Origin of the sequence: Reyranella sp. (assembly GCF_017305915.1) — a bacterium.
GTDB lineage: Bacteria > Pseudomonadota > Alphaproteobacteria > Reyranellales > Reyranellaceae > Reyranella.
Genome location: NZ_JAFKJN010000024.1, coordinates 1 through 54,607 on the forward strand (window position 1 = coordinate 1; position 54,607 = coordinate 54,607).

Below are 54,607 nucleotides of genomic sequence, written 5' to 3' on the forward strand. Positions count from 1 at the left end.
CTTCGATACCACCGGCACCGTGTCCCGATCCGTCTCCCGCAAGATCGATACGATCTGCTCTTCCGTGAACCTCGACTTCTTCATCCTGCCTCCTCGCGGAGGCCAGTCTCTCAACTAATCGATGGCCCGAAAACCCAGGGGCAGGTCAGATGAGATCGATCTGGCTCAGGACGCTTGGAGGGAGGAATGGGAAAACGACAAGTCTGAATGCGCGAGGACTTTTGTCAACGCAATCGTCGGCAATGGCATAAACGGTGCAGAGCGAAAAAGCCGGGATAGCCTCATCAAGCTTCTTCAGAGCGAAGGCAGTCTTCGAATGGTCACAGTATGCTGCTCTTCCTAAATCACCTCGGCCGTCGCGATCCCAACCCACGCTTTTCTAAAGGCGACGTCAGTCTGCACGAGGCGATGCAGGTCCCTAGCGGAACGGATTCGCTCGCGTAACCTATAGCCTAATCAAATCCTCTGTCTTACCGCTTGGCTGCGCCCCTACTCGGCGGGCGCGCAACATGGTGGCTTGTGCCGCCGAGCCAAAGGGCCGCGGAGTCTAGGCCGCCCCGGCCGGCCGGCGCAGGCCGGTCCACAGCGTGCCGACGAGGCCCGCGAAGGCCGCCGTCCAGGCCAGCAGCGCCAGGTAGGCGAAGACGTGCGGGACCGGATCGAGGAAGGGAAGATCGAGCGCGCGCGCCATCTGCCAGGTCGCCACCGTGTACATGCCGAGCGGAAACACGGCGCCCCAGTAGAGCGGGTCGTAGCGCAGCGGAAAGCGCCGCATGACGTAGCGCCACAGGGCGAGCACGACCAGCATCGGGATCCACCAGCTCCCCGTGGCCCAGTAGAAGATGGTGAAGCCACGCACGAACGGCAGCACCGACTGCAGGAACGGAGCGTCGGGGGCATTCAGGATCAGCAGCGCGCCCGCCAGCGTCGAGATCGCCATGGCGCCCATGTTGATCCAGTAGGGCGGCGACAGATCGCCCGGCGCGAAATCGAAGAAGACGTAGCGATAGAAGATCAGCGCCGCCATCCAGATGTAGAGCATACCGCCCCACAGCCACATCGACAGCGCGAGGAAATTGAGCTCGAGCCGGTGGGGCTGCGGCCAGTGCGGCGCGATCAGCGCCGCCAGCACCGCGATCGCCTGGGTCGACACGACCGCGAGCAGCCAGCCGCCGTTGATGCCCTGCGCCAGGCTGGGCTTGTCTCGCTTCACCGACAGGGCGGCGAAGATGCCGTAGGTCAGCACGACCCAGAGCACGACCGAGACGGCCCACAGCAGCGTCGCGATGGCCGGGTCCCCGGCGATCATCACGAACTGGCTGCCGAGCACGCAGGAGCCTGCGACCAGCGTGAGGTTGCCCGGTCCGCGCTGATGGTCGGCGATGTCGGCGAAGAAGGCGCGCGGATGCCACAGCAGGCGCAGACCGGTCAGCGCCAGCAGCACGAGGTAGGCCACGACATTGCCGGCAAACAGGATCTCGGCCACCGCCGGCATGTCGTAGAGATGTGCGGCGATCGACACGATGCCGGTCGCCATCACCATGGCGAAATAGGCGGGCGACAGGTCGCGTGTCGCACGCCGCAGAAGAGAGACGACCTCGGCCATCGCCTCGGCTGGCCGCCTAGGCGGCCTGCAGCGCCTTCTTCAGCAACTCGCTGTGCACGAAGTTGCCGTCGCAATAGAGCAGCGCGTGCGCCTCGGGATCGAGCGTCAGGTCGACGATCTCGCCGATATAAATGGTGTGCGTGCCGGCCGGGACCCTGGTCACCAGCCGGCAGTCGAACGACACCGGGCAGCCCTTGAGCACCGGCGCGCCGGTCGACAGGCTCGACCATTCGCCCATGTCGGTGAAGCGCTCGTCGCCCTCGACCCCGTCCATGCCGGCGAAGCGCTCGGCGATCTTGCGATGGCCGGGCGCCAGGACGTTGACGCAGAAGAAGCCGGCCTCGCCGATCGGGTCGTGGGCCGAGGCGGACTTGTTGACGCAGACCAGAAGCTGCGGCGGATCGGCCGAAACCGAGCAGACCGCCGTGGCGGTGAGCCCGCCGCGCAGCTCGCGGTGGCGGGTGGTGATCAGGGTGACGCTCGCCGCGAGGTGGCGCATGCCCGTCTTGAAGGCAGCCGCATCGATACTCATGGCGCGACTCTAGGCCACCGGAGACGCGCGCCGCCACCCCGAAAACGCTGCTAACCCCCCGGCCGGCCGGCGAAATTCGCCTCCGTCACAAAAGGTTAATAAGACTGCCGTTCTTTGCGGTTGCCCGGCGGCGGCGCCCGGGTAGGTTTCGCCCTGCATGCCGTTCACCCTGGCCCCCGATACCCCGCCCGACCGGGCGTTGCGGCAGATCGTGGCAGAGTGCCAGGCCGATCTCCTGAAATACCGCGCCGTGGTGCTGTCCACGCGCAAGGCCATCGGCATCCATCAGACGCGGGTGGCGCTGCGCCGGCTGCGCGCCGTCCTGACCCTGTTCCGCGGCGCCGTCAGCCCGAACGCGGGCCGCCTGGTGCGGTCGATGGCGGCCGAAGCCAAGTGGCTGGCCGGCGAATGCGCGCCGGCGCGCGACCTGCACGTCTTCCTGACCGAGACGGTCGAGGACGTGCCGCCGCTCGTCCGGCGCATCGCCACGCGGCTCGCCCGCACGCACCTCGAGCGGGCGCGCTCGGCGCTGTCGGGCGCGCGCTACAACGCCTTCGAAGGCCAGCTCACCGGCTTCGTCCGGGAAGCGCCGGCCGAAGCCGGCCGGCTCGACGCCTTCGGCCGCGTGGTGCTGGACAAGCGCCACGCCAAGGTCGAGCAGCGCGGACGGCATCTCAAGAGCCTCGACGACGAGGACCTGCACAAGTTGCGCATCGCGATCAAGAAGCAGCGCTACGCGGCGGCCTTCCTGCAGCCCGCCTTTTCGGCGGTCCCTTTTGATTCGAAGGCGACGAAGGCCTATATCGAGGCGACAGTGCGCCTGCAGGGCGCGCTCGGCACCCTGAACGATCGCGTGGTGGCGGCCCATATGCTGGACGACATCGCCGTCGCGGCCCGCCCGACGGAAGACGTCGCCAAGCCGCTGCGCAAGCTCGCCAAGCAGTCCGAGGGCGGCGAGAAGGACCGCCGCCGCAAGGTCGAGCGGGCCTGGAAGAAGTTCAGCAAGGCCGAGCGGTTCTGGCGGACACCAACGGAGTGACGATGAGCAACACGCAGACCGCCGCCGAAGAACGCATCCCCGTGACCGTGCTGACCGGCTTCCTGGGCAGCGGCAAGACCACCCTGCTCAACAAGCTGCTGCGCCGGCCCGAGCTTGCCGACACCGCGGTGATCATCAACGAGTTCGGCGAGATCGGCCTCGACCATCTGCTGGTAGAGAAGTCGAACGAGGACGGCATGGTGACGCTGAACTCGGGCTGCCTGTGCTGCACCGTGCGCGGCGACCTGGTGCGCACCATGAGCGAGCTGTTCCTCAAGCGCTCCAAGGGCGAGGTGACGCCGTTCAAGCGCATGGTGGTCGAGACCACAGGCCTCGCCGATCCGGCGCCGATCCTGCACACCCTGATGACCGATCCCCTGCTCGCCTCGCGCTATCGCCTCGACGGCGTGGTGACGACGGTCGACGGCGTCAACGGCGCCAGCACGCTCGACAACCACGAGGAAGCGGTGAAGCAGGCCGCGGTCGCCGACCGGCTGCTGCTGACCAAGGTCGACATCGCCGACGCGCCCAAGCTCGACGAGCTGAAGCACCGCCTGCAGCACCTCAATCCCGGCGCGCCCTCGGTGTCGATCTCAGCCGGCGAGATCGATCCCAACCAGATCCTCAATGCCGGCCTCTACAATCCCGACACCAAGACCGCCGACGTCAAGCGCTGGCTGCACGAGGAAGCCTACGAGGGCAGCCACGACCATGGCCACGGCCATCACCACCATGGGCACGGCCACGATCATGGCCATGGACACGAGCACGGCCACGGCGAGCAGGACCCGCACAACGTCAACCGCCACGACGATCGCATCAAGGCGTTCTGCATGACCTTCGACGAGCCGATGAGCTGGGCGACGGTGGCGGCGGCGTTCGACGCGCTGGTGACCTATCGCGGCCCCGACCTGCTGCGCATGAAGGGCATCCTGAACGTCAAGGACACCGACAAGCCGGTGGTGATCCACGGCGTGCAGCACGTCTTCCACCCGCCGGCGACGCTTGAAGCGTGGCCCGAGGGTGACGACCGCAAGAGCCGCGTGGTGTTCATCACCCGTGACATCGCCGAGAGCACCATCCGCAAGGTCTTCGCCTCCTTCTTCGACGCCGAGAAGAAGGGCTGGGGCCAGGAACAGCAGCAGCAATAACTTCCGGTCTGCGGGCGTTCGGTCCGCAGCCGCAATGACTCTGTTGTCGCCCGCGCCGAAAGGTGATGGGGTGGCGCCCGCGTGAGCCGCCGCCAAGAGCCGCCGCGCGAGAGGAAGCGACGGACGGAGCGTACGCATGGCTTTTGTGATCAGGCGCCGCGAGATCGTGTGCGTGGCGGCGTCGGCGGCCGGGCTGGCCGCGTTCGGCGCGCGGGCCCAGGGCAAGACCGGCTCGGGTGTCTATCCGGTGGCGGTGCCGACTTATGAGGTCATGTTCGTCGCCCAGGCGAAGGGCTTCCTCAAGGACGAAGGCTACGACTTCAAGCTGATCCAGGGCGGCTCGGGCGTGAAGACCCGCGAGATCCTGGCCTCACGCCAGGGCGACTTCGCGATCGCCGACATCCAGCACGTGCTGCAGCTCAACAAGAACGGCCGCGCGACCCGCGCGCTGATGGCGCTCGACCAGCGCGCGCCCGGCGTGCGCTTCGCCATCCGCAAGGACCTGTTCGACCAGGGCGTCGACACCGTGCAGAAGTACGCGGCCTGGAAGCGGCCCGACGGCAAGCGGGCGATCTTGGGCGTTTCCTCGCTCGGCGGTACCTCGCATCTGTGGTCGCACTATTTCATGGAGAGCATGGGGCTGGCCGACAAGGTGACCTGGGTCGGCGTCGGCAACGTCGACACCATGCTGGGCACGCTCAAGACCAAGCAGATCGACTTGCTGTCGAGCGCCATCTCGGTGGTGACCGAGGCCGAGAAGAACGGCTGGGGCAAGGTGATCTATGCGCCGAGCGACGAGAAGACCTGGAACTCGGTGATCGGCGGCCCGGTGCCGGTGAACGCCAACTTCTGTCTCGCCGCCACCATCGAGAAGGAGCCGGAGAAGGTGCAGGCCTTCACCAACGCCGCCTGGCGCGCCGTGCAATGGATCAAGGCCAACAGCCCGGAGAACGTCCTGGCCGCCATCGAGCCCTTCGTCGGCTCGACCTCTCACGATGCCAACCTGCTCGAGATCGGCGAGCTCAAGGACGTCGGCGACTGGAACGGCCTGATCCCCGCGGAGAACTGGGCGCGTGGCGAGAAGGTCTGGTACGGCGAGCTCACCGGCCTGAAGCCGATCAAGATGGAAGATGCCGTCGCCGACAAGTTCCTCAAGGCGGCGCATGCCAAGTACCCCGCCTGACGTTCGCTGCCGTATCGAGATAAACGGGCTTCGCAAGGACTTTCTCGCCAACGGGCGTGAGGTTGTGGCGGTCGACGATGCGTCGTTCCGCATCGACGACGGCGAGTTCGTCGCGCTGCTCGGCCCGTCGGGCTGTGGCAAGAGCACCATCTTGAACATGGTGGCGACGCTGATCGCGCCCACCGGCGGCACCATCAAGGTCGACGGCGCGCCGGTCAGCTTCGGCAAGCCGGTGCGCCATGTCGGCTACGTCTTCCAGAAGGACACGCTGTTCCCCTGGCGCACCGTCGAGGACAATATCGGCTACTCGCTCGAGCTCGCCGGCGTGCCGATCGGCGAGCGCCGCACGCGGGTCGCCGAGGCGATCCACCAGGCCGGCCTCGACGGCTTCGCGCGCTTCTACCCGGCGTCGCTGTCGGGCGGCATGCGTCAGCGGGTGTCGCTGATGCGCACCCTGATCTCGAACCCCGAGATCCTGCTGATGGACGAGCCGTTCGGCGCGCTCGACACCCACACCAAGCTCGACATGCATTCGGTGCTGCTCGGACTGTGGGAGCGCCAGCGCCAGACCGTGCTGTTCGTCACCCACGATCTCGGCGAGGCGCTGACCCTGGCCGACCGCATCATCCTGCTGTCGGCGCGGCCCGGCCGGGTGAAGCAGGATTTCCGGGTCGACTTCCCGCGCCCGCGCGATGCCGTGGCGCTGCGCGAGACCCGGCAGTATGCCGAGCTGTTCTCCAAGGTCTGGCATTCGCTGGGCGAGGAATTCGCCCGGAGTCGAAGCACATGAGCCGCAGCACATGAGGCGCGCCTCCACCCTCTTCTGGCAGATCCTCATCGGCCTCGGCGCGCTGGCGCTGTGGGAATGGGGCTGGAACCTGCACGAGCGGCTGCCGTGGCTGATCCCCGACCTGCTCGATCCCTACTTCGTCTCCAGGCCATCGGTGATCTTCCAACAGTTCCTGTCGATGAGCTGCCTGGTCGGCCGCGACGGCAACTGGACCTTCGGCGTCGACGGCGCCTTCGCCAAATGCATGAGCCGGTCGGAGAACAACCTCTGGATCGCGACCTTCGTCACGCTGAAGAACACGCTGTGGGGCTTCCTCACGGGCGTCAGCTCGGGCTTCGTGCTCGGCCTGCTGCTCGGCCGGTCCAATCGGCTGAGCCAGATCTTCTATCCCTACATCACCGCCTTCAACTCGATCCCGCGCATTGCGCTGGCGCCGATCATCATCCTGGCCTTCGGCATCGGCGACGCTTCCAAGGTCGTGACGGCCTGGCTGGTCGTGGTGTTCCTGGTGTTCTTCAACACCTTCGAGGGCGCCCGCTCGGTCGACCGCGACCATATCAACGCCTCGCGTCTGCTTGGCGCCAGCGAATGGCAGGTCACGCGCACGGTGATCGTGCCCTCGACCATGGCCTGGCTGTTCGCCTCGCTGTCGCCGGCCATCTCGTTCTCGCTGATCGGCGTGATCGTCGGCGAGTTCATCGGCGCCGAGCACGGCATCGGCCGCATGATCATCGAGGCCGAGGCCCGCGGCGAGGCCGCCGGCATGATGGTCGCGGTGTTCGTGCTGATGATCGCCGGCGTCATCCTGTCGGCGCTGGTGCGCCGGCTGCAGGCCTATCTCCTGCGCTGGCGACCGGCGCAGACGGTCGGAGGTTAGTCAGGCGGCTTTACGGCCCGCGCTTCGCGACCGAGCCCGTCGGCGGCTTTCGCCCGCCAACCGATAGGGAGATACCAGAGCCTCGGCTGGAATCTTCCATTGCCGACTGAGCTTCCAGATCATCGGCAAGGTCGGCCTGGGTGTAGCCCGCGGTTCGCATGCGATGCCGGATCATCTCGATGGGATGCGGCGGTCCGATCGGATGATGCCGTTCCTCGTAGGCCTCAATCAGGAGCGTCGGCAGATCGAACCGATCGGCTTCCGCCGTGTTCTCCTTCGGCTCACGATCGAAGTACTGCTCGATCTCGGCCAGCGCCTCTTTGTACTCGGCCTCGGTGCGGATAGGGCGGCTGATCATCGTACGGTCTCCGGGTCTATGCGATCGTATTCCGCATGGATGCCGACGAACTTGATGAGAACACGTTTGAACTTGTGTCAGCGCAACGGCACCGTCTCGTAGCACGTGAGGCCGCGCGAGCTGTCGTCCCAGGCCGGGCGGCTGCGGGTGAAGATCGCCATCGTCGGCTTGAACAGCGACGTGTCGTCGAGCGAGCCCGCATAGAAGTTGGTCAGGCCCGGCATGGCCTCAGCGGTGCCGTAGACGATGCTCTGGCAGGTCGGGCAGGCATGGCGTGTCGCCGTACGGCCGCTACCGCCGGTCGTGGCATAGGCACGCGTCGGGCCCTCGATCGTGCCGGCAGCCTCGTCGAAGCACAGCCAGCCGACATGGCCGCCGCCGCCGAGCCGCTGGCAATTGCGGCAATGGCACAGGCCCTGCAGCTTGGGCTCGCCCTCGGCGCGATAGCGCAGGGCGCCGCACAGACATCCGCCGGTGATCATGCCGCGGACTATGCCACGGGCCGCGCGGTTGGCCAGACCAGCGTGCGGCCGGTGCCGCCGGTGCGCCACACCAGGAAGCTGATGATGGTGAGGTTCAGGAGGTTGAAGATCACGGCGATGCCGAAGGCCGGCGCGTAGTAGCCGAAGTGGTCGTAGAGCGCGCCGGCGAACCAGCTGCCGAACGCCATGCCGCTCATCGCCGTGAACAGGGTGAGCGGCATGCGCCACGCGGCTTCCGAAGCCGGAAAGAGATCGCGGACCGCCACGCTGTAGGACGGGATGATGCCGGCGAAGCCCAGGCCGAACGCGGCCGACACCGCGAACAGCCCGACCTCGTCCTGGGTGAGCAGGAACAAGGCGATCGCCACCGCCTGGCAAGCCGAGCCCGCCATCACCGTGCGCAGGCCGCCGATGCGGTCGGCCAGCGAGCCCCAGGCCTGCCGCGCCAGGAAGGCGCAACCCAGCATCAGCGACAGCATCGCCGCGCCATGCGTCGGCTTGATGCCGATGTCGCCGCAGAAGGCGACGATGTGCGCCGACGGGATCGACATCGGGATGCAGCAGAAGAAGCCGGCGAGGCAAAGCAGCGCCTGCGCCACGTTGGGCGGGAAGCCGGCGACCTTGGGCCGCCCGCCCGAGGCCGACGCCGCATGGCGCGCCGCCACCGGCGGCGGCTTCGGCGGCTCCTTGAGGAAGTAGATCGCGGGCAGGATGAAGCCGAGAGCGAACACGCCGAACACCAGCATCACCGGCTGCCAGCCGAACGTCGTCATGCCGCGCTCGAAGACAGCCGGCCACACGACGCCCGCGACGTACTGGCCGGAGGAGATCAGCGCGATAGCGGCACCTCGGCGGCGCTCGAACCAGCGGCTGACATAGACCAGCAGCGGCGGATAGACGCCGCCGTTGCCGAGGAAGCCCAGCAGCGCATGGCCGACATAGAGCGCCCAGATCGAACCCAGTGACGACAGCGCCAGCCCGCCCGCGATCATGACGGCGCCGATGCTGACGGTGCGGCGCAGGCCGATGCGGTCGGCCAGCCAGCCCATCAGGATGCCGCCCGAGCCGGTGCCGACCCAGACCAGGGATCCCGCGAGCGCCAGCACCGAACGCTCGGTGCCGAGCGCCTCCTGCATCGGCTTCATGCCGACCACGATTAGCAGCGGAGAAGCGTAGGACACCGAGAGGATGGCGAGCACCAGCCACGCCATCCGCCACGAGGCGCGGCTATCGACGCCGCCGCTGCCCGACTCCGACGCGCGAAGCGCTGCATCGCGCGGCCCAACGCTGTCCATTACACTGCTTCCTCCGGCGTCGGACGCGCAGGCATTCTGCTACCATCGCGCCTCCGATCGAGGAGGCACTATGGCTGAGAACGAGACCCGGCGCGATACCGCGGCCCTGCAGACCCGGACGCTGGGCGGAACGGTGGTGGTGTCCTCCACCGGGAACGGCGCCTTCGAGCAGATGCTGCTGAACGGCCGCCACACGCTGCTGGCCGACGAGCCCAAGGCGGTCGGCGGCAACGATGTCGGCCCCGGCCCCTACGAGTTCCTGCTGATGTCGCTCGGCGCCTGCACCTCGATGACCCTGCACATGTATGCGAGCCGCAAGAAGTGGCCACTCGCCCAGGTCGTGGTGCGGCTGCGCCATTCCAAGGTCCATGCCGAGGATTGCGCCGACTGCGAGAAGCCGACGGCGAAGATCGACCACATCGAGCGCGAGATCGAGGTGGTCGGCGCGCTCGATGCCGAGCAGCGGTCACGTTTGCTGGAGATCGCGGATCAGTGTCCGGTGCACCGTACGCTTTCGTCCAGGATCGACATCAAAACGACCGCCGTCTGACAGGGAGAAGAAAATGCGTTGGGTGACCAGACTCGGCCTCGCGATCGCAGCTGCGACCTTCGTGCTGCCCGCCATGGCGCAGAGCTGGCCGACCAAACCGGTGCGCATCGTCGTGCCGTTCGGCCCCGGCGGGCCGGCCGACGTCTATGCGCGCGTCATCGGCCAGGAGCTGACCGAGGTCTTCAAGCGGCAGTTCGTGATCGACAACAAGCCCGGCGCGGGCGCGGTGATCGGGACCGACGTCGTCGCGAAAGCCGCGCCCGACGGCTACACGCTCTTGATGATGAGCAACACCCACACCACCAACGAGACGCTGCTCTCCAACAAGCCCTACACGCTGATGAAGGACCTGACGCCGGTCGCGCCGGTCAATTCGTCCGACCTGGTGATGGTGGTGCATCCCTCGGTGCCGGCCAAGACGCTGCAGGAGTTCATCGCGCTCGCCAAGAAAGATCCGGGCAAGCTCTCCTACGCCTCATCGGGGCCGGGCACGCCCTATCACATGGCCGGCGAGCTGTTCAAAGCGATGAGCGGCACCGACATCCTGCACGTGCCGCACAAGAGCAGCGGCGAGGCGCGCAACGACGTGCTGGGCGGCCACGTCCAGATGATGTTCGACGCCGTCACCACCATGAAGGGCAGCGTCGAGGCCGGCCACGTGCGCGCGCTCGGCACCACCGGCGACAAACGCTCGACCATCCTGCCCGACGTGCCGACCGTCGCCGAGGCGGGCGTCCCGGGCTACGAGGCGACGATCTGGCTGGGCATCATGGCGCCCGCCGGCACGCCCAAGGAAATCGTCGACCGCCTCAACGCCGAGATCGGCAAGGCGGTGGCCAAGCCCGGCATCCGCGACGCCTGGGCCAAGCAGGGCGCGGTGCCGATGACCATGACGCCCGACGCCTTCGGCGCCTTCCTGCAGAAGGACATCGAGAAGTGGCGCAAGGTCGTCGAGGTGTCCGGCGCCAAGGTGCAGTGAATGGCGCTCCGTATCCTGGCGGGCGGCGCCGCCCAGTCCCTGGTCGAGACGGCGAAGGATGGCTTCGAGATCGAGGGCACGTTCAGCGCCGTCGGCGCCATGCGCGACAAGCTGCTCGCGGGCGAGCCGGCCGACATCGTCATCCTGAGCCGCGCCCTGGTCGAGGGCCTGGCCCAGAGCGGCCATGTCGTGGCGGGCACGATGGCCGACGTCGCGCGGGTCGCCACGGCGGTCGCGGTGCGCGCGCGATCCCCTGCCCGCCATCGCCGACAAGGCCGGGCTGGCGGCGGCCCTGAGCGACGCCGACGAGATCCACTTCCCCGATCCGGCCCTGGCAACCGCCGGCATCCACTTCGCCAAGGTGATGCGTGAGCTCGGCATCTGGGACCGCGTCCAGGGCCGGCTGAAACTGGCGCCCAACGGCAACACCGCCATGCGCGCGCTCGCCGCCTCGACGGCGCGGCGGCCGATCGGCTGCACCCAGGAGACCGAGATCCGCGCGACGCCAGGCATCGTGCTGGCCGGCCCCCTGCCACCCGGCTGCGATCTGACGACGGTCTATGCCGCCGCCGTCACCAGCACGGCCCAGGCCCCTGCCGAGGCGGTGCGCTTCATCGCCCGGCTCGCCTAGTTAACCCCAGAGCAACACTGCCGCCCCCAGCACGACGAACGAGGCGGCGGCGCAGATGCGCACCAGCTTGAGCGGGATCTTGCGCGCCAGCAGGTCGCCGCCCAGCACCGCCGGCACGTTGGCCAGCATCATGCCGACGGTCGTGCCGGCCGTGACGATCGCGATGTCGTGGAAGCGCGCGGCCAGCGCCACGGTGGCGATCTGGGTCTTGTCGCCGATCTCGACCAGGAAGAAGGCGATGGTCGTGGCGAGGAAGGCGCCGACATGGCTGGAGGCCTTGGGCCCCTCGTCCTCCTTGTCCGGGATCAGCGCCCAGCCGGCCATGACGATGAACAGCACACCGACGATCCAGCGCATCGCATTGGGTCCGAGCCACGCCGCCACGGCGGCACCGACCGATGCCGCGATCGCGTGATTCGCCAAGGTCGCGACCAGGATGCCGAGGATGATCGGCACCGGCTTGCGGTAGCGGGTGGCGAGCAGCATCGCCAGAAGCTGGGTCTTGTCGCCGATTTCGGCGATCGCCACGAGGCCGGCGGAGACGAGGAAGGCTTCCATGGGGCGTCACATACGGGGATCGAGCGGGCGCGTACCGTTGGCCGCACGCGCCGCCCGATCCCGCGGGTTTTCAACGCATGCAAGCCAAAGGTCTCGCCAAGCACGGATGCCGAAAGGACCAAGGTCCGAAGACCTAGTTTGTTGACCCTTCCGCCTCTGGGGTGAGGCCGGCTACTCCCCAATGACGATGCGGGTATAAGGCGGTGGGAAACCCGGCGCAAGCCGCCTCGCTGCGGCCCTTTGGCCCGTGCTAGACCTTGGCGCATGGCGAAATCCAAGGCATCCGCGGCGCCCGCGCCGGCAGCCGCCCCCACTCCAGCTGAGGCGGCGGACGACAAGCCGATCAAGAACCTCTACCTGGTCGACGGCTCGGGCTACCTGTTCCGCGCCTTCCACGCGCTGCCGCCGATGAACCGGCCCGACGGCACGCCGGTCAACGCCGTCTACGGCTTCTGCCGCATGCTGGCCGCCGACATCCTCGACAAGCCCGAGGTCGACCACGTCGCGATGATCCTCGACGCCAGCGGCACGACCTTCCGCAACGAGATCTACGACCAGTACAAGGCCAATCGCTCCGAGCCGCCGGAGGACCTGATCCCGCAGTTCCCGCTGATCCGCGAGGCGGCCAAGGCGTTCAACGTCACGGTCTGCGAGCTCAAGGGCTACGAGGCCGACGACCTGATCGCGACCTATGCGCGGCTGGCGCTCGAGGCCGGCGGCACCTGCACCATCGTGTCGTCCGACAAGGACCTGATGCAGCTCATCCGGCCGGGTGTCGAGATGATGGACCCGATCAAGAAGATCAAGCTCGGGCCCGAGGCGGTGATGGAGAAGTTCGGCGTCACGCCGGACAAGGTGATCGACGTCCAGGCGCTGGCCGGCGATTCGACCGACAACGTGCCCGGCGTGCCGGGCATCGGCGTCAAGACCGCGGCCCAGCTCCTCGCCGAGTACGGCGACCTCGAGACGCTGCTCGCGCGGGCCGGCGAGATCAAGCAGCCCAAGCGGCGCGAGGCCCTGCAGAACAATGCCGAGCTGGCGCGCATCTCCAAGCAGCTGGTGACGCTCCGGGACGACGTGCCGGCCCCCGCCGATCCGGACTCCTTCGACAAGCGCAAGCCCGACCCCAACGTGCTGCTGCCGTGGCTGGAAAAGCAGGGCTTCAAGACGCTGGTCGCCAAGTACGCCAAGGAGCTGGGGGAAGCGACCGCGCCGGTCGCGGCGATGGCTTCCGTCACGCCGGCACCGCAGATGCCCGAAGCCCAGCGCCCGGCGCCGGCGACGCGGCCCAAATCCAACAAACCCTTCACGGCGGAAGACTACGAGACCATCCGCACCGAGGCGGCGCTCGACGAATGGATCGCCGAAGCGACCAAGGCGGGCGTCGTCAGCGTCGATCTCGAGAGCGCCGAGGCCGGGCTGGTCGGCCTGTCGTTCGCGCTGCTCGACGGACCGTGGGGCAACGTCAACTCGGGGCGCCGGCGCGCAGCCTATCTGCCGATCGGCCATCGCGCGCCCGGCGAAGCCCAGGGCGCGCTCGATCTGGGCGGGGCCGGCAAGGCGGACGGCGCCGGCGCGCTGTTGCCCGACCAACTGGCGGCGAAGACCGCGATCGGGAAGCTGAAGCCGCTGCTCGAAGACCCGGGCGTGCTCAAGGTCGGCCACGACCTCAAGGCCGACCTCGAGGTGCTCGAGCAGCACGGCATCCGGCTGGCGCCGGTCGACGACACGATGCTGCTGTCCTTCGTGCTCGATGGCGGCAAGCACGGCCATGCGCTGGAGGATCTCGCCGAGCGGGAGCTCGACCGGCCGATGGTGAAGGTCTCCGACGTCGCCGGCTCGGGCGCCAAGCGGGTGAGTTTCGACAAGGTGCCGATCGAGCGCGCCCGCGAATATGCCGCCGGCAGCGCCGACACGATCTCGCAGCTCTGGGCGAAGCTGAAGCCGCGGCTCGCCGCCGAGCGCATGGTCGGCATGTACGAGACCATCGAACGGCCGCTGATGGCGGTGCTGCTCGGCATGGAGCAGGCGGGCGTCAAGGTCGACGCCACGCTGCTCAGGAGGCTCAGCGCCGACTTCGAGAAGCGGCTCGGCGAGCTCGAGCTCGAGATCCACAAGCTCGCCGGCCGCGAGTTCAATGTCGGCTCGCCCAAGCAGCTCGGCGAGATCCTGTTCGACGAGCAGAAGCTGCCGGGCGGCCGGCGCAGCAAGACCGGCGCCTGGTCGACCGACGCCTCGATCCTCGACGAGCTCGCGGCGCAAGGGCACGCGCTGCCGGTGAAGATCCTCGAGCACCGCCAGATCGCCAAGCTCAAGGGCACCTACACCGATGCGCTGGTGCGCGAATTGGACGCCCGGACCGGCCGCATCCACACCTCCTACATGATGACCGGCGCGGCGACCGGCCGGCTCGCCTCGACCGAGCCCAACCTGCAGAACATCCCGGTGCGCACCGAGGAGGGCCGCAAGATCCGCGAGGCCTTCATCGCCGAGAAGGGCCACAAGCTGGTCAGCGCCGACTATTCGCAGATCGAGCTCAGGCTGCTGGCGCACGTCGCCGAGATCGTGCAGCTCAAGGACGCCTTCGCGCGCGGCGACGACATCCATGCCATCACCGCCTCGGAGATGTTCGGCCTGCCGGTCAAGGGCATGGACCCGCTGGTGCGCCGCCGTGCCAAGGCGATCAACTTCGGCATCATCTACGGCATCTCGGCCTTCGGCCTCGCCAACCAGCTCGGCATCGGCCAGCCCGAGGCGCGCGACTACATCGCCAAGTACTTCCAGCGCTATCCCGGCATCCGCGACTACATGGAGCGGACCAAGGAGTACGCGCGCAAGAATGGCTACGTGAAGACGCCGTTCGGCCGCAAGATCCACCTCAAGCACATCAACGACAAGAACCAGGGCATGCGCGCCTTCTCCGAGCGCGCGGCGATCAACGCGCCGCTGCAGGGCGGCGCCGCCGATATCATCAAGCGCGCCATGATCCGCCTGCCGCCGGCCCTGAAGGACGCCCATCTCGAGGGCCGCATGCTGCTGCAGGTGCACGACGAGCTGCTGTTCGAGGTCCCCGACAAGGAAGTCGACGCGATCAAGGGCGTCGCGCGCAAAGTGATGGAAAGCGCCGCCGCGCTCTCGGTGCCGCTGGTCGTCGAGACCGGCGTCGGCGCCAACTGGGCGGCGGCGCATTAGACCGATTGAGCGACGAGCACCGTGTCATCCCGAGCGCAGCGAGGGACCTATGAGGCCTCAGCATAGATCCCTCGCTTCGCTCGGGATGACAATTTTCGCTACAGTCGGGCCCTACGCCAAGGAGATACGGGCATGAAGATCTGGGGCCGGGCCAATTCGATCAATGTCATGAAGGTGCTGTGGTGCGCCGACGAATGCGGGCTGAAGTACGACCGCGAGAATGTCGGGCTGCAGTTCGGCGGCAACGACCAGAAATGGTACCTCGACATGAACCCCAACGGCGTCGTGCCGACCATCGACGACGGCGGCCGCATCATCTGGGAGAGCAACAGTTGTGTGCGCTATCTCGCCGCCCGCTATGCCGCGGGCACGCTGTGGCCGAACGATCCGGGGCAGAGGAGCGAGGCAGACCGCTGGATGGACTGGCAGCTCTCGACCCTCTCCGAGGCGATGCGGGTGATCTTCTGGGGCCTGGTGCGCACGCCGCCGGAGAAGCGCGACATGGCGGCGATCAAGAAGGCCGCGGCCGATGCCGGCAAGCTGTGGGGCCGGCTCGACCAGAAGCTCGCGGGCCGGCAGTACGTGGCGGGTGGGCATCTCACCATGGGCGACATCCCGGTCGGCTGCTTCGTGCACCGCTGGTACGCGCTCGATGTCGAGCGGCCCGACCTCAAGAACGTGAAGGCGTGGTACGAGCGGCTGAAGGCGCGGCCGGCCTACGCCAAGCATGTGATGCCGCCTTTGACGTAGCGCTGCGCAGCAGCGCTACGTCAGGCGGGCCCGTAGGCGTAGGCGCCCTGCGGGCGCCGGTCGCGCAAAGCGCGAACGCCAGGGCCCCGCGCGCTTCCAATTTCAGGCGTCATCCCGCCGCCCCCATCGCCTCGACCAGCTTCCTGAACTGAGTCGGGCCGGCGTCGAGGCTGGTCGGCAGCATGGCGCGGCCGGGCTCGAGGTCGATCAGCTTCTGCTGCGCTTCGATGATGCGCTTGTCCTCGTGGAACGCGGTCGTGGTCACGGCGTAGAGCCGCTCGAGCTTGTCGGGATCGATGTCCCGCGCCCGCGTGCCGACGGCGTAGAAATAGCGCGAGGTGCGGCCGGTGACCGGCGTCACCGCCTGCTCGTCGACGCGATAGAACAGCGGCTCGGCCTGTGGCGCCTTGAGCCCGCTCGCCTCGGCGGTGCCGGCCGGAAAGAACGCCGTGCGCTGCAGGAAGATGCCGGGGAACAGGAAGTCGTAGCTCGTCCAGACATCGACCGTCTCGCCCAGCCTCTTCATGAAGCCGCGCGGACGATGGCCGGTGTGCCAGCGCTCGAAGCGCAGGCCGCGATCGATCGGCGACATGCGCGGCCGGAGGTCGGCCCACTGCGGCATGTCCATGCCGAGCGTCTTCTCGTGCGTGAAGGAAAGATGCGAAAGGTCGAGCAGGTTGTCGTCGATCAGCAGGTAGTGCGCGTCGTAGTCGAGCTGGCCGGCCTGCAGCCGATAGCCCGGATCGTCGAGCGCCAGGGTTGGCGGGATCGCCGCCGCATCGGCCTTGTCGGCCTCGCCCATCCAGACCCACACCCAGCTTCCGACCACCTGCAGCGGGAAGCGGCGCACGCAGGCGCTTTGCGGGATCAGCTTCTGGCCGGGGATCTCGATGCACCTGCCGTCGGGCGCGAACTTCAGCCCGTGATACATGCAGCGCAGCGCATCGCCCTCGAGCCGGCCCAGCGACAGCGGTGCGAAGCGGTGCGGGCAGCGGTCCTCCAGGGCTACGATCGTGCCGTCGGACGTGCGGAACAGCACCAGCGGCTGGTCGACGATGGTGCGGGCATGGATGCGGCCGGGCTCGATCTCCTGCGTCCAGGCCGCGACGTACCAGGCATTGCGGATCCACATGGCCCGAGAGCTTAGCCCAGCCTCAGACCAGCCGGTAGACCTCGACCGGCTGGGCGTGGCCCCTGACCCGGCGCAGCTCGGGTGCCGGCAGCTCGATGCCGAGCGCGCTCTTGTCGTGGACGGCAGCGATGGTGGCGCCGCTCACCAGCACGATGACGTCCTCGTCCGGCCGCATGTACACCTTGCCGAGCTGCTCGAAGCGCTGCGCCACGTTCACCGCGTCGCCGATCACGGTGTAGTTGATGCGGCCGGGCGCACCGATATTGCCGATCACCGCCGACCCCGAATGCAGACCGATGCGCAGCCGGATCGGCGGCTTGCCGTCGGCGTGGCGCATCCGGTTGTCCTCGCGGATCACCTTGGCGATCGCGAGCGCGGCGCGAATCGCCGCCCCGGCGTGGTCGGGCGAGCCGGCCAGCGGTCCCCAGATCGCCATCACCGAATCGCCGATGTACTTGTCGATGATGCCGTGCTCGCGCTCGATGCAGGCGCCGAGCAGGGCGAAATGGTGGTTGAGCAGCGCCGCGGTCTCGTGCTCGGGCAGGTGCTCGGCCTGTGGCGTGAACGCCACGATGTCGGTGAACATCACCGTGAGGTCGGTGCGCCGCGAGGCGACGCCGTCCGCGCCCTGCTCCATCAGGCGGCGCACCAGGCGCTGCGGCACGTAGTGGCCGAACCAGCGCAGCGCGGTGCGCGCCTTGTCGAGGCTGCCGGCGGCGTCGTCGATCTCGCGCAGCCGCGAGCGCCTGTGCATCGGCTGGTCGAACTCCAGCCGCTCGATCGCCTCGGCGGCGGTGGTGATGGTGCGGATCGAGCGCGCCATGCGCAGCCCCATGAACAGCGCGAGGATCAGCGCCGCCGCCAGCGTCACGGCGCCGACGATCGCGCCGTTGGTCAGCTTGTCGAGGTCGGCGGTGGCGCGCTCGATCGGGAAATACTGGCCGACCAGCCAGGGCTGCGGCCCGTAGCCCCTGACCTCGCGATAGACGAACACCCAGCGATGGCCGTCGGCCTCGACGACGTGGCCGAGCTTGCCGAGCGCGCGATCGATCCGCGGGCTGCGCACCGGCGGATCCCAGATCTTGGCCAGCACCGGATCGCCGAGCTGCCGCAGCGTCGGCAGCGGCTTGTCCTCGGTCAGGCCGAAGCGGACCGGATCGACCAGCAGGCGATGCGCCAGCACCTTGTCGTTGTTGACGATGATGAACTGGTTCGGATCGCCGCCGTGCGCCGGGTCGGTGATCAGCTCGGAAAGCTGGCCCAGGGTCACCGTGGCGACCAGGCCGCCGATGAAGGCATCGTCGATGCGCCGCACCGGCGTGCGCACGTTCAGCACCGGCTGCTTCAGCGACTCGCTCCAGTAGAGGTCGCCCCAGAAGGTCCGCTGCGAGGTCTGCAGCTCGCGGAAGCGCTCCAGCCCGCGCCGCAGCTCGGTCAGCGGGACGGTGTCGCGGGTAATCGCGCCGTCGGGATGGCGCACGGCGCGATGGAGCTGCAGGTCGAGCGTGCCGAAGGCGGCGACCGACACGGTCGGCACGTGCTGCATCATCACCGCCAACGCCTCGCGCACCGCGACCGGCGAATCGACGTCGATGCGGCCCGCGGCCGCCAGGCTGGCCACCAGCTCGAGCTGCTCGCCCACCGGATCGAGCCGGCTCTTCACCATGGCGATCTGGCGGTCGATCACGCTGGCCGCCTGGTCGACCAGCAGCCGCTCGGCGGTGCCGGTGGCGCCGGTTAGCACCGCGATGTAGGCGATGCCCGAGATCAACGCGAGCGACGCGAAGGCCAGCGCCAGGGCCACGATCAGCGGCAGGCGACGGAAGGTGGCGCGCGCCGACGTGGCGGTAGCGCGGTCGGCCGCGGCGGTTGAAGGCATCGTCGTCAAGTCAGGGCATCATATGGGGCCCTTCCGCCCGAGGCGAAAGGGCTCCCCGATGCCCGACTGTGGATCAGGCCGCGGCGCGGATCGCCGCCTGCTTGATCTTGCCGTCGACGTGGCCCTCGAACTGCTGGAAGTTCTTCTCGAAGCGCTGCGTCAGGTCGCGGGCGGTGCTGTCGTAGGCCTTCTTGTCCTTCCAGGTGTTCCGCGGGTTCAGGACGTCGCCCGGCACGTCCGGGCAGGCGCTCGGCACCTGCATGCCGAAATGCGGATCGGTCGACGAGGCGACCGAGGCCAGGGTGCCGTCGAGCGCCGCCCGCACCATGGCGCGGGTGTGCTTGATCGACATGCGGTTGCCGACGCCGAAGCCGCCGCCCGACCAGCCGGTGTTGACCAGCCAGCACCTGACGTTCTGGCGGGCCATCTTCTCGCCCAGCATCTTGGCGTAGACCGTCGGATGGCGCGGCATGAACGGCGCGCCGAAGCAGGTCGAGAAGGTCGCCTGCGGCTCGGTCACGCCCTTCTCGGTGCCGGCGACGCGGGCGGTGTAGCCCGACAGGAAGTGATACATCGCCTGCTCCGGCGACAGCCGCGAGATCGGCGGCAGCACGCCGAAGGCGTCGGCGGTCAGCATCACGATGTTCTCGGGCGTGCCGGCGATGCCGCTCGCCAAAGTGTTCGGGATGAAGTCGATCGGATAGCAGGCGCGGGTATTCTCGGTGTACTGGCCGTCGTCGAGGTCGAGGCCGCCGACGGCATCGATCACCACGTTCTCCAGCACCGTCCCGAAGCGTTCGGTGGTGGCGTAGATCTCGGGCTCGGCCTCCCGGCTGAGCTTGATCACCTTGGCGTAGCAGCCACCTTCGAAGTTGAACAGCGAGCTCTCGGCCCAGCCATGCTCGTCGTCGCCGATCAGGGTACGCGAAGGGTCGGCCGACAGCGTGGTCTTACCGGTGCCGCTCAACCCGAAGAAGATCGCCACGTCGCCCTTGGGGCCGATATTGGCCGAAGCATGCATCGGCAGGATGTTCTTCTCGGGCAGCAGGTAGTTCAGGATGGTGAACACCGACTTCTTGATCTCGCCGGCGTACCAGGTGCCGCAGATCGCCACGACGCGGTCGGTGAAGTTCACCAGGATGGCGCAATCGCTCGCCGTGCCGTCGAGCTTCGGATCGGCCTGGAAGCCCGGCAGGTTGAGGATGGTGAAGTCGGGCTTGAAGGTCGCGAGCTCTTCCTTGGTCGGGCGCAGGAACATGTTGCGCGCGAACATGTTGTGCCAGGCGGTCTCGGTGACCACGCGCACGCCGATGCGATGCGCCGGATCGGCGCCGCCCCAGCAGTCGCGCACGAACAGGTCGCGGCGCTGGGCGTAGGAGATCATGCGGTTGTAGAGGGCGCGATACTTCTCCGACGACATCGGCTTGTTGGTCTTGCCCCAGTCGACGTTGCCGTGCGTGACGCTGTCGTCGACGAAGAACTTGTCGTTGGGCGAGCGGCCGGTGTGCACGCCGGTGCGCACCACCAGCGCGCCGCCTTCGCCGAGCTGGCCCTCGCCGCGGCGGATCGCTTCTTCGTAGAGCGTCGGAACCTGCAGGTTCCAATAGACATTGCCGAGGTTCTTCAGCCCGAGGGAATCGAGGCCGAATTTGGGAACGACGAAGCCCGCCTGTGTCACGGCGTTTTCTCCTGTTTACGAACGGCTTATTGAACGGCCGTTTACCCCACCCGTCGACAATCGGCAAACGATCGCTTCGCATATGCACAGTCGGTACGCTGGCCGACGAGTGGTCTTGCCGTGACCGCCGCCCGTGACCGCGTCGTGGAAATCAGGCTCTTGCCTTGGCCGCCAACGCCACCAGGATTCGGCGAGCGTCTTCCGCCGCCGGCATAGAGGATTCAAAGGACAGTCGCGCGACGTTACCGCCCTGCCTCAGGTCGATGCCCTCCCGATCGATGCCGGTCATCGTCCAGCCCTCCGCCGAAAGCCCCAGCAGCTTGGTCGCATAGAGCTGCACGGCATCCGCATGATCGTCGTTCATGTGGATAACGATACCCTCCTCGCTTGCCGCCAGATCCGGCAATGGCGGGACGGCAAGCAGCTCGCCGGGCTCGATCCAGCGGATCTTGCCGAAGCCGCCGACCAGGTGTGTGCGCTCCAGCGACACCTTGTAGAAGTTGAAATCGCGGAAGCCGGCATACATCTCGGCGTCCGGGTGATGGCGCAGGAAGCGCCGCTTCAGCCGCTCGTCGTCGGTCTTGGCGGCGTGTCCCAGCAGGGTCACGCGCGGGCCGGTCAGCGGCTGGGCGAGGCCGCCGGTGCCGTCGAACAGCAGCGATACCCGCGGGTCGGCCGCCAGCGCCTTGGTATGCTCGGCGAGGTCGCTCAGCAGCAGGATCGGCGACAGGTCGTGGTCGACCGCCACCAGGACCAGCGAGGCGTAGGGCCAGGCCGCCGCGCCGGCCGCGGCCGGCAGGGCGGTCGCCAGGGCCGCCCGGTCGCACCTGCGGATCAGGTCGCGGACGTCACGGAAGGGGTCGGGTGGCTCGGACGGCTCGGTCATGGGCTCGCTCAGGGCTGGAAATGGGCCGGAATCGTGCCCGAGCGGCGGCAAATAGGGCAAGAACCGGCAACCGCCGGTCTGTGGTAACGTTGCAAACCGAGCCCCCAAGGGCCAGGAGAAAGAAGAGCCGTGCGCAAGAACATCGCCCTGGTCGACGACGACCGCAATATCCTGACCTCCGTGTCGATGCTGCTGGAGGCCGAGGGCTTCCAGGTGAAGACCTATTCCGATGGCGCCGCCGCGTTGGAAGGCCTCAACCAGGCGCCACCCGACATGGCGATCTTCGACATCAAGATGCCGCGCATGGACGGCATGGAGCTGCTCAACCGCGTGCGCAAGACGCAGCAGTTCCCGGTGATCTTCCTCACCTCCAAGGACGAGGAGATCGACGAGGTGCTGGGCCTGCGCATGGGGGCCGACGATTTCATCCGCAAGCCGTTCTCCCAGCGCCTGCTGCTCGAGCGCATCCGCGCCGTGCTGCGCCGCAGTGACGCCGGCAGCGTCAAGGGCGAGGGCGCCGCGGCCGAGCGCATCGTGCGTGGCGAGCTCATCCTCGATCCCTCCCGCCACCAGTGCACCTGGAAGGGCAAGGAGGTGCACCTCACCGTCACCGAGTTCCTGCTGCTGAAGTCCCTCGCCGAGCGTCCGGGTCACGTCAAGAACCGCGACCAGTTGATGGATGCCGCCTACGGCGAGACGATCTACGTGGACGACCGCACGATCGACAGCCATATCAAGCGGGTGCGGCGCAAGTTCCGCGAGGTCGACCCGGAGTTCGAGCAGATCGAAACGCTCTATGGCATCGGATACCGCTACCGCGATTCGTGAGCGGGTGAGACCCGCGCCCCTCATGCTCCTCTCCCCCGCGAGGGGGAGAGGTGGGGTGAGGGGATTGCGCACAGCCTTCGTCACCCCCTCACCTAACCTCTCCCCCTCGCGGGGGAGAGGAACCCGACATGGCTAGCGTCACCGACGGCACCTCCGGATCTGCCAAGCGTCGCTCCCTCGCCTCGACGCTGCGCCGGTTGCTGCCGAAGTTCCGGCGAAGGGTCCGCGCCGTGACGCGCAGCGAGACGCCGTCGATGCTGCGCCGGCGGCGCCGCGCGACCCGCCGTCATTCGCCGCTCACCCGCCGCATCCTGCTGCTCAACATCGTGCCGGTGGTGCTGCTGGCGCTGGGCGCGGTCTATCTCAGTGACTACGAGGACGAGCTGATCGACGCCGAGCTGGCGTCGCTGCTGGTCCAGGGCGAGATGGTCGCGGCCGGCATCGGCGAGGTCGCGGTGATCGGCGGCGAGACCACGGCCAACCGGCTCGACGCCGAGGCCGCCCGCCAGCTGCTGACCCGTCTGGTGCGGCCGACCGGGGTGCGCGCCCGGCTGTTCAGCGAGACCGGCGAGCTCTTGGGCGATTCGGCCGTGCTGAGCGAGACCGGCCGCATCCATATCCAGCCGCTGCCGCCGCCCGAGGAACTGCCGGCCGAGCCGCCGTCGCAGCGCTGGGCCGACCGGATCGGCGACTGGCTGGGCCGCCAGCTGTCGCGCTCCGACCGCTTCCCCGCCTATGTCGAGCACGCCGCCCCGAGCCTGCGCGACTTCCCCGAGGCCAACAGCGCCTTGCGCGGCTTCAACGCCTCGGCGGTGCGCATCATGTCCGACGGCCGGCTGCTGCTCAGCGCCGCGGTGCCGGTGCAGCGCTACAAGCAGGTGCTGGGCGCGCTGATGCTGACCCGCGACAACCGCGCGATCGCCGCGTCGCTGCGCGAGGTGCGCGCCGACATGCTGACCATCGCGGTGGCGGCGCTCGGCATCACCGTGCTGCTGTCGCTCTATCTCGCCGGCACCATCACCCATCCGATCGTGCGGCTGGCGCGCGCCGCCGACGAGATCCGCCTCGCCCGCGAGAGCCGGCCGGAGATCCCCGATCTCGGCAAGCGCGGCGACGAGATCGGCGACCTCAACGACGCGCTGCGCTCGATGACCGACGCGCTGTGGCAGCGCATCAACACTATCGAGAGCTTCGCCGCCGACGTGGCGCACGAGCTCAAGAACCCGCTGACCTCGCTGCGCTCCGCCATCGAGGTCGCGGCGCGGCCCAGCCTCGAGCCCGAGCAGCGCGCCAAGCTGATGGCCATCGTCGTCCAGGACATCGAGCGGCTGAACCGGCTGATCTCCGACATCTCCGACGCCTCGCGGCTCGACGCCGAGCTGATGCGCGGCGAGTTCAAGACGGTCGATCTCAAGACGCTGCTGAGCGACATGGTGCAGCACTACGCCGCCATCGCGGCGCAAAAGGCCGGCGTGGAGGTCGAGTTGCGGTTGTCGGCCAACCCGCCCTACCAAGGGCTGGGCCATGACGGCCGCTACGGCCAGGTGTTCCGCAACGTCATCGACAACGCACTGTCTTTCAGCCCGCGCGGCTCGCGCGTTCTCGTGGAGCTGAGCCGCGAGCCGCGCAACGGCCCGTTCGTGGTGACCATCGACGACGAGGGGTCGGGCATCCCCGAGGACAATCTCGAATCGATCTTCCAGCGATTCTACTCCGAGCGGCCGAGCGAGCATTTCGGCCAGCATTCGGGCCTCGGCCTCTCGATCTGCCGCCAGATCATGGAGACCTTCGGCGGCTCGATCACCGCCAGCAACCGCAAGGCGCCCGACGGCCGCGTGCTCGGTGCTCGCTTCACCGTGACCGTCCCGGCGGCGTCGTGATCTTCATCATTCGGACCGCGGACCTCCAGGTCCGCCTCATAAGCGGACCTGGAGGTCCGCGGTCCGAATGACCTTCGTCCATGCAACGTCGGTGGCGCTCAAGGCCAAGGGCCAATGGCGCGCCGTGCTGCTGCGCGGGCCGTCGGGCGCGGGCAAGTCCGACCTCGCGCTGCGGCTGATCCAGGCCGGCGGCCGGCTCGTCGCCGACGACCAGACGCACCTCGCGCGCCGCGGCCGTTCGCTGTTCGCATCGCCACCGCCCGCCCTGGCCGGCCTGATCGAGGCGCGTGGCGTCGGCATCGTTCGGCTCCCGCGAAACCAGTTGCAGGCGCGCGCCGCCGTTGCCCTGCTGGTCGATCTCGTACCGTCCGAGCGCATCGAACGGCTGCCCGATCCGCAGACGGAAACGCTGCTCGACATCACATTGCCGCGACTGGATCTCGCCCCATTCGAGCTCTCAGCTGTTCAAAAGTTGTGGCTTGCCTTGACGCGGAGCGCGGTCGCATCATCGTAAGGACGCGGCCATGCCCGATAGCTCGTCCTCCCCGGCCTCGATTCCCCAGCGGACCCACGCGCGGCGTCCCTTCGTGCTGGTCACCGGCCTGAGCGGCGCCGGCCGCGGCACCGCCCTGCATGCGCTCGAGGACCTGGGATACGTCGCGGTCGACAACGTGCCGCTGCCGCTGCTCGGCGACCTGATGCGCTCGACCGCCAGCCCGGGCGAGCTGGCGGCCCCGCTCGCCTTCGGCGTCGACACCCGCACCTTCGGCTTCAGTGCCCCGGCGCTGGTGCGCCACCTGCAGCAGCTGCGCCAGCGCGACGACCTCGACGCCCGCCTGCTCTACCTCGATTGCGACACCGAGACCCTGCAGCGCCGCTACACCGAATCGCGCCGGCCGCATCCCCTGGCGCCCGACCGGCCGGTGGTCGACGGCATCGTCGAGGAGCGCAAGCAGATCGGCGGCCTGCGCGATTCGGCCGACGTGGTGGTCGACACCTCGGCGCTGTCGCCCCACCAGTTCAAGCAGATCCTCGCCGGCCACTTCGCGGTGGGCGGGCAGCGCGGCGCGCGCATCGCCGTGATGTCGTTCTCCTACCGCCGCGGCCTGCCGCGCGAGGCGGACCTGGTGTTTGACGTGCGGTTCCTGAAGAACCCGCACTACGTGGCCGAGCTCAAGCCGTTCACCGGCCAGGACAAGCCGGTGGTCGACTACATCGCCACCGATCCGGACTACGAACCGTTCATTGCCCGGCTGGAGGGGCTGATCGGGCCGCTGCTGCCCCGATTCGACGCCGAGGGCAAGAGTTATCTCACCATCGCCGTCGGTTGCACGGGGGGCCGGCACCGCTCGATCGCCGTTGCAGAAAGGTTGGCGGAATGGTTGCGCGGCGCGGGTCGCTCGGTCACTCTTGTGCATCGCGATACGGAGGTTCGGGGAGAGCCGGTGTCGCAGAGCGTTTGGGGCAGGGGTGTATGATCGGCATCGTACTCGTGACGCACGGCAACCTTGCGCGCGAATTCCTCGCCGCCCTGGAGCACGTGGTAGGTCCCCAGCAATGCATCTCGGCGGTGTGCATCGGCGCCGAGGACGACATGGAGAAGCGGCGAGCCGAGATCCTGGAGCGGGCGCGGGCCTGCGACACGGGTGACGGCGTGATCGTGTTGACCGACATGTTCGGCGGCACGCCGTCCAATCTCGCCATTTCCATCATGGAGCATGCGCGTATCGAGGTGCTGGCCGGCGTCAACTTGCCGATGCTGGTCAAGCTCGCCTCGGTCCGGAACCGGCCGATCGCCGAGGCCGTGCGCATGGCGCAGGAGGCCGGCCGCAAGTACATCACCGTGGCTTCGCGGATCCTGGCCAAGGAAGCTTCGTGAGCAACGCCGCCGGGGAGACATCGCCCGGCGCCCTGAAACGCACCCTGGCGATCGGCAACAAGCGCGGCCTGCATGCCCGCGCCGCGGCCAAGTTCGTCCGCACCGCCGGGCAGTACGACGCCTCCGTCCGGGTCGCCTTCAAGGGGCAGGAGGTCTCCGGCCTGTCGATCATGGGCCTGATGATGCTGGCCGCCGGCATCGGCAGCTCGATCGAGCTCGCCTGCTCGGGCCGCCAGGCCATGGAGGCCATGGTGGCGCTCTCCGCCCTGGTCGAAGGCAAGTTCGGCGAGGAATGAAGCAGCCGCGCGCATCAAGCTGGCGCACCCCACAGACCTCGCCCTGAGGAGCGGCCCGAAGGGCCGCGTCTCGAAGGGTGGCAATACGAAGTAATGTCTGACGAGCCCGGTGCCTACGCCTGCATGCTGCGCCGACGGCAGCTACTACGTCGGCTCAAGGCCGCCGCGGGCTCGACCAAAGCGTCGGCGAGCACAATGCCGGTGCCTATGGCGGCCATACCTCGACGCGCTGACCTGTGACCTTGGTCTGGGCGGGGAGGGTGGACATAAAGCGCGGCGCATATCGGCATAAATTCTTGCTTATGTCTTGATATGGTCCGTTGAGAGCCCGCAGGACCGCTGTTAAGAGACGGCGTCCCAACCCAGAACCGCCGGAGCGCCGAGATGGCCGACTGCATCGTCAAGGATATCGGGCTCGCCGATTGGGGCCGCAAGGAACTCGACATGGCCGAGACCGAGATGCCCGGCCTGATGGCGATCCGCAAGGAATACGGCGCCAAGAAGCCGCTCAAGGGTGCGCGTATCGCAGGCTCGCTGCACATGACCATCCAGACCGGCGTGCTGATCGAGACCCTGAAGGCGCTGGGCGCCGACGTGCGCTGGGCCTCGTGCAACATCTATTCGACCCAGGACCATGCCGCCGCGGCGATCGCCAAGTCGGGCACGCCGGTATTCGCCGTGAAGGGCGAGAGCCTGACCGAGTACTGGGATTACACCCACAAGATCTTCGAATGGGGCGACGGCGGCGCGCCGAACATGATCCTCGACGACGGCGGCGACGCCACCCTGCTGGTCCATCTCGGCATGCGTGCGGAAAAGGACCCGTCACTGGTGTCCAAGCCGACCAACGAGGAAGAAGAGGTCCTCTACAAGGCGATCCTCAGGACCAACAAGGAGAAGCCGGGCTGGTACGCCAAGCTCGGCGCCGCGATCCGCGGCGTCACCGAGGAGACGACGACGGGCGTGCACCGCCTCTACCAGATGGAGAAGGAGGGCAAGCTCCTGTGGCCCGCCATCAACGTCAACGACTCGGTGACCAAGTCGAAGTTCGACAACCTCTACGGCTGCCGTGAATCGCTGGTCGACGGCATCCGCCGCGGCACCGACGTCATGATGTCGGGCAAGGTCGCGATGGTCGCGGGCTTCGGCGACGTCGGCAAGGGCTCGGCCGCCTCGCTGCGCCAGGCCGGCTGCCGCGTCATGGTGTCGGAGATCGACCCGATCTGCGCGCTGCAGGCGGCGATGGAAGGCTACGAGGTCGTCACCATGGAAGAGGCCGCGCCCAAGGCCGACATCTTCGTCACCGCGACCGGCAACGTCGACGTGCTGACCCTCGACCACATGAAGGCGATGAAGCACCGCGCCATCGTGTGCAACATCGGCCACTTCGACAGCGAGATCCAGATCGCCAACCTGCGCAACTTCAAGTGGCACAACGTCAAGCCGCAGGTCGACGAGGTCGAGTTCCCCGACGGCAAGCGCATCATCGTCCTCTCCGAGGGCCGGCTGGTGAACCTCGGCAACGCCACCGGCCATCCGAGCTTCGTGATGTCGGCCTCGTTCTCCAACCAGACGCTGGCCCAGATCGAGATCTGGACCAACCCGGACAAGTACGAGAAGAAGGTCTACACCCTGCCGAAGTTCCTCGACGAGAAGGTCGCCGCCTTCCATCTCGAGAAGGTCGGCGCCAAGCTGACCAAGCTCCGGCCCGACCAGGCCAAGTACATCGGCGTGCCCGAGGCTGGCCCGTTCAAGGGCGATCTGTACCGGTACTAAGCGCCTCAGAGGCGTGTAACCGCCCACAGCCTCACACATGCTAGAAAGCCGGCATCGCAAGATGCCGGCTTTTTCGATGCCCCTGGCCAATGAAGTCGCGACCGAGAGCCTCGGCGCAACCCTGGCCGCGCGCCTGAAGCCCGGCGACGTGGTCGGCCTCAGGGGCGACCTCGGCGCCGGCAAGACGACGCTCGCCCGCGCCATCATCCGCGCCGCCGCCAACGATCCCGACCTGATCGTGCCCAGCCCGACCTTCACCCTGGTCGAGGTCTACGAGACGCCGCGCGGCGCCTTCTGGCATTTCGACCTCTATCGGCTGGAGGCGCCCGAGCAGGTCTACGAGCTCGGCTGGGAGGAGGCCTTGGCCGAAGGCATCGTGCTGCTGGAATGGCCGGAGCGGCTGGGGCCATTGCTGCCGCAGCATCTCAGCGTGACCCTGGAGTTGGATGGTGATGGACGGCGCGCACTCCTCGATGTCTGACCGCGCTGCGCGGCGTCGGGACTTCGTCGTCCGCGCCGGCTGGGGCGATGCCGGCGAGCGCCTGCTGGCGGGCGACGCCTCGTTCCGCAAATACTTTCGCCTGACCCGCGCCGGCGGCACCGCTGTCGTCATGGACGCGCCGGCGCCGCAGGAGGATGTGCGGCCGTTCGTGCGCATCGGCCGGCATCTCCTGGCGATGAAGCTCAGCGCCCCGGAGATCTGGGCGGTCGACGAGGCCGACGGATTCCTGCTGCTGGAAGACCTGGGCGACGACACCTTCGCCCGCGTGCTGGCGAACGGCGGCGATGAAGCCGAGCTCTATGCCCGCGCCACCGACGTGCTGGCCACCGTCCACGCTGCGCCCGACCACGGCCTGCTGCCGGGCCTCGGCGGCTACGAAGGCGAACCGCTGATCGAGGCGGCGATGCTGCTGCCCGAATGGTACCTGCCGGAAGCAAGCGGCAGCGCCACCGCGGCGGACGTGGCGGCAGGCTACATCGCCGCCTGGCGCGCCTGCCTCGCCAACCTGCCGCCAAACACCGGCGCCCTGCTGCTGCGCGACTTCCACAAGGACAATCTCCTGTGGTTGCAGCGCCCGGGCGTGCGCGCCTGCGGCCTGCTCGACTTCCAGGATGCCCAGCGCGGCCATGCCTCCTACGACCTGGTCTCCCTGATCGAGGACGCGCGGCGCGACGTGTCGCCCAAGGTGCAGGCCGCCTGCCTGGCCCGCTACCTCGCCGCGACCGGCCTCGACGCCCAGGACTTCCGCACCGGCTACGCCCTGATGGCGGCGCAGCGCCATGCCCGCATCATCGGCCTGTTCGTCCGCCTGCTGCGGCGCGACGGCAAGCCTGAGTACCTGCCGCACCTGCCGCGGGTCTGGCGCATGTTCGAGCAAGCCTTGCAGCATCCGGCGCTCGAGCCGCTGCGCCTTTGGGTGGACCATCACCTGCCGCCGCCGCTGCGGCGCATCGGCGCTTGATCGACACCGCCATGATCCTGGCGGCCGGCCGCGGCGAGCGTATGCGGCCGCTGACCGACAGCACGCCCAAGCCGCTGATCCCGGTCGCCGGCCGGTCGATGCTCGACCGCTCGATGGCGCGGCTCGCCGCGCACGGCGTTCGCACCATCGTGGTCAACGTGCATCACCTCGGCGAGCAGATCGCCCGACACCTCGACGGCCGCGCACGGATCGTGCGCGAAGAGCGGCTGCTCGAAACAGGCGGCAGCGTGAAGAGCGCCCTGCCTCTGCTGGGCGACGGCCCGTATTTCATCCTCAACGGCGACGGCTTGTGGAGCGACGGTCCCAAGCCGATGTTGTCCCGCATGGAAGCGGCCTGGGATCCCGCGCACATGGATGCGCTCTTGCTGCTGCACCCGATCGAGAGCGCGATCGGCCGCGAGGCCAGGGATCGCGGCGACTATTTTCTCGGCTCGGATGGCCGCGCCCGCCATCGCGGCAGTGCTGCATCCGCGCCCTATCTCTTCGCTAGCATCTCGATCTGCGATTCCCGCCTGTTCCAAGAGTCGCCCGACGGCCCCTTCTCCCTCCTGAGGCTTTGGACCCGCGCCGAAGGCCAGGGCCGCCTGTTCGGCCTGGTGCATGACGGCGACTGGTTCCATGTCGGCACGCTGCAGGCGCTGGCCGAGGCCGAACGGCGGCTGGCATGAAGGGCGTCTTCTCCATCGGCATCGACCGCCGCTTCGCCGACGAGCTGGCAGCCGGCATTCTCGCCGAGCATGCCGGCGATCCGCTGAAGCTCGCCGACGTGCTGATCCTGCTGCCGACCCGCCGCTCGGTGCGCTCGCTGCGCGAGGCCTTCCTGCGCGCCGCCAACGGCAGGCCGACCCTGCTGCCGCAGATGGCCCCGCTCGGCGACCTCGACGACGGCGCCTGGGACGACCGCCCCGACGGCGACGCGCTCGCCCTGCCGCCGGCGATCGACCAGACCGAGCGCGAGGCGCTGCTGAGCGAGCTGGTGCTGCGCTTCCCGGGCGAGGACGGCGAGCCGATCGCCCAGACCACCGCCCAGGCGCTCAAGCTCGCACGCGAGCTTGCAAGTCTGCTCGATGAGCTCGCCATCGACGGCGTGCCGTTCGAGAAGCTGGAGGCGCTGGTCGACGGCAACTTCGCCACCCACTGGCAGCGCACCCTGCGCTTCCTCGCCATCGTCGGCGAGAACTGGCCTCAGATCCTGGCGGCACGCGGCCAGATCGACGCGCTGGACCGGCGCACCCGTGCGATCCGCGCCCAGGCCGCACGCTGGCGCGAGCGGCCGCCGGCGAACCAGGTGATCGCCGCCGGCTCGACCGGCTCGCAGCCCGCCACCCGCGAATTGCTGGCGACCATCGCCGGCCTGCCGCAGGGCGCCGTCGTGCTGCCCGGCCTCGACCGCGAGATGGACGAGGCAAGCTGGGCCAAGCTCGATCCGACCCATCCGCAATTCGGCCTGCGCGAGCTGCTGGCCGCCCTCGGCTGCGACCGCGACGGCGTCGCCGACTGGCCGGGCAGCTCGGGCGACCGCGCCCGGCGACAGTTGATCTCCGAGCTGATGCGGCCCGGCGAGACCACCGACACCTGGCAGCGCCCCAACCCTGCCGCGCTGGAGCACGTAACCCGCGCCGACTGCGCCACGCCGCACCAGGAGGCGCTGGTGATCGCCTTGGCCTTGCGCGAGGCGCTGGAGACGCCCCATCGCACCGCCGCCCTGGTCACGCCCGACCGCGACCTCGCCCGCCGCGTGACCGCCGAGCTGCGCCGCTGGACCATCGACATCGACGATTCGGCCGGCCAGCAGCTCGCCGACGCGCCGCCCGCCACCCTGCTGCGGGTCCTGCTCGCTGCGGTCGACTCGAGCTTCGCGCCGGTCGATCTGCTGGCGCTGCTGAAGCATCCGCTGTGCACCCTCGGCCTCGCGCGCGCCGAGCTGCTCGACGCCGCGCGGCGGCTCGACCGCAAGGGCTTGCGCGGGCTGAAGCCCGATCCCGGCCTCGCCGTGCTGAAGGAGAAAATCGCCCAGGACCGCGCTGACGTCATCGACCTGGTCGATCGGCTCATACGCGCGACGGCCGATCTCTGCACCGCGGTCGAGGCCGGCGCCGCGCCGAGCCTCCTGATCGATCTCACCATCGCCGCCGCCGAACAATGCGCGTCCGGCGACGCGCTGTGGTCGGGCGATGCAGGCGAGGCGCTGGCCGATGCGCTGGCGAGCCTGCGTGCGGCGTGGAGCGAGCGGCAGGAGATCGCCTCGGGCGAATGGCCGGCGCTGCTGACGACCATGCTGGCGACCGAAACCATCCGGCCCCACTTCGGCCGCCATCCGCGGCTCGCCATCTGGGGGCCGCTGGAAGCGCGCCTGCAGCGCGCCGATCTGCTGATCCTGGGCGGCCTGAACGAGGGTAGCTGGCCGCCCGCGGTCGAGACCGGCCCATGGATCAACCGGCCGATGCGCCGGCAGCTCGGCCTGCCGCAGCCCGAGCGCCGCATCGGCCTGTCGGCGCACGACTTCGCTTCAGCGCTGGCGGCCGAGCGCGTGTTGCTGACCCGCGCCGAGCGCGAGGGCGGCGCCCCGACCGTGCCGTCGCGCTGGCTGGCGCGGCTCGACGCGCTGTTCGGCTGGGACGCGGCGAGCGGCCTGCCGCCACCCGAATACATCCAGCGCGGCCAGCGCACCTATGTCGCCTGGGCAGGCTCCTTCGACGATCCCGCCGACTACAAGCCATGGCTGCAGCCCCGGCCGCGGCCGCCCCTCGAAGCGCGCCCCAAACAGCTCTCCGTCTCCAGCATCGAGCAGTGGCGGCGTGATCCCTACGGGCTCTATGCACGCCAGGTCCTGAGGCTGCGACGGCTCGATCCGCTGGAAGAGGAGCTGGGTGCGGCCGAGCGCGGCTCGCGCCTGCACGACACGCTCGACGAGTTCCTGAAGGCCTATCCCGACGGCGCCCTGCCGGCCGATGCGCTCGCGATCTTCGAGACCATGGGCGAGCGGCATCTCGAGACGGTGCTGGCGGCACCCGCCGAGCGCGCCTTCTGGTGGCCGCGCTTCAAGCGGTTGGCGCACTGGTTCGTCGCCACCGAGAGTGCGCGCCGCGCCGCCGGCACCAGGTTGCTCGCCAGCGAGACCAGAGGCTCGCTCGTGCTCGGGCCGCTCACCGTCACCGCGATCGCCGACCGGGTTGACGAAACCGAGCCCGGCGGCTGGAACATAATCGACTACAAGACGGGCCGCGTACCGTCGAAGAAGGAGCTTGCCGGCTTTTTCTCGCCGCAGCTTCTGCTCGAAGCGGCGATGCAGTTCGAGGACATCGATCGCCCAGCGCGAACAGTGCAGTTGTCCTACTGGCAAGCCAACGGCCTGGGCGATGGCGGCAGGGTAATCGAAGTCGAGGACAGCGACGCGCTGGTGTCGCAGATGATCGCGCTGGTGCAGAAGATGATCGACCACTTCGGCGATCCGTCGACGCCCTACGCCGCCCTGCCCTGGCCCGAGTTCATCCCGCACTTCAACGACTACGAGCATCTCGAGCGGGTCGCCGAATGGTCGTCGACGGAGAAGGACGAATGGTCCTGACCGATCCGCTGGAGCTCGCCGGCGCCGCCCAGCGCCGCGCCACCACGCCCGACCGCTCGGCCTGGGTCGAGGCCAATGCCGGCACCGGCAAGACCAAGGTGCTGACCGACCGGGTGACGCGCCTGCTGTTGGCCGGCGTGCTGCCCGAGCGCATCCTCTGCCTCACCTTCACCAAGGCGGCGGCGGCCGAGATGCGCAACCGCCTCGCCGCCCAGCTCGGCCGCTGGGCGATGGCCGACGACGTCATCTTGGGCAAGGAGATCACCAACCTGATCGACGAGGTGCCGCAGGCCGAGCAGCGCAGCCTGGCGCGCCGGCTGTTCGCGCGCGTGCTCGACGCGCCGGGCGGCATCCAGATCCTGACCATCCACGCCTTCTGTCAGGCGCTGCTCAAGCGCTTCCCGATCGAGGCTCATGTGACGCCGGGCTTCGAGGTGATGGACGAGGCCGAGGCCGCGACCCTGCTGCGCCAGGCGCAGGACGGCCAGATCGAGGAGCTGGCGGAAGCCGACGCGCCGGAAGAGCTGCGCACCGCGCTGGCGACGGTCGCGCGTCGCATCTCGGTGGCCGAGTACGCCGACCTGATGACCCGGCTGCTGGCCGAGCGGGCCTGGCTGCTGTCGCGAATCAGCAACGAGGCCGGCCTCAGGAAGCTCGGCCGCCAGCTGCGCAAGCGGTTGAACTGCGAGCAGGTGCCCGCGCTCGACGAAGCCGCGATGCGCGAGGCGGCGCGCGCCCTGATCGAGACCGGCGGCAAGACCGACGGCCCGAACGGCCGGAAGATCGCCGATTGGCTGGCCGACGACCGCGACGATCTCAGCGCGGCCTATCGCGAGGTCTTCTTCACCGACAAGGGCCAGGTGCGCAAGACGCTGGCGACCAAGGCGGCGCAGAAGCGCCTGCCCGGCATCGTCGACAGTCTCCAGGCCGAAGCGGAGCGGCTCGAATGCGCCCGCGGGCAGGCGCTGGTCGAGCTGACCCTGTCGCTGCTGCGGCTCGGTCTCGACATCACCCGCCGCTTCACCGCGGCCAAGCGGCGGCGCGGCGTGCTCGACTACGACGACCTGATCGTCGCCACGCGGCGGCTGCTCGATTCGTCGGAGAGCGCGTCCTGGGTGCTCTACAAGCTCGACGGCGGCATCGACCACGTGCTGGTCGACGAGGCGCAGGACACCAATCCCGACCAGTGGGAGGTGATCCGCAAGCTCACCGAGGAATTCTTCGCGGGCCAGAGCGCCAACGACCGGGAGCGCACCATCTTCGCGGTCGGCGACACCAAGCAGTCGATCTTCGGCTTCCAGCGCGCCGACCCGGCCAAGCTGGCCGAGATGCGCGACTGGTTCGCCGAGCGCATCCAGCGCGCCGAACGCAACTTCGACCATGTGCCGCTCACCGTGTCGTTCCGCTCGACGCCGGCGGTGCTCGACGCCGTCGACTGGGTGTTCGACCAAGCCGACGCCGCGAGCGGCCTCGCCGAGCCGGGCGACGTCGTGCACCAGCACAGCCGCGCGCACGATCCCGGCCGGGTCGAGCTGTGGCCGCTGGTCGCCGCCGCGAAGGTCGAGACCGACTATCAAACCGTCGAGGCGCCGAGCGGCGTGCTGACGCCGCCGCACCAGCGGCTGGCGCGGCTGATCGCGATGCACATCCAGGGGCTGGTCGGCCGCGAGCGCCGGGCGCGCAAGGGCGAGCTGCTGCACCCCGGCCACTTCATGGTGCTGGTCCGTCGCCGCAACCAGTTCGTCAACGCCCTGGTGCGCGAGCTGAAGCGCGAGCAGATCGAGGTCGCGGGCGTCGACCGACTCAATCTCGGCGAGGAGCTGGCAATCCAGGACCTGCTCGCCATGGCGCGCTTCGTGCTGCTGCCGCAGGACGACCTCAACCTCGCCTGTCTCCTGAAGTCGCCGCTGGTCGGGCTCGACGAGGACAGGCTCTTCACCCTCGCCTGGAACCGCAAGGTCCATCTCTGGCAGGCGCTGCGCGAGCGGGCGCATGAACCCGACTTCGCCGCTGCGCACGAACGGCTGGCGCAGTGGCTGGCACGCGCCGACTACACCACGCCGTTCGACTTCTTCGCCCAGGCGCTGGGGCCCGAGCATGGCCGCAGGCTGCTGCTCGAGCGGTTGGGCCACGAGGCCTCCGACCCGATCGACGAGCTGCTCTCTCGCGCGCTGCAGTACCAGCGGAGCGAGGCGGCCTCGCTGCAGGGCTTCCTGCGCTGGTTCGAGGCGGGCGGCGGCGAGATCAAGCGCGACCTCGACGCCAACCGCCGGCAGGAGGTGCGCATCCTCACCGTGCATGCCTCCAAGGGGCTGCAGGCGCCGATCGTCTACCTGCCCGACACCACGCGCATCCCCAAGGAGCTCGACCGGCTGCTGGCGGGCGGCGACGACACCCGGCTGTGGCTGCCGCGCGCCGACGATGCCAACGAGGCGGCGCGCGCCTGGAAGGCCGAGGCGCGGCGGCGGTCGATGGAGGAGCAGAATCGCCTGCTCTACGTCGCAATGACTCGCGCCGAGGACCGGCTCTATGTCGGCGGCTGGATCGGCAGCAAGCCGCAGGATCGCGGCTGCTGGTACGACCGCATCGCCGCCGGCCTTGCAGCAAGCGTAGACGGCCACAGCGACGAGCCGCGGGTGCGGGCGACGCGGAAGACCTTCGACTTCACGCCGGAGCTCAATGAGCTCGGCTGGACCGGCGAAGGCTACGAGCTGGTGAACAAGGGCCGCATCGAGCTGCCCGAACAGCAATCGCTGCCGCTCGACCCGGTCGCCACGCTCGAAGCCTGGGCGCGCGAGCCGGCGCCGGAGGAGCCCGATCCGCCGACGCCGCTGGCGCCCTCCCAGCCGCTGCCCGACGAGGCCATCCAGGCGCCGCGCGCCTACAGTCCGCTGGCCCAGGAGGACCGCCGCCGCTGGCAGCGCGGGCGGCTGCTGCACGATCTGTTGCGCCATCTGCCGGCCCTGCCGCCCGCCCAGCGCGAGGCGGCGGCCCGCCGCTTCCTGGCGCAGCCGGGCCGCGGCCTGACCGAGGCCGAAGTCAACGAATGGGCGGCCGAGGCCCTGGCGGTAACCGAGTCACCGGCTCACCGCGCCCTGTTCGCCGAAAGCTCACGCGCCGAGGTGCCGTTGATCGGCATGGTGAAGACGCCGCGCGGCACCTTCACCGTCAGCGGCCAGGTCGACCGCCTGGCGGTCACCGATTCCGAGATCCTGATCGTCGACTACAAGACCAACCGGCCGCCGCCCGAGCAGGCGGCCGGCGTAGCGCTCGCCTATCGCCGGCAGCTCGCGCTCTACCGGGCATTGCTGGCCGAGATCTATCCCGGGCGCCGGATCCGGGCTTTCCTGCTGTGGACAGCTGCACCCCGACTGATGGAAATCGAGGCAAAAACGCTCGATGCGTCAATGCCCTATGCAGGGGCGCATCTTGACTCGCCCCAACCCGCTTCCTAGCTTTTGGGCAAGGGTGGCGCCGGTCCGTAAGACCGGCTCAACTTGTTTTTGGGAGAACCCACGATGACCGTAAAAGCAACCGACGCCTCCTTCGAGCAGGAAGTCCTGAAGTCCGACACGCCGGTGCTGGTCGATTTCTGGGCCGAGTGGTGCGGCCCCTGCCGCATGATCGGCCCCTCCCTCGAGGACATCGCCAAGGAGATGGACGGCAAGCTCAAGGTCGTGAAGGTCAACATCGACGAGAATCCGATGGCGCCGACGCGCTACGGCGTCCGTTCGATCCCGACCCTGCTGCTGTTCAAGAACGGCCAGGTCGCCGCCACCAAGATCGGCGCCGAGCCGAAGCAGAAGCTGGTGAGCTGGATCAACACCGCGATCGCGTGATCTAGCCGTTGCGGGCCAGCACGGCGCCCGCAAGGTAGAGCGATCCACAGATGAGAATGCGCATCGGCGCGGGCTGGGTGGCCAACAGGTCCTCCAGGGCCGCGCCGATATCGTTTACGGGCAGGCAATCGAGCCCGACCTCGTCGGCCTTCTGACAGGCCTCTTCCGGCGTGTAGGCGCTGTGGCCCTCGGGGAACGGCACCGCGCGCGCCGCCCGGGCATGGCGCGCCAGCGGCCGCAAGAAGCCCGAGGCGTCCTTGGTCGTCAGCATGCCGAACACCAGGTAGAGCGGCAGCGCGCCCGGCTCCTTGGCCCAATCCGAGGCCATGCGGGCCAGTGCCAGGCCGCAATCCTCGTTGTGCCCGCCGTCCAGCCACAGCTCGCAGCCCGGCGGCAGGGCGTCGACCAGCGGCCCGCGCGTCAGCCGCTGCAGCCGCGCCGGCCAGTCGACCGAGGCGAGGCCGGTGCGGATCGCCTTGTCGTCGATCGCGAACTTGGCCGCGCGCAGGCGCTCGATGCAGGCCACCGCCGTCGCGGCGTTGTCGAGCTGGTGAGCGCCGACAAGAGCCGGCGCGGGCAGATCGAGCGTCTGCAGGTCGCTCTCGTAGCGAAAACCGGAGGCGGTCGGCGTCACCTGCCATTCGCGGCCCATGCGGAACAGCGGCACGGCGAGCTTGGCGGCCTCGGCCGCGATCACCTGCAGGCTCACGTCGCGCTGGCGGCCGATCACGGCCGGCACGGCGCGCTTCAGGATGCCCGCCTTCTCGGCGGCGATGCCTTCAAGCTTGTCGCCCAGGAAGCCGGTGTGGTCGTAGCCGACCGGCGTGATCGCCGAGAGCATCGAATCGACGACATTGGTGGTGTCGCGCCGGCCGCCCATCCCGACCTCGAGGATGGTGAGGTCGGCAGGAACCCGCGAGAACGCCAGGAACGCGGCCACCGTCGTGATCTCGAAGAAGGTGATCGGCTGGCCGGCATTGACCTCCTCGCATTCGGTCAGGATCTCGTCGAGCGTGTCGTCGTCGACGATGTGGCCGGCGACGCGGATGCGCTCGTTGAACTTCACCAGATGCGGCGAGGTGTAGACATGCACACGATAGCCGGCCGCCTCGCTCATCGCCCGCAGGTAGGCGACCAGCGAGCCCTTGCCGTTGGTGCCGGCGACATGGACGATCGGCGGCAGCTTCTTGTGCGGCGCGTCCAACTGGTCGAGCAGCCGCTCGATCCGCTCCAGCCCCAGGTCGATCAGCCTGGGATGGAGCCGCATCAGGCGCTCGAGGATGGCGTCGGTCACGCGACGACCAGGGGATCCATCAGCAGCGTGACCATCCGCATCAGCGTCTCGCGCAGCTTGTGCCGATGCACGACCGCGTCGACCATGCCGTGCTCCAGCAGGTACTCCGAGCGCTGGAAGCCCTCGGGCAGCTCCTGGCGGATGGTGTCCTGGATCACGCGCGGGCCGGCGAAGCCGATGATCGCGTCGGGCTCGGCGAGATGGATGTCGCCCAGCATGGCGAACGAGGCCGAGACGCCGCCGGTGGTCGGATCGGTCAGCACGACGATGTAGGGCAGGCCGGCTCCCTTGACCTTGCGCACGGCGATGGTGGTGCGGGTGAGCTGCATCAGCGACAGGATGCCTTCCTGCATGCGCGCGCCACCCGAGGCGGAGAACACGATCAGCGGCGCCTTGCGCGCGACCGCGAGCTCGGCCGCCATCACCAGGCCTTCGCCGACCGCCGTGCCCATCGAGCCGCCCATGAAGCCGAAGTCGAGGGCGGCGATCACGGTCATGCGGTTGCCCATCAGGCCGCTCGCCACGACCAGCGCGTCGGTCGTGCCCTCGGCCTTGGCCTGCGCCTTCTTGAGCCGCGCGTCATAGCGCTCGGTGTCGCGGAATTTCAGCGGATCGGCCGGCACCTTGGGCAACGGATGCAGCTCGTACTTGCCCTCGTCGAACAGGTGCGGCAGCCGCTTCAGCGGCCGGATGCGCATGTGATGGCCGCAATGGGTGCAGACTTCCTGGTTCGCCTCCCAGTCGCGCATGAACAGCATCTGCTCGCACTTGGGACACTTCAGCCAGAGGTTCTCCGGCGTCTCCTTGCGGTTCACCAGCGCGCGGAGCTTGGGGCGGACGAAGTTGGTCAGCCAGTTCATGGGGCGCGGTATCGCACGAAAGACCGGTTATCGCCAGAAGGCGCCAAATGGCGCCGCGAAATCCGTGGGTTTCTTCACTTCGCAGAACTGTTTCCTGGCCTTGTAGGCGGCGCAGAGCTTTTGTGCGGCATCGGGCTCGAGGTCGGCGATGATCGCGGCCTGCTTGGTCACCTTGTTGGCCGTCACGGGCAGGATGTACTCCTTACCGAGCCGCGTGACGCCGAGCGACGCGAGGTCGGCCTGGCCGGTGTCGTAGACCCGCCGCGCCGTCGGCCAGTTGGCATGTGTGCCGAGCCACGCCGCGTCGCCCGGCATGTCGTAGCGGATCATGCCGCACTCACCCTGGCCCAGGACGTTCGCCGGCGTGCCGGCGACGTTGTGCATCTGCCAGACCTTGGGCCGGCTGCCGGCGGTCTTGAGCGTGAAGGCCTCGTCGAACAGGCGGACCAGGAACTCGTCGCGCAGGTCGGCGCGGCGGAAGCCGAGCGCGACCGCGATCAGCCGCCGGCCGTCGCGCAGCGCGCTGCCGACGATATTGAAGCCCGAGGCGCAGATGAAGCCGGTCTTCAGCCCCTCGCCATACGGCGAGTAGAGCTCGACGAACTTCACGCCGCCCTTGATGTGGCGTGCGCCGACATCGAGCTGGTCGGCGTGGAAGTAGCCGTAGTACTGGGGGAAGTCCTTGGCCAGCGCGACGCCCAGCACCGCGAGATCGCGCGCCGTCGTCACCTGCGCAGGATTGGGCAGACCATGGGCGTTGACGAAATGAGTGGCCGTCATGCCGAGGCGTTTGGCGGTGTCGTTCATGCGCTGGGCGAACGCCGCCTCGCTGCCCGATACCCGCTCGCCGAGCGCCGTCGCGACATCGTTCAGCGAACGCACGACCAGGGCGGTGAGCGCGGTATCGACGGTGACGGTGCCGCCGGCCGCCACGCCGAGATAGCCGGCATACTCCACGCTGAGAGCGGTCTTGGACATCGTCACCGGGTCGCCGGGCCGGAGGCGGCCGGCCTTCAGCTCCTCGAACACGATGTACATGGTCATGAGCTTGGTGAGCGACGCGGGGTACCAGGAGGCGCCGGCATCACGCTGCGCCAGCGTCTCGCCGGTCGCGGCATCGACCACGAGATAGGGTCCGGCCAAGACCGGGCCGGTGGGCGAGCTGACGGGGCCGATCTGGGCCGCCGCGGGCCCGGCGAAGGCCGCCAGCAGCAGCGCCAGGCAGAGCGCAAAACGCACTGTCATTTCCCCCAATTCATGCCATTACAGAGCGGCCATGCTCAAGGTCATGATCGCGCCCGTCACGCCGTTCCAGCAGAATTGCTCGATCGTCTGGGACTCCGACACGATGGAGGGCACCGCCGTCGATCCCGGCGGCGACTTCGACCGGCTCAAGCAGGCGATCGACGAGCAGGGCATCAAGGTCAGCAAGGTGCTGCTGACCCACGGCCATGTCGACCACGCCTCGGCCGCCGGCACCATGGCCGAGCAGTACGGCGTGAAGATCGAGGGCCCGCACCGCGATGACCTGTTCCTGATCGAGGGCTTGCCCGAATCGGGCCGCAAGTACAATTTTCCGGCCTACAAGCCGTTCGTGCCCGACCGCTGGCTGGAGAACGGCGACACGGTGAGCCTCGGCAATCTCACCTTCGACGTCGTGCACTGCCCGGGCCATACGCCGGGCCACGTCGTGTTCGTGCACAAGCCGTCGCAGCTCGCCTTCGTCGGCGACGTGCTGTTCCGGGGCTCGATCGGCCGCACCGACTTCCCGCGCGGCAACCACGAGCAGCTCCTGTCATCCATTCGCGAGCGGCTGTGGCCGCTCGGCAACGACATCCAGTTCGTGCCCGGCCACGGCCAGACCTCGACGTTCGGCTGGGAGCGCAAGACCAATCCTTACGTCGCCGACCTGCTGTTCGACGACTGAAGGTGATCGAGCGGCAGCGGCGCGCCCGCCTTCAGGGTGTTGATCGCGATGCTGCTCTGGACCTCGCGCACGATCGGCAGGGCGAGCAGCCGGTCGACCAGGAATTTCTGATAGTGCGCGAGATCGGGCACCACGACCTCGAGCAGGTAGTCGACGGTGCCCGAGACCATGTGGCAGGCGATGACCTCGTGCATCCCGAGCGCCGCCTCCTCGAAGGCGCCGGCGCGATCGTTGGCATGCGCCTCCAGCCGCACGCCGACGAACACGGTGAAGCCGAGGCCGACGCGCGTGCGATCGAGCACGGCGCGATAGGCGCCGATATAGCCGTCGCGCTCCAGGCGCTTCACGCGGCGCAGGCAGGGTGACGGCGACAGGCCGATGCGCTCGGCCAGCTCGACATTGGTCAGCCGGCCGTCCTTCTGCAGGGCGGCGATGATTCTGGTATCGAAGTCGTCCAGTGGCTCTTTTGGCATGAATGGCCTTTCTGGACGTCTATTTTGGCATATTGTCCCGGAAAGATCCTCTTCCTTGGCGCACTCCGCAAGGACACGCCCTCAGCCGGCATGTCATCCAGGCGACCCCGAACGGAGAGCCGGATGACCGACGAACAGGCAAGCTTTGGCGCTTACGAGGAGATCGCCGCAGCGATCCAGATCTACATCGACAGCGCGCGGTCCGGTGACGCCGACCGCATGCGCAGCGCCTTCCTGCCCGGCGCAACGATCCGCGGCAGCTACGGCGGCAAGGCGACCGACTGGAGCCTCGACGACTTCTGCGGCGTGGTCGCCACAGGCGGACCCGCCACCGATCTCAGGACGCGCATCGCCGGCATCGAGCTGTCAGGCACCGCGGCGATGGCTCGCCTCGAAGCGGAGAACTGGCGCGGCACGCGCTACACGGACTTCTTCGTGCTGCTGAAACGCGACGATGCCTGGCGCATCGCCAGCAAGGTGTTCTTCGCGCACGCCCGTGCGTGAGCCTTAGAGCGAGGCGCCGAGGAAGGTGCGCACCGCGAGGTGGCTGGCCGGCGGCGCAGGCTGGGTATCATCGCGGCTCAGCACGTGCGCGAGGCCGTGGCGCAGCATCTCCTTGGTGAAGCGGCGCGGCTTGTTCTCGAGCTCGGCCAATTCCTGGGGCGTGCGCTGCAACACCGGCCGCGCAAAGGCCTCGAGCTCCACTTCGGCGGCAGGATAGAGCCCGCACGCCATCGCACCGAGCGCATAGGTGAGGCACTCCTCCTCCCAGCGGTCGGGCTCGCGGCGCTGCTTGTCGAGAAGATCCAGTGCGGCGCTGAAGGTACCGGCAAGCCTGTCCAGTCGTTCCATGGACCGCTGCATCTCTTTCCTCCTTCGACGCCGAAAACTGACGCCGATATGGGAGGCAAATTGTGACCCCGCAATGGCTCGCTGCGGGGTCTCACCTATTGATCACAAGAAGATTTGGTGACGTCGTTACGCCTTCTTCACGCTGCGCACGCCCTCTGCGAGCGACTTCACAAATGCGAGAAGACCGGCAACCAGATCGGGCTTCGGTTTGCCGTTGCCGTCGAGCGCAGCCTTCACCTGATCGACGATCGCCGAGCCGACGACGGCGGCATCGGCATGACGCGCGACCGCGGCGGCCTGCTCCGGAGTCTTGATGCCAAAGCCGACAGCGACCGGCAGCTTGGTATGACTCTTGATCCGAGAGACGTGGGTGCGCACCGCCTCCTCGGTCGCCGACTTGGTGCCGGTGGTGCCGAGCACCGAGACGAAATAGACGAAGCCCGCAGCGTATTTCAGAACCGCCGGCAGACGTTTGTCGTCGGTGGTCGGCGCGGTCAGCAGCACGGTGTCGATGCCGTTGGCCTCGGCATGAGGCTTGAGGGCACCGGCTTCCTCGGGCGGCAGATCGACCAGGATGAAGCCGTCGACGCCGGCTTCGGCCGCTTCCTTGCAGAAGCGCTCGGCGCCGCGCTGATAGACGAGGTTGTAGTAGCCCATCAGCAGGATCGGCGTGTCGTTGTCGACCTCCTTGCGGAAGCGACGCACCATGTCGAACGTGGCGTCGACGGTGATGCCCGCCTTGAGCGCGCGCTGGCCGGCGAGCTGCACCGACGGCCCGTCGGCCATCGGATCGGTGAACGGCATGCCGAGCTCGATCAGGTCGGCGCCGGCCGCCGGCAGGCCCTTCAGGATCTGGTAGCCCAGCGGGGCATCGGGATCGCCGGCGCTGATATAGGCCACCAGCCCCGCCCGCTTGTCCGCCTTGAGCTGGGCGAAGCGCTTCTCGATTCGACTCATGTCAGGCCTTCATCCCCAGTCGCGCGGCAACCTGCGGCACGTCCTTGTCGCCGCGGCCGGAGAGATTCATCACCAGCAGGTTGTCCTTGGGCAGCGTCGGCGCGAGCTTCAGCACGTGCGCCAGGGCATGCGCCGATTCGAGCGCCGGGATGATGCCCTCGAGCTTGCACAGGACCTGGAAGGCCGCGAGCGCCTCGTCGTCGGTTGCCGACACGTACTCGACCCGGCCCTGCTCCTTCAGCCACGAATGCTCGGGGCCGATGCCGGGATAGTCGAGGCCGGCCGAGATCGAGTGCGCCTCGGTGATCTGGCCCTCGTCGTCCTGCAGCAGGTAGGTGAGGTTGCCGTGCAGCACGCCGGGGCGGCCGCCGGTCAGCGACGCCGCGTGCTGGCCGGTCTCGAGGCCGTGGCCCGCGGCCTCGACGCCGACGATGCGCACGCCCGGATCGTCGAGGAAGGGATGGAACAGGCCCATCGCGTTCGAGCCGCCGCCGATGCAGGCGACCAGCGTGTCGGGCAGACGGCCTTCGGCCTCGTGCATCTGCGCCCGCGTCTCGTCGCCGATCACGCACTGGAAGTCGCGCACCATCTCGGGATAGGGATGCGGACCCGCCACCGTGCCGATGCAGTAGAACGTCGTCTCGCAGGTCGCGACCCAGTCGCGCAGCGCCTCGTTCATCGCGTCCTTCAAGGTCGCGGCACCGGCCTTCACCGGCCGCACCTCGGCGCCCAGCATGTGCATGCGCGCCACGTTGGGCGCCTGGCGGTCGACGTCGGTCGCGCCCATGAAGACGACGCAGGGAATGTCGAACAGCGCGCAGGCCGTCGCCGTGGCGACGCCATGCTGGCCCGCGCCGGTCTCGGCGATCACCCGTGTCTTGCCCATGCGCTTGGCGAGCAGCACCTGGCCCAGCACGTTGTTGATCTTGTGCGAGCCGGTATGGTTCAGCTCCTCGCGCTTGAAATAGACCTTGGCGCCGCCGAGATGCTTGGTGAGCCGCGATGCGTGGTAAAGCGGGCTCGGCCGGCCGGCATAATGCTTGGCGAGGTACTTGAGCTCGTTCTGGAACGCCGGATCCGCCTTGGCCTCGTTGTAGGCCTTCTCGAGGTCGAGGATCAGCGGCATCAGCGTCTCGGCGACGTAGCGGCCGCCGAAGATGCCGAAATGGCCGCGCTCGTCCGGACCGCGACGGTATGTGTTGGGCGTATCGGGCATGCTCAGCGCTTCTTCTTTTTCGCAGTCTTCGGCGGCGCCTTCTTGGCCGCTGCCTTGGCCTTCGGCGCTGCCTTCTTGGCGGCGGGCTTGGCGGCCGCCGCGCGCAGCGCCGGCGCGGCGTCGCCTTCGAACTCGACGATGACCTCGATCTCGACCGGGATGCCGCGCGGCAGCGAGCCCATGCCGACGGCCGAGCGGGCGTGGCGGCCGCGATCGCCGAACACCTCGACGAACAGGTCGGAGCAGCCGTTGATCACCTCGGGCTGGTTGCCGAACTCGGGCGTGGCATTGACCATGCCCAGCACCTTGACGATGCGCTTCACCTTGTCGAGGTCGCCGAGCTCGGCTTTCATCACCGCGATCAGGCTCAAGCCGGTCTCGCGCGCGTGCTCGTAGGCCTGCTCGACAGTGAGGTCGCGGCCGACCTTGCCGACCGGCAGCGGCTTGCCCGGCAGGCCCGGCCCCTTGCCGGCGAGATAGAGCAGGTTGCCGGTGCGCACGGCATTCACGTAGTTCGCCATCGGCGAGGTCGCCTTGGCGAGCTCGATGCCGAGCTCCTTCAGCCGCTGTTCAGTCTTCATCGGGTCACCTTAAAGCGCCTTCACCGCGTCGAGAAAAGCGCGAATGAGATCGGCGGATTTCACACCGCGGCTGGATTCGACGCCAGAGGAAACGTCGACCGTCCGGGCACCGGTAACCCGCACGGCCTCGGCAACATTGCCAGGCGTGAGCCCACCGGCCAGCATCCACGGCAGAGGGATCGTTCGGCCGGACAGGAACGTCCAGTCGAAGGTCATGGCATTGCCGCCCGGCAGGGTGCCTTCGGCGCCTTCGAACATCAGCCGGTCGGCGACGCCGGCATAGGCGAAAGCCCGCTCGACATCGTCGGGCGCACCGACCTTGATCACCTTCATCACCGGTTTCCCGGTGCGTTGCTTGATGGCCGCGACCCGCCCGGGCGTCTCGCCGCCATGGAGCTGCAGAAGGTCGAGCGCGCCGGTCGCGAGCTTCTCGTCGAGCAGGGCATCGTCGGGATCGACGAACAGGCCGACCCGGATGACCGTTTTGGGCACCAGCGCGCCCAGCGCCCGCGTCGTCTCGGTCGAGATGTAGCGGGGCGATTTCGGATAGGTCACGAAGCCCACATAACGCGCACCGCCGCGCACCGCCGCGTCGATCGTCTCGGGCGTCGAGAGTCCGCAGATCTTGACTTCGACGGTCATGGTCAGAGCGCGCCGAGCTCGCGCGCGATCGCTTGCGCGGCCGAATCGGGATCGGCGGCCTCGGTGATCGGCCGGCCGATCACCAGGTGATTGGCGCCGAGAGCGACGGCCTGCTTGGGCGTCATCACGCGCTTCTGGTCGCCGCTCGCGGAGCCTGCGGGCCGGATGCCGGGCACCATCAGCACGAAGTCCTTGCCGCACGCCTTGCGCAGCGCCTCGATCTCGAGCGGCGAGCAGATCACGCCGTCGAGACCGCTCGCGCGGGCCAATGTGGCGAGCCGCACCGCCTGCGCCGACGGATCGGCGGCCACGCCGGTCGCCTCGAGGTCGGACTTGTCGAGCGAGGTCAGCACGGTGACGCCGAGCAGCCTGGGCCGCGCCACGCCGATGCGCTTGGCTTCGGCGGCTGCCGTCTCGGCGGCGGCCTTCATCATCGCCGGCCCGCCGGCGGTGTGGATGGTGATGAAAGTCGGCTCCAGCTCGACCACGGCGCGGATGCCGCCGGCCACCGTGTTGGGAATGTCGTGCAGCTTCAGATCGAGGAAGAAGCCGATGCCGGTCGCCCGCACCGGCGCCGGGAAGGCGTAGCGCACACCCGGCGCGCCGTGTGCCAGGAAGAATTCCAGCCCCAGCTTGATGCCGCCGACCGCCGGCCGCGCCCCGCCGGCCACCGTGCGGATCAGCTTGGCGGCCTGCGGGAGATCGACCGTATCGACGGCGCAATAGACGGGGTTGGACCGGTTCATGGCGGGGCGCAACCTAGTGGCGGCGCCCCGAGGCAGCAAGCGCTCCTATTCGGCAGCTACAGACTTGTGGCTGCGTAGCCAGAGCTCATCGGCATGGAAGTCCACCAAGCCGGCGGGGGTTTCCCAGGCCAAACTTTCGCCGGCAGATTGCACGAACAGGCGGTGCAGGAAGATCGCCGGCTGCCGCAGCGAAGCCAATGCCCTCCCGCGGGCGATTTCGGCGCGGAAATCAACCTTGCTGGAAGAGCCGTCGGCCCACTCGATCGCGACGATGAAATCAGGCTGGGGCGTGGCGCGGCGAATTGCATGTCGAGCCATCAGTCTAGTCTCCTTGGGACCTCGCCTGCTCTCACTTTCACCCAATTGTCCATCAATTCGTCCCGGCGAGCCAGCGTCCAGTCCCGCAAACGGCGCTGACGACGAGGCGACAGCCTTCCTTCCGCATCAATAACGCCGCCGTCTTCGATCCGGATGCGAGCGTGAAAGTCGGCGCCCTGGGCATGAAAATGCGGAGGCGCGTGATCATTGAAGTACAGAATGATCAGAATGCCGTCGACGACTGCGATCGTGGGCATGAATTCAGGAACTGCGCACCCGGCGGACGGCGGCCTGCCAGCCGGCATAGCGGCGGTCGCGCGAGGGCGCGGCCTCGGCCGGCCGGAAGGCCCGGTCGAGCGACCAGGTGGCCGACAGCGCCTCCAGCGAGGGCCACAGGCCCGCCTGCAGGCCGGCCAGGAAAGCCGCACCCAGGGCCGTGGTCTCGATCACCGTGGGCCGCTCGACCGGCGCCCCGACGGTGTCGGCCAGGCGCTGCATCAGCGGGTCGTTGACCACCATGCCGCCATCGACCCGAAGCTCGTCGATCTGGGCGCCGTCGCCCTGCATCGCCTCGATCAGGTCTCGGGTCTGGTAGCACACCGAATCGAGGGTGGCGGCGGCGATCTCCGCCGGGCCGGTGTCGCGGGTCAGGCCGAGCAGCGCGCCCCGCGCCTCGGCATCCCAGTAGGGCGCGCCGAGGCCCACGAAGGCCGGCACCATGTAGACGCCGTGGCCGTCCTTGGCCTTGGCGGCGACCGCCTCGACATCGGACGATTTCTCGATCAGGCGCAGGCCGTCGCGCAGCCATTGCACGGCGGCACCGGCGATGAAGATGCTGCCTTCGAGCGCGTAGGTGCGCCGCCCGCCGAGCTGGTAGGCGATGGTGGTCAGCAGCCGGTGGCTCGACTGCATGGCGATGTTGCCGGTGTTGAGCAGCGCGAAGCAGCCGGTGCCGTAGGTCGCCTTGACCATGCCGGGCTTGATGCAGGCCTGGCCGACCGTCGCCGCCTGCTGGTCGCCCGCCATGCCGAGCACCGGAACCGGCGCGCCCAGGATGTCGGCGGTCGCGACACCGAACTCGGCGGCATTGTCGACCACCGTCGGCAACATCGAGGCCGGCACGCCCAGCAGCTTGCCCAGCTCGGCATCCCAGGCGCCCTTGCGGATGTCGAGCAGCAGGGTGCGGCTGGCATTGGTCGCATCGCTCGCATGGACCTTGCCGCCGGTCAGGCGCCACAGCAGGAAGCTCTCGATCGTGCCCGCAGCCAGCGCACCCTTCTCGGCGGCGGCGCGGGCGCCGGCGACGTTCTGCAGGATCCAGGCGATCTTGGTGCCGGCGAAATAGGGATCGAGCAGCAGGCCGGTCTTCTGCGAGAAGATCTTCTCGTGGCCGGCGCGCTTCAGCTCGGCGCACCTGTCGGACGTGCGGCGGTCCTGCCAGACGATGGCGTTGTGCACCGGCTTGCCGGTGGCGCGGTCCCACACCACCGTGGTCTCGCGCTGATTGGTGATGCCGATTCCGGCGATGTCCTTGGCCGCCAGCCTGGCGTTGGCCAGCGCGCCACGGCAGACCTCGACGGTGGCCCGCCAGATCTCCTCCGGGTCGTGCTCGACCCAGCCGGGCTTGGGGAAGATCTGCGGCAGTTCCTTTTGCGCCGACGCCACGGGATGGCCCGCGGGGCCGAACACGATCGCGCGGGTGCTGGTCGTGCCCTGGTCGATGGCGAGGATATGTTTGGCGGCCATGAGGCCGCGATTAAAGCGGCTCTAGTGCGCCCGGTCGATGGCGAAGTCCACGGCCTCGAGCATCGCCGACTTGAGCGGCGAATCGCGGAACAGGCCGAGCGCATCGCGCGCCATGGCGCCGTAGTGGCGCGCCCGCTCGAGCGTGTCGGTCAACGCGTTGGTCCGCTCGATCAGGGCCTGCGCCTGCTCGAGGTCGCCGCCGCGCTGCTCGAGCTTCTCGATGGTGCGCTTCCAGAAGGCGCGGTCGACCGCACCGCCGCGCAGGAAGGCCAGGATCACCGGCAGCGTGAGCTTGCCCTCGCGGAAGTCGTCGCCGACGCTCTTGCCGAGCTTGGCCTCGCGGCCGGCATAGTCGAGCGCATCGTCGACGAGCTGGAAGGCGATGCCGAGATTCATGCCGAAGCTCTCGAGCGCGACGCGCTCCGCCCCGTTGCGGCCGGCGATCATGGCGCCGACCTCGGCCGCCGCGGCGAACAGCCGGGCGGTCTTGCCCTTGATGACCTCGAGGTAGGTCGCCTCGGGCGTGGAGATGTCGCGCTGGGTGACGAGTTGCAGCACCTCGCCCTCGGCGATGGTCGACGAGGCGCGGCTCAGCACGCCCAGCACGTCGAGCGAGCCGACCTCGACCATCAGCTCGAACGAACGGGTGAACAGGAAGTCGCCGACCAGCACCGAAGCCTTGTCGCCCCACAGCGAGTTGGCGCTCGGCTTGCCGCGGCGCAGCGCGCTCACATCAACGACATCATCGTGCAGTAGCGTGGCCGAATGGATGAATTCGACGCAGGTCGCGAGCTTCACATGGCGGTCGTCGTCGCCGGGATAGCCGCACAGCCGCGCCGCCGCCACGGTGAGGAGCGGGCGCATGCGCTTGCCGCCGGCGCCGACCAGGTGAGTGGCGAGCTCGGGGATGAGCGCAACCGGAGAGCGCATGCGGACCAGGATCTCACGATCGACCCGGACCATGTCTTCGGCGCAGAGCGCCAGCAGCGGCTCCAGGCTGGGCGCCTTGCGCTTGCCTTCGAGGGAAACAACCGTGGCCATACCGAAAAGATAATCCGTTCCGTAGAAGCCATGTTGCGACACGATGTCGTGAAGCTAGGGTAGGCCCCTAGCATGGAAACCGTCCTGACCGAAGACGCTCTATTGGGCGGCCGCGTGCGCATCCTGCAGTCACGCCGCGGTTATCGGGTGGCCGTCGACGCCGTTCTGCTGGCGGCGGCGGTCCACCCGGCACCCGGCGAGCGGGTGCTCGACCTCGGCGCCGGCGTCGGCGCGGTCGGGCTCTGTCTCGCCATCCGGGTGCCCGCGTGCACGGTCGTCGGCATCGAGTTGCAGCCGGCGCTGGCCGATCTCGCCCGGCGCAATGCCACGCGCAACGGCCTCAGCGAACGCCTGCAGACCATCGTTCACGACCTCGCCCGGCCGCTCCCGGACCTCGGCCTGTTCGACCAGGTCGTCACCAACCCGCCATACCTTACCGCCGCCGTGGCCGACCCGCCGCCCGATCCGAGCAAGGCGCTGGCGACCGTCGAATCGAGCGCCGACCTCGGCCGTTGGCTGGAAGTTGCGGTCGGCGCGCTGAAACCTTCAGGCACCCTGACCCTGATCCACCGCAGCGACCGGATGGAGGAGATCGCCATCCACCTGGTCCGGCTGGGTTGCGGCGCCCTCACCGTCAAGCGCCTGCCGCCGGCCCCGCGCGTGCTGGTGCGGGCCCGCCGCGCGGCGATGCCGTCGGTCGGCGAATCGCCGCCGCTGACGCTGCATCCTCCGCAAGGCGGCTACACCGACGCCGCCGAGGCGATCCTGCGCCACGCCGCTGCGCTGGACTTCTAGCGACCGCGCCGCGACAGTGCCGGCCATGTTGGAATGGTTGAGGAATCGCTTCCGCCGCGGGCCGGTGGTGCCGGTGGTGCGGCTGAGCGGCGTCATCGCCTCGGGCAGCCTGTTCGGCCCGCGCGGCCTGTCGATCGAAAGCACCGCGCCGCTGCTCGCCCGCGCCTTCAGCCAGCGCCATGCCAAGGCGGTAGCGCTCGCCATCAACTCGCCCGGCGGCTCGCCGGTGCAGTCGGCGCTGATCGCCCAACGCATCCGCCTGCTCGCCCGAGAGAAGAACCTGCCGGTGATCGCCTTCGTCGAGGACGTCGCCGCCTCGGGCGGCTATTGGCTGGCCTGCGCCGCCGACGAGATCGTGGCCGATTCAGCCTCGATCGTGGGCTCGATCGGCGTGATCTCGGCGGGCTTCGGCTTCAAGGACCTGATCGCCCGCTTCGGCGTCGAGCGCCGCGTCCATACCTCGGGCGAGCGGAAGGGAATGCTCGATCCCTTTCGCGACGAGAATCCCGACGACGTCGAGCGCCTGAAGCGGCTGCAGGCCGAGATCCATGACGGCTTCAAGGGCTGGGTGCGCGAGCGGCGCGCCGGCAAGCTCAAGGGCGACGAGAACGAGCTGTTCTCCGGCGAGTTCTGGACCGCGCGGCGTGGGCTGGAGATGGGGCTGGTCGACAGCCTGGGCGAGCTGCGCGCCGTGCTGCAGGCGCGCTACGGCGCCAAGGTGCACCTGCCGGTGATCGCGCCGCGCCGCCGCTTCTTCCAGCGCTTCGGTATCGGCGGCAGTCTCGAGTCGATCGGACCCGCGACCCTCGCCGCGCTCGAGGAGCGCGCCCACTGGCAACGTTTCGGACTATAGGATCGCCATGAAGCTGCGCACGCCCGTCGATTCGGACGATCTCGCCAGGGTCCGCGCCTGGTTCGACACGCTGTCGCAGCGCTGCCGCGCCGTCGACTACGAAGGCGCGCGGCCGATCTTCGCCGAGGACATGATCGCCTTCGGCACCTTCACCGACTTCATGCACGGCCGCGAGCTCGCCGAGCAGAAGCAGTGGCGCAACGTCTGGGGCACCATCCGCAACTTCCGCTACGACCTCGGGAAGATCGAGGCGATCGTCTCGGCCGACCGGTTGACCGCGGTCGGCATGGGCGTGTGGACTTCCGACGGCTTCCATCCCAACGGCGACCGCTTCGATCGGCTGGGCCGCACCACCGTGGTGCTGGGCCGCCAGAAGATCGGCGATCCGTTCGTCGCCACCCACACCCACATGTCGCTGTTCCGCGGCACGCCCGACCAGAGCCACGGCACGTTCAGCGGGCCCTAATCGGCAAAGCTCAGGATCGCATACAGGCTGGCGGCGAACAGCACCGAGCCCAGCAGAACGGTGGCCGGCACCGTAAGCACCCAGCCCAGCAGGACGTTGCGCAGGGTCGCGGCCTGAAGGCCCGAGCGGTTGGCGAACATCGCGCGGCGACGCCCGACGACAGGATGTGCGTGGTGCAGACCGGCACGCCGATCACGTCGGCCATGCCGCGCCACCATCGTCTCCTCACCATCTCGAAGCCGAGCGCGAACAGCAACGCGATCACCACGATCGCCAGCAGGCCGGCGCTGATCGAACTGTCGAACAGGAAGGTCACGGGCTCTTCATCTAGGGGTCGACGGCGCCCTTCTGCTCGACGATCCGGCGATAGGCGTCGGGCTGGCGATGGACCGCGAAGTTGAAGGTCGTGCGCTTGTAGCTCTGGCCGGCGTCGAGGTCGCAGCGGTGCACGATCAGCTCGTCGGAGAGGCCGCCGGCGCGCGCCACCACCTTGCCGGAGGGCGCCACGATCATGCTGTCGGCGAGCGAGGGCACGCCCTCCTCGGTGCCGCCCTTGGCGACGCCGACCACCCAGGTGCCGTTCTGGTAGGCGCCGGCCTGCATCGAAAGCTGGTTGTGGAACCACGAATGCTCGTCGTGGTCGGGCGACGGCGCGTTGTGCAGTGGCGTGTTGTAGCCCAGCATCACCATCTCGACGTTCTGCAGGCCCATCACGCGGTAGGTCTCGGGCCAGCGCCGGTCGTTGCAGATGCACATGCCCATGTTGCCGCCGAACGCCTTGAACACCGGGAAGCCGAGATTGCCGACCTCGAAGTAGCGCTTCTCCAAGTGCTGGAACGGCCGCTGCGGCTCGTGCTCGGCATGGCCCGGCAGATGGACCTTGCGGTACTTCGCAACGATGCGGCCGTCCTTCTCGACGATGATCGAGGTGTTGAAGCGCCTGACGCGGCCGTCCTCGTGCGCCAGCTCGGCATAGCCGAGGCAGAAGCCCACGGCGAGCCGCCTGGCCTCGTTGAACAGCGCCGCCGTCTCGTTCGACGGCATTTCCTGCTCGAAGAAGGAGTCGATCTCCGCCTGGTCGGTCATCCACCAGCGCGGAAAGAACGTCGTGAGCGTCAGCTCGGGGAACACCACCACGTCGCAGCCCATGCGCCTGGCCTCGCGCAGGTGCGCGACCAGCCGCTCGACCACGTCGCGCCGCGTGTGGCTCCGCTGAATGGGGCCCATCTGCGCCGCCCCGACCGTCAGAAAACGCGCCATCTCACCTCCCTGCGCCGGGGATAGTGCTGGAAAATGGGGAACCCGCGCCATAAATTAATGACCATGGAAAAGGACCGCTTCCTGGACGAGGTCAAAGCAGCCAACACCGTTGCAATCGCCAACGCAACGACTGCAGCACGCCGGGCCGGTATTCCCTATTTCGAAGCAGACAGCCACTTCGTCTATGCCGTCTATCCCAATGGAGACCGAGCCGCGGTCGAAAAGGTAAAACACGTGGCGCTTCGCACGGACGAAAAGCCTGCGTGACCGACCCGAGACTGGTGCTGATCGGCGGTGCCAACGGCGCCGGCAAGTCGACCTGGCGGCTGTCTACATTCCTGAATTGATTGGTGCGGGCCGCTTCCTGAACGCTGACGACATTGCAAGACGGCTCTCGCCCGAGAACTAGGAGAGAGCCGCCATCACAGCAGGCCGACGTATCGTTCGGGCGCGCCGCGAGTTGCTGGTATCCAGAGTTTCGTTTGCAATCGAGTCCACTCTGGCCAGTCGCAGCCTACTGCAAATCGTCGTCCAGGCGAACGGCGCCGGCTATCTGACACGATTGATCTTCCTGTTCACGGCCACGCCGCAACTCAATGAATTCAGAGTCAAACAAGGAGTGATGCAAGGCGGGCACAACGTCGACACCGACACCATCCAGCGTCACCACGCGCTTGGCCTTCGGTACCTGCCCGAATATGTCGAAGCTTGTCGCGAGGCCATCGTTTTCGATGCCCAGCGCGGCACATCGCACGAAATCCTTCGCAAAGAAGATGACCGAGTTCATGTGGCCGCGCCGGAGGAAATGGCCACACTGCGAGAAGCGGTTGAACTCTCGGGAGGTCGCCCGACGCTCTAAGGGGCTACCCAGCCGTCGCGTGGAGCTGGGGATTGAGCGTGCCCCAGATTTTCTTCCGCTTGATCGCCTCGAGCGCGCCGGTGCGGGAATTGCGCCAGAACAGCAGGCCGGACTGACCCGACAGCTCGCGCGCTTTCACGGTGCGGCCGTCCTCCAGCTTGATCAGCGAACCGGCGGTGACGTAGCAGCCGGCTTCGACGATGCAGTCGTCGCCCAGCGCGATGCCCAGGCCGGCGTTCGCGCCAACCAGGCAGCGCTCGCCGACGCTCACGCGCTCCTTGCCGCCGCCCGACAGGGTGCCCATCAGCGAGGCGCCGCCGCCGATGTCGCTGCCGGCGCCGACCACGATGCCCTGGCTGATGCGGCCCTCGACCATGCAGGCGCCGAGCGTGCCGGCGTTGAAGTTGCAGAAGCCCTCGTGCATCACCATCGTCCCCTCGGCGAGGTACGCGCCCAGCCGCACGCGGCCGGCGTCGGCGATGCGCACGCCGTGCGGTACTACGAAGTCGGTCATGCGCGGGATCTTGTCGATGCCCTTGACGTCGAAGGCCACGCCCTTCACGCGGGCGCGGATGCGCGCCTCCGTCAGGTCGTCGAGCGCGCAGGGCCCAAGCGTCGTCCAG

The 54,607-nt window shown here is 68.5% G+C and carries 56 protein-coding genes, 2 pseudogenes and 1 riboswitch (1 of these 59 cut by a window edge); of the genes and pseudogenes, 30 read left to right on the forward strand and 28 right to left on the reverse strand.

Going from position 1 to position 54,607, the window contains the following annotated elements:
• Window positions 1-547 precede the first annotated feature (547 nt).
• Window positions 548-1,606: a tellurite resistance/C4-dicarboxylate transporter family protein gene (locus J0J01_RS23000; protein ID WP_296384962.1), complete on the reverse strand. Its 1,059-nt coding sequence runs from the start codon at window positions 1,604-1,606 to the stop codon at window positions 548-550.
• Window positions 1,607-1,622: 16 nt separating this feature from the next.
• Complete coding sequence (locus J0J01_RS23005; protein ID WP_296384964.1) at window positions 1,623-2,138, reverse strand: flavin reductase family protein; 516 nt, start codon at window positions 2,136-2,138, stop codon at window positions 1,623-1,625.
• Window positions 2,139-2,295: 157 nt separating this feature from the next.
• Here J0J01_RS23005 and J0J01_RS23010 point away from each other — a divergent pair, with 157 nt between their 5' ends.
• The 5 genes from J0J01_RS23010 to J0J01_RS23030 all read left to right on the forward strand — a co-directional run bounded on the left by J0J01_RS23010 (window position 2,296) and on the right by J0J01_RS23030 (window position 7,178).
• Window positions 2,296-3,177: a CHAD domain-containing protein gene (locus tag J0J01_RS23010; RefSeq protein WP_296384965.1), complete on the forward strand. Its 882-nt coding sequence runs from the start codon at window positions 2,296-2,298 to the stop codon at window positions 3,175-3,177.
• Between the two features lie 2 nt (window positions 3,178-3,179).
• On the forward strand, window positions 3,180-4,328 hold the full coding sequence (locus J0J01_RS23015) for a GTP-binding protein (RefSeq protein ID WP_296384966.1): 1,149 nt from the start codon (window positions 3,180-3,182) through the stop codon (window positions 4,326-4,328).
• Window positions 4,329-4,464: 136 nt separating this feature from the next.
• Complete coding sequence (locus tag J0J01_RS23020) at window positions 4,465-5,511, forward strand: ABC transporter substrate-binding protein (RefSeq protein WP_296384968.1); 1,047 nt, start codon at window positions 4,465-4,467, stop codon at window positions 5,509-5,511.
• Between the two features lie 64 nt (window positions 5,512-5,575).
• Complete coding sequence (locus tag J0J01_RS23025; protein WP_296384970.1) at window positions 5,576-6,301, forward strand: ABC transporter ATP-binding protein; 726 nt, start codon at window positions 5,576-5,578, stop codon at window positions 6,299-6,301.
• A 10-nt stretch (window positions 6,302-6,311) separates the two neighbouring features.
• Window positions 6,312-7,178 (forward strand): ABC transporter permease, encoded by an 867-nt coding sequence (locus J0J01_RS23030; RefSeq protein WP_296384971.1) that lies wholly within the window; start codon window positions 6,312-6,314, stop codon window positions 7,176-7,178.
• 10 nt (window positions 7,179-7,188) lie between these two features.
• Here the strand turns inward: J0J01_RS23030 and J0J01_RS23035 are convergent, their stop codons facing one another.
• The 3 genes from J0J01_RS23035 to J0J01_RS23045 form a co-directional block, all read right to left on the reverse strand.
• On the reverse strand, window positions 7,189-7,536 hold the full coding sequence (locus J0J01_RS23035; protein WP_296384973.1) for an XRE family transcriptional regulator: 348 nt from the start codon (window positions 7,534-7,536) through the stop codon (window positions 7,189-7,191).
• 77 nt (window positions 7,537-7,613) lie between these two features.
• The gene (locus tag J0J01_RS23040; RefSeq protein WP_296384974.1) at window positions 7,614-8,018 is read right to left on the reverse strand and encodes a GFA family protein; all 405 of its coding nucleotides are present in this window, start codon (window positions 8,016-8,018) and stop codon (window positions 7,614-7,616) included.
• An 8-nt stretch (window positions 8,019-8,026) separates the two neighbouring features.
• Window positions 8,027-9,313: an MFS transporter gene (locus tag J0J01_RS23045; RefSeq protein WP_296384976.1), complete on the reverse strand. Its 1,287-nt coding sequence runs from the start codon at window positions 9,311-9,313 to the stop codon at window positions 8,027-8,029.
• A gap of 163 nt (window positions 9,314-9,476) precedes the next feature.
• Here J0J01_RS23045 and J0J01_RS23050 point away from each other — a divergent pair.
• The 4 genes and pseudogenes from J0J01_RS23050 to J0J01_RS23065 form a co-directional block, all read left to right on the forward strand.
• Window positions 9,477-9,863: pseudogene (locus J0J01_RS23050) on the forward strand (OsmC family protein); the annotation flags it as partial.
• Window positions 9,864-9,876: 13 nt separating this feature from the next.
• A complete protein-coding gene (locus J0J01_RS23055) occupies window positions 9,877-10,842 on the forward strand; it encodes a tripartite tricarboxylate transporter substrate binding protein (protein WP_296384978.1) in 966 nt (321 codons plus the stop codon).
• Complete coding sequence (locus J0J01_RS23060; RefSeq protein WP_296385191.1) at window positions 10,843-11,214, forward strand: substrate-binding domain-containing protein; 372 nt, start codon at window positions 10,843-10,845, stop codon at window positions 11,212-11,214.
• Window positions 11,153-11,473, forward strand: coding sequence for a substrate-binding domain-containing protein (locus J0J01_RS23065; protein ID WP_296385184.1), 321 nt, complete (start codon window positions 11,153-11,155; stop codon window positions 11,471-11,473). The genes J0J01_RS23060 and J0J01_RS23065 overlap by 62 nt, the downstream gene beginning before the upstream one ends.
• Here the strand turns inward: J0J01_RS23065 and J0J01_RS23070 are convergent, their stop codons facing one another.
• Complete coding sequence (locus tag J0J01_RS23070) at window positions 11,474-12,031, reverse strand: TMEM165/GDT1 family protein (RefSeq protein ID WP_296384980.1); 558 nt, start codon at window positions 12,029-12,031, stop codon at window positions 11,474-11,476.
• 15 nt (window positions 12,032-12,046) lie between these two features.
• A riboswitch (yybP-ykoY riboswitch) is annotated at window positions 12,047-12,223 on the reverse strand.
• 72 nt (window positions 12,224-12,295) lie between these two features.
• Here J0J01_RS23070 and polA point away from each other — a divergent pair.
• Together polA and J0J01_RS23080 are read left to right on the forward strand one after the other, a co-directional pair.
• Window positions 12,296-15,223, forward strand: coding sequence for a DNA polymerase I (polA, locus tag J0J01_RS23075; protein ID WP_296384982.1), 2,928 nt, complete (start codon window positions 12,296-12,298; stop codon window positions 15,221-15,223).
• A gap of 132 nt (window positions 15,224-15,355) precedes the next feature.
• Window positions 15,356-15,973, forward strand: a complete 618-nt coding sequence (locus J0J01_RS23080; protein ID WP_296384984.1) for a glutathione S-transferase — start codon at window positions 15,356-15,358, stop codon at window positions 15,971-15,973.
• Window positions 15,974-16,082: 109 nt separating this feature from the next.
• Here J0J01_RS23080 and J0J01_RS23085 read toward each other — a convergent pair whose 3' ends face one another.
• The 4 genes from J0J01_RS23085 to J0J01_RS23100 form a co-directional block, all read right to left on the reverse strand.
• Window positions 16,083-17,105, reverse strand: a complete 1,023-nt coding sequence (locus J0J01_RS23085) for an aromatic ring-hydroxylating dioxygenase subunit alpha (protein ID WP_296384985.1) — start codon at window positions 17,103-17,105, stop codon at window positions 16,083-16,085.
• A gap of 22 nt (window positions 17,106-17,127) precedes the next feature.
• The gene (locus J0J01_RS23090; RefSeq protein ID WP_296385187.1) at window positions 17,128-18,984 is read right to left on the reverse strand and encodes an adenylate/guanylate cyclase domain-containing protein; all 1,857 of its coding nucleotides are present in this window, start codon (window positions 18,982-18,984) and stop codon (window positions 17,128-17,130) included.
• Window positions 18,985-19,057: 73 nt separating this feature from the next.
• On the reverse strand, window positions 19,058-20,662 hold the full coding sequence (locus tag J0J01_RS23095; RefSeq protein ID WP_296384987.1) for a phosphoenolpyruvate carboxykinase: 1,605 nt from the start codon (window positions 20,660-20,662) through the stop codon (window positions 19,058-19,060).
• A gap of 151 nt (window positions 20,663-20,813) precedes the next feature.
• Window positions 20,814-21,548 carry a DUF2470 domain-containing protein gene (locus J0J01_RS23100; protein WP_296384989.1) on the reverse strand — a complete coding sequence of 245 codons (735 nt, stop codon included), beginning with the start codon at window positions 21,546-21,548 and terminating at the stop codon, window positions 20,814-20,816.
• Window positions 21,549-21,677: 129 nt separating this feature from the next.
• Between J0J01_RS23100 and J0J01_RS23105 the strand changes: the two genes are divergently transcribed.
• The 13 genes from J0J01_RS23105 (at window position 21,678) to trxA (ending at window position 37,098) form a co-directional block, all read left to right on the forward strand.
• Entirely contained in the window at window positions 21,678-22,376 is a 699-nt protein-coding gene (locus J0J01_RS23105; RefSeq protein WP_296384991.1) for a response regulator transcription factor, read from the forward strand.
• 128 nt (window positions 22,377-22,504) lie between these two features.
• The gene (locus J0J01_RS23110) at window positions 22,505-24,256 is read left to right on the forward strand and encodes a stimulus-sensing domain-containing protein (protein WP_296384992.1); all 1,752 of its coding nucleotides are present in this window, start codon (window positions 22,505-22,507) and stop codon (window positions 24,254-24,256) included.
• A gap of 67 nt (window positions 24,257-24,323) precedes the next feature.
• Window positions 24,324-24,770 (forward strand): HPr kinase/phosphatase C-terminal domain-containing protein, encoded by a 447-nt coding sequence (locus tag J0J01_RS23115; RefSeq protein WP_296384994.1) that lies wholly within the window; start codon window positions 24,324-24,326, stop codon window positions 24,768-24,770.
• Window positions 24,771-24,780: 10 nt separating this feature from the next.
• Window positions 24,781-25,734: an RNase adapter RapZ gene (rapZ, locus tag J0J01_RS23120; protein WP_296384995.1), complete on the forward strand. Its 954-nt coding sequence runs from the start codon at window positions 24,781-24,783 to the stop codon at window positions 25,732-25,734.
• Window positions 25,731-26,135, forward strand: coding sequence for a PTS sugar transporter subunit IIA (locus tag J0J01_RS23125; RefSeq protein WP_296384997.1), 405 nt, complete (start codon window positions 25,731-25,733; stop codon window positions 26,133-26,135). Before rapZ ends, J0J01_RS23125 begins: the two co-directional genes overlap by 4 nt.
• Complete coding sequence (locus J0J01_RS23130) at window positions 26,132-26,431, forward strand: HPr family phosphocarrier protein (protein ID WP_296384999.1); 300 nt, start codon at window positions 26,132-26,134, stop codon at window positions 26,429-26,431. The genes J0J01_RS23125 and J0J01_RS23130 overlap by 4 nt, the downstream gene beginning before the upstream one ends.
• Before the next feature lie 384 nt (window positions 26,432-26,815).
• Window positions 26,816-28,207, forward strand: a complete 1,392-nt coding sequence (gene ahcY, locus J0J01_RS23135; RefSeq protein ID WP_296385001.1) for an adenosylhomocysteinase — start codon at window positions 26,816-26,818, stop codon at window positions 28,205-28,207.
• Between the two features lie 76 nt (window positions 28,208-28,283).
• Complete coding sequence (tsaE, locus tag J0J01_RS23140; RefSeq protein ID WP_296385004.1) at window positions 28,284-28,688, forward strand: tRNA (adenosine(37)-N6)-threonylcarbamoyltransferase complex ATPase subunit type 1 TsaE; 405 nt, start codon at window positions 28,284-28,286, stop codon at window positions 28,686-28,688.
• A complete protein-coding gene (locus J0J01_RS23145; protein ID WP_296385005.1) occupies window positions 28,681-29,670 on the forward strand; it encodes a phosphotransferase in 990 nt (329 codons plus the stop codon). Before tsaE ends, J0J01_RS23145 begins: the two co-directional genes overlap by 8 nt.
• Complete coding sequence (locus J0J01_RS23150) at window positions 29,667-30,359, forward strand: nucleotidyltransferase family protein (protein ID WP_296385007.1); 693 nt, start codon at window positions 29,667-29,669, stop codon at window positions 30,357-30,359. The genes J0J01_RS23145 and J0J01_RS23150 overlap by 4 nt, the downstream gene beginning before the upstream one ends.
• Window positions 30,356-33,259, forward strand: coding sequence for a double-strand break repair protein AddB (gene addB, locus J0J01_RS23155; protein WP_296385009.1), 2,904 nt, complete (start codon window positions 30,356-30,358; stop codon window positions 33,257-33,259). Before J0J01_RS23150 ends, addB begins: the two co-directional genes overlap by 4 nt.
• On the forward strand, window positions 33,250-36,714 hold the full coding sequence (gene addA / locus J0J01_RS23160) for a double-strand break repair helicase AddA (protein WP_296385011.1): 3,465 nt from the start codon (window positions 33,250-33,252) through the stop codon (window positions 36,712-36,714). Before addB ends, addA begins: the two co-directional genes overlap by 10 nt.
• Before the next feature lie 63 nt (window positions 36,715-36,777).
• Window positions 36,778-37,098, forward strand: a complete 321-nt coding sequence (gene trxA, locus J0J01_RS23165) for a thioredoxin TrxA (protein ID WP_296385014.1) — start codon at window positions 36,778-36,780, stop codon at window positions 37,096-37,098.
• A gap of 1 nt (window position 37,099) precedes the next feature.
• Here trxA and J0J01_RS23170 read toward each other — a convergent pair whose 3' ends face one another.
• From J0J01_RS23170 to J0J01_RS23180, 3 genes are read right to left on the reverse strand one after another with little or no spacing between them, the layout of a single operon-like run.
• Complete coding sequence (locus J0J01_RS23170) at window positions 37,100-38,392, reverse strand: folylpolyglutamate synthase/dihydrofolate synthase family protein (protein ID WP_296385015.1); 1,293 nt, start codon at window positions 38,390-38,392, stop codon at window positions 37,100-37,102.
• Window positions 38,389-39,252, reverse strand: a complete 864-nt coding sequence (accD, locus tag J0J01_RS23175; protein WP_296385018.1) for an acetyl-CoA carboxylase, carboxyltransferase subunit beta — start codon at window positions 39,250-39,252, stop codon at window positions 38,389-38,391. The genes J0J01_RS23170 and accD overlap by 4 nt, the downstream gene beginning before the upstream one ends.
• Window positions 39,253-39,279: 27 nt before the next feature.
• Window positions 39,280-40,497, reverse strand: a complete 1,218-nt coding sequence (locus J0J01_RS23180; RefSeq protein WP_296385020.1) for a D-alanyl-D-alanine carboxypeptidase family protein — start codon at window positions 40,495-40,497, stop codon at window positions 39,280-39,282.
• A 31-nt stretch (window positions 40,498-40,528) separates the two neighbouring features.
• Here J0J01_RS23180 and J0J01_RS23185 point away from each other — a divergent pair, with 31 nt between their 5' ends.
• Window positions 40,529-41,179, forward strand: a complete 651-nt coding sequence (locus tag J0J01_RS23185; protein WP_296385022.1) for an MBL fold metallo-hydrolase — start codon at window positions 40,529-40,531, stop codon at window positions 41,177-41,179.
• On the opposite strand, the gene J0J01_RS23190 is transcribed toward J0J01_RS23185, so the two are convergent.
• Window positions 41,149-41,652 (reverse strand): Lrp/AsnC family transcriptional regulator, encoded by a 504-nt coding sequence (locus tag J0J01_RS23190; RefSeq protein WP_296385024.1) that lies wholly within the window; start codon window positions 41,650-41,652, stop codon window positions 41,149-41,151. The genes J0J01_RS23185 and J0J01_RS23190 overlap by 31 nt on opposite strands.
• Before the next feature lie 123 nt (window positions 41,653-41,775).
• Between J0J01_RS23190 and J0J01_RS23195 the strand changes: the two genes are divergently transcribed.
• Complete coding sequence (locus J0J01_RS23195; protein WP_296385026.1) at window positions 41,776-42,156, forward strand: nuclear transport factor 2 family protein; 381 nt, start codon at window positions 41,776-41,778, stop codon at window positions 42,154-42,156.
• Between the two features lie 3 nt (window positions 42,157-42,159).
• Here the strand turns inward: J0J01_RS23195 and J0J01_RS23200 are convergent, their stop codons facing one another.
• The 10 genes from J0J01_RS23200 to J0J01_RS23245 form a co-directional block, all read right to left on the reverse strand.
• Window positions 42,160-42,516: a hypothetical protein gene (locus J0J01_RS23200; RefSeq protein ID WP_296385028.1), complete on the reverse strand. Its 357-nt coding sequence runs from the start codon at window positions 42,514-42,516 to the stop codon at window positions 42,160-42,162.
• A 114-nt stretch (window positions 42,517-42,630) separates the two neighbouring features.
• On the reverse strand, window positions 42,631-43,461 hold the full coding sequence (trpA, locus tag J0J01_RS23205) for a tryptophan synthase subunit alpha (protein WP_296385029.1): 831 nt from the start codon (window positions 43,459-43,461) through the stop codon (window positions 42,631-42,633).
• Window position 43,462: 1 nt separating this feature from the next.
• Complete coding sequence (trpB, locus tag J0J01_RS23210) at window positions 43,463-44,677, reverse strand: tryptophan synthase subunit beta (RefSeq protein ID WP_296385031.1); 1,215 nt, start codon at window positions 44,675-44,677, stop codon at window positions 43,463-43,465.
• A gap of 2 nt (window positions 44,678-44,679) precedes the next feature.
• Complete coding sequence (locus J0J01_RS23215; protein WP_365738030.1) at window positions 44,680-45,258, reverse strand: RidA family protein; 579 nt, start codon at window positions 45,256-45,258, stop codon at window positions 44,680-44,682.
• Window positions 45,259-45,267: 9 nt separating this feature from the next.
• Window positions 45,268-45,900, reverse strand: a complete 633-nt coding sequence (locus tag J0J01_RS23220; protein ID WP_296385033.1) for a phosphoribosylanthranilate isomerase — start codon at window positions 45,898-45,900, stop codon at window positions 45,268-45,270.
• A gap of 2 nt (window positions 45,901-45,902) precedes the next feature.
• Window positions 45,903-46,646, reverse strand: a complete 744-nt coding sequence (pyrF, locus tag J0J01_RS23225) for an orotidine-5'-phosphate decarboxylase (RefSeq protein WP_296385035.1) — start codon at window positions 46,644-46,646, stop codon at window positions 45,903-45,905.
• Window positions 46,647-46,691: 45 nt separating this feature from the next.
• Window positions 46,692-46,964, reverse strand: a complete 273-nt coding sequence (locus tag J0J01_RS23230) for a DUF2442 domain-containing protein (RefSeq protein WP_296385037.1) — start codon at window positions 46,962-46,964, stop codon at window positions 46,692-46,694.
• Window positions 46,964-47,221, reverse strand: a complete 258-nt coding sequence (locus tag J0J01_RS23235; protein ID WP_296385038.1) for a DUF4160 domain-containing protein — start codon at window positions 47,219-47,221, stop codon at window positions 46,964-46,966. The genes J0J01_RS23230 and J0J01_RS23235 overlap by 1 nt, the downstream gene beginning before the upstream one ends.
• A 4-nt stretch (window positions 47,222-47,225) precedes the next feature.
• Complete coding sequence (gene glpK, locus J0J01_RS23240; RefSeq protein ID WP_296385040.1) at window positions 47,226-48,710, reverse strand: glycerol kinase GlpK; 1,485 nt, start codon at window positions 48,708-48,710, stop codon at window positions 47,226-47,228.
• A gap of 21 nt (window positions 48,711-48,731) precedes the next feature.
• On the reverse strand, window positions 48,732-49,751 hold the full coding sequence (locus tag J0J01_RS23245; RefSeq protein WP_296385042.1) for a polyprenyl synthetase family protein: 1,020 nt from the start codon (window positions 49,749-49,751) through the stop codon (window positions 48,732-48,734).
• 72 nt (window positions 49,752-49,823) lie between these two features.
• Here J0J01_RS23245 and J0J01_RS23250 point away from each other — a divergent pair, with 72 nt between their 5' ends.
• The 3 genes from J0J01_RS23250 to J0J01_RS23260 are packed head-to-tail and all read left to right on the forward strand — an operon-like array spanning window position 49,824 to window position 51,865.
• The gene (locus J0J01_RS23250) at window positions 49,824-50,546 is read left to right on the forward strand and encodes a methyltransferase (protein ID WP_296385045.1); all 723 of its coding nucleotides are present in this window, start codon (window positions 49,824-49,826) and stop codon (window positions 50,544-50,546) included.
• A 25-nt stretch (window positions 50,547-50,571) separates the two neighbouring features.
• On the forward strand, window positions 50,572-51,399 hold the full coding sequence (locus J0J01_RS23255; protein WP_296385046.1) for a S49 family peptidase: 828 nt from the start codon (window positions 50,572-50,574) through the stop codon (window positions 51,397-51,399).
• A 7-nt stretch (window positions 51,400-51,406) separates the two neighbouring features.
• Window positions 51,407-51,865, forward strand: a complete 459-nt coding sequence (locus J0J01_RS23260) for a ketosteroid isomerase (RefSeq protein ID WP_296385048.1) — start codon at window positions 51,407-51,409, stop codon at window positions 51,863-51,865.
• Here the strand turns inward: J0J01_RS23260 and J0J01_RS23265 are convergent.
• Window positions 51,862-52,073, reverse strand: a pseudogene (locus J0J01_RS23265) (inorganic phosphate transporter); the annotation flags it as partial. The gene J0J01_RS23260 and the pseudogene J0J01_RS23265 sit on opposite strands and share 4 nt — an antisense overlap.
• Window positions 52,074-52,192: 119 nt before the next feature.
• Window positions 52,193-53,125 carry an N-carbamoyl-D-amino-acid hydrolase gene (locus J0J01_RS23270; protein ID WP_296385052.1) on the reverse strand — a complete coding sequence of 311 codons (933 nt, stop codon included), beginning with the start codon at window positions 53,123-53,125 and terminating at the stop codon, window positions 52,193-52,195.
• A 63-nt stretch (window positions 53,126-53,188) separates the two neighbouring features.
• Between J0J01_RS23270 and J0J01_RS23275 the strand changes: the two genes are divergently transcribed.
• The gene (locus tag J0J01_RS23275) at window positions 53,189-53,392 is read left to right on the forward strand and encodes a hypothetical protein (protein ID WP_296385054.1); all 204 of its coding nucleotides are present in this window, start codon (window positions 53,189-53,191) and stop codon (window positions 53,390-53,392) included.
• Window positions 53,393-53,639: 247 nt separating this feature from the next.
• Here J0J01_RS23275 and J0J01_RS23280 read toward each other — a convergent pair whose 3' ends face one another.
• Window positions 53,640-53,912 carry a hypothetical protein gene (locus J0J01_RS23280; RefSeq protein WP_296385056.1) on the reverse strand — a complete coding sequence of 91 codons (273 nt, stop codon included), beginning with the start codon at window positions 53,910-53,912 and terminating at the stop codon, window positions 53,640-53,642.
• Window positions 53,913-53,988: 76 nt separating this feature from the next.
• Window positions 53,989-54,607: the 3' portion of a 2,3,4,5-tetrahydropyridine-2,6-dicarboxylate N-succinyltransferase gene (gene dapD, locus J0J01_RS23285; RefSeq protein WP_296385058.1), read on the reverse strand. 341 nt of this gene lie beyond the right edge of the window; the window shows 619 of its 960 coding nt (coding positions 342-960); its start codon lies beyond the right edge, outside the window — the gene reads right to left on this strand; the stop codon is at window positions 53,989-53,991.

Bases quoted from the DNA above. Each gene is read 5' to 3' on its own strand.
- J0J01_RS23000 (WP_296384962.1), bottom strand. From the start codon at position 1,606: ATGGCCGAGGTCGTCTCTCTTCTGCGGCGTGCGACACGCGACCTGTCG.
- J0J01_RS23005 (WP_296384964.1), bottom strand. From the start codon at position 2,138: ATGAGTATCGATGCGGCTGCCTTCAAGACGGGCATGCGCCACCTCGCG.
- J0J01_RS23010 (WP_296384965.1), top strand. From the start codon at position 2,296: ATGCCGTTCACCCTGGCCCCCGATACCCCGCCCGACCGGGCGTTGCGG.
- J0J01_RS23015 (WP_296384966.1), top strand. From the start codon at position 3,180: ATGAGCAACACGCAGACCGCCGCCGAAGAACGCATCCCCGTGACCGTG.
- J0J01_RS23020 (WP_296384968.1), top strand. From the start codon at position 4,465: ATGGCTTTTGTGATCAGGCGCCGCGAGATCGTGTGCGTGGCGGCGTCG.
- J0J01_RS23030 (WP_296384971.1), top strand. From the start codon at position 6,312: ATGAGGCGCGCCTCCACCCTCTTCTGGCAGATCCTCATCGGCCTCGGC.
- J0J01_RS23035 (WP_296384973.1), bottom strand. From the start codon at position 7,536: ATGATCAGCCGCCCTATCCGCACCGAGGCCGAGTACAAAGAGGCGCTG.
- J0J01_RS23040 (WP_296384974.1), bottom strand. From the start codon at position 8,018: ATGATCACCGGCGGATGTCTGTGCGGCGCCCTGCGCTATCGCGCCGAG.
- J0J01_RS23045 (WP_296384976.1), bottom strand. From the start codon at position 9,313: ATGGACAGCGTTGGGCCGCGCGATGCAGCGCTTCGCGCGTCGGAGTCG.
- J0J01_RS23055 (WP_296384978.1), top strand. From the start codon at position 9,877: ATGCGTTGGGTGACCAGACTCGGCCTCGCGATCGCAGCTGCGACCTTC.
- J0J01_RS23060 (WP_296385191.1), top strand. From the start codon at position 10,843: ATGGCGCTCCGTATCCTGGCGGGCGGCGCCGCCCAGTCCCTGGTCGAG.
- J0J01_RS23070 (WP_296384980.1), bottom strand. From the start codon at position 12,031: ATGGAAGCCTTCCTCGTCTCCGCCGGCCTCGTGGCGATCGCCGAAATC.
- polA (WP_296384982.1), top strand. From the start codon at position 12,296: ATGGCGAAATCCAAGGCATCCGCGGCGCCCGCGCCGGCAGCCGCCCCC.
- J0J01_RS23080 (WP_296384984.1), top strand. From the start codon at position 15,356: ATGAAGATCTGGGGCCGGGCCAATTCGATCAATGTCATGAAGGTGCTG.
- J0J01_RS23085 (WP_296384985.1), bottom strand. From the start codon at position 17,105: ATGTGGATCCGCAATGCCTGGTACGTCGCGGCCTGGACGCAGGAGATC.
- J0J01_RS23090 (WP_296385187.1), bottom strand. From the start codon at position 18,984: ATGCCTTCAACCGCCGCGGCCGACCGCGCTACCGCCACGTCGGCGCGC.
- J0J01_RS23100 (WP_296384989.1), bottom strand. From the start codon at position 21,548: ATGACCGAGCCGTCCGAGCCACCCGACCCCTTCCGTGACGTCCGCGAC.
- J0J01_RS23110 (WP_296384992.1), top strand. From the start codon at position 22,505: ATGGCTAGCGTCACCGACGGCACCTCCGGATCTGCCAAGCGTCGCTCC.
- J0J01_RS23115 (WP_296384994.1), top strand. From the start codon at position 24,324: ATGACCTTCGTCCATGCAACGTCGGTGGCGCTCAAGGCCAAGGGCCAA.
- rapZ (WP_296384995.1), top strand. From the start codon at position 24,781: ATGCCCGATAGCTCGTCCTCCCCGGCCTCGATTCCCCAGCGGACCCAC.
- J0J01_RS23125 (WP_296384997.1), top strand. From the start codon at position 25,731: ATGATCGGCATCGTACTCGTGACGCACGGCAACCTTGCGCGCGAATTC.
- ahcY (WP_296385001.1), top strand. From the start codon at position 26,816: ATGGCCGACTGCATCGTCAAGGATATCGGGCTCGCCGATTGGGGCCGC.
- tsaE (WP_296385004.1), top strand. From the start codon at position 28,284: ATGCCCCTGGCCAATGAAGTCGCGACCGAGAGCCTCGGCGCAACCCTG.
- J0J01_RS23145 (WP_296385005.1), top strand. From the start codon at position 28,681: ATGTCTGACCGCGCTGCGCGGCGTCGGGACTTCGTCGTCCGCGCCGGC.
- addB (WP_296385009.1), top strand. From the start codon at position 30,356: ATGAAGGGCGTCTTCTCCATCGGCATCGACCGCCGCTTCGCCGACGAG.
- addA (WP_296385011.1), top strand. From the start codon at position 33,250: ATGGTCCTGACCGATCCGCTGGAGCTCGCCGGCGCCGCCCAGCGCCGC.
- trxA (WP_296385014.1), top strand. From the start codon at position 36,778: ATGACCGTAAAAGCAACCGACGCCTCCTTCGAGCAGGAAGTCCTGAAG.
- accD (WP_296385018.1), bottom strand. From the start codon at position 39,252: ATGAACTGGCTGACCAACTTCGTCCGCCCCAAGCTCCGCGCGCTGGTG.
- J0J01_RS23180 (WP_296385020.1), bottom strand. From the start codon at position 40,497: ATGACAGTGCGTTTTGCGCTCTGCCTGGCGCTGCTGCTGGCGGCCTTC.
- J0J01_RS23185 (WP_296385022.1), top strand. From the start codon at position 40,529: ATGCTCAAGGTCATGATCGCGCCCGTCACGCCGTTCCAGCAGAATTGC.
- J0J01_RS23190 (WP_296385024.1), bottom strand. From the start codon at position 41,652: ATGCCAAAAGAGCCACTGGACGACTTCGATACCAGAATCATCGCCGCC.
- J0J01_RS23195 (WP_296385026.1), top strand. From the start codon at position 41,776: ATGACCGACGAACAGGCAAGCTTTGGCGCTTACGAGGAGATCGCCGCA.
- J0J01_RS23200 (WP_296385028.1), bottom strand. From the start codon at position 42,516: ATGCAGCGGTCCATGGAACGACTGGACAGGCTTGCCGGTACCTTCAGC.
- trpA (WP_296385029.1), bottom strand. From the start codon at position 43,461: ATGAGTCGAATCGAGAAGCGCTTCGCCCAGCTCAAGGCGGACAAGCGG.
- trpB (WP_296385031.1), bottom strand. From the start codon at position 44,677: ATGCCCGATACGCCCAACACATACCGTCGCGGTCCGGACGAGCGCGGC.
- J0J01_RS23215 (WP_365738030.1), bottom strand. From the start codon at position 45,258: ATGAAGACTGAACAGCGGCTGAAGGAGCTCGGCATCGAGCTCGCCAAG.
- J0J01_RS23220 (WP_296385033.1), bottom strand. From the start codon at position 45,900: ATGACCGTCGAAGTCAAGATCTGCGGACTCTCGACGCCCGAGACGATC.
- pyrF (WP_296385035.1), bottom strand. From the start codon at position 46,646: ATGAACCGGTCCAACCCCGTCTATTGCGCCGTCGATACGGTCGATCTC.
- J0J01_RS23230 (WP_296385037.1), bottom strand. From the start codon at position 46,964: ATGGCTCGACATGCAATTCGCCGCGCCACGCCCCAGCCTGATTTCATC.
- J0J01_RS23235 (WP_296385038.1), bottom strand. From the start codon at position 47,221: ATGCCCACGATCGCAGTCGTCGACGGCATTCTGATCATTCTGTACTTC.
- glpK (WP_296385040.1), bottom strand. From the start codon at position 48,710: ATGGCCGCCAAACATATCCTCGCCATCGACCAGGGCACGACCAGCACC.
- J0J01_RS23245 (WP_296385042.1), bottom strand. From the start codon at position 49,751: ATGGCCACGGTTGTTTCCCTCGAAGGCAAGCGCAAGGCGCCCAGCCTG.
- J0J01_RS23250 (WP_296385045.1), top strand. From the start codon at position 49,824: ATGGAAACCGTCCTGACCGAAGACGCTCTATTGGGCGGCCGCGTGCGC.
- J0J01_RS23255 (WP_296385046.1), top strand. From the start codon at position 50,572: ATGTTGGAATGGTTGAGGAATCGCTTCCGCCGCGGGCCGGTGGTGCCG.
- J0J01_RS23260 (WP_296385048.1), top strand. From the start codon at position 51,407: ATGAAGCTGCGCACGCCCGTCGATTCGGACGATCTCGCCAGGGTCCGC.
- J0J01_RS23270 (WP_296385052.1), bottom strand. From the start codon at position 53,125: ATGGCGCGTTTTCTGACGGTCGGGGCGGCGCAGATGGGCCCCATTCAG.
- J0J01_RS23275 (WP_296385054.1), top strand. From the start codon at position 53,189: ATGGAAAAGGACCGCTTCCTGGACGAGGTCAAAGCAGCCAACACCGTT.
- J0J01_RS23280 (WP_296385056.1), bottom strand. From the start codon at position 53,912: ATGAACTCGGTCATCTTCTTTGCGAAGGATTTCGTGCGATGTGCCGCG.